General features: G+C 74.1%; 54 protein-coding genes and 1 pseudogene (1 of these 55 cut by a window edge). 24 read left to right on the top strand and 31 right to left on the bottom strand.

The window, feature by feature from the left end; genetic code table 11:
• The 3 genes in view from ACZ63H_RS26240 to ACZ63H_RS26230 are tightly spaced (at most 6 nt apart) and all read left to right on the top strand, a layout consistent with a single transcriptional unit that may run on beyond the window.
• Nucleotides 1-338, top strand: partial view of a DUF2795 domain-containing protein gene (locus ACZ63H_RS26240; RefSeq protein ID WP_469868988.1) — the 3' portion only. It extends 40 nt beyond the left edge of the window; only the last 338 of its 378 coding nucleotides appear in the window; its start codon lies beyond the left edge, outside the window; its stop codon occupies nt 336-338.
• Nucleotides 335-1015, top strand: coding sequence for a diguanylate cyclase (locus ACZ63H_RS26235; protein ID WP_469868986.1), 681 nt, complete (start codon nt 335-337; stop codon nt 1013-1015). Before ACZ63H_RS26240 ends, ACZ63H_RS26235 begins: the two co-directional genes overlap by 4 nt.
• A gap of 6 nt (nt 1016-1021) precedes the next feature.
• Nucleotides 1022-1564, top strand: coding sequence for a type 1 glutamine amidotransferase domain-containing protein (locus ACZ63H_RS26230; protein ID WP_469868984.1), 543 nt, complete (start codon nt 1022-1024; stop codon nt 1562-1564).
• Nucleotides 1565-1643: 79 nt separating this feature from the next.
• On the opposite strand, the gene ACZ63H_RS26225 is transcribed toward ACZ63H_RS26230, so the two are convergent.
• The 3 genes from ACZ63H_RS26225 to ACZ63H_RS26215 all read right to left on the bottom strand — a co-directional run bounded on the left by ACZ63H_RS26225 (nt 1644) and on the right by ACZ63H_RS26215 (nt 4442).
• Nucleotides 1644-1931, bottom strand: a complete 288-nt coding sequence (locus tag ACZ63H_RS26225; protein WP_030789224.1) for a DUF6158 family protein — start codon at nt 1929-1931, stop codon at nt 1644-1646.
• 160 nt (nt 1932-2091) lie between these two features.
• Entirely contained in the window at nt 2092-3711 is a 1620-nt protein-coding gene (locus ACZ63H_RS26220; protein ID WP_469868982.1) for an ABC-F family ATP-binding cassette domain-containing protein, read from the bottom strand.
• 74 nt (nt 3712-3785) lie between these two features.
• Nucleotides 3786-4442, bottom strand: coding sequence for a histidine phosphatase family protein (locus tag ACZ63H_RS26215; protein ID WP_469868980.1), 657 nt, complete (start codon nt 4440-4442; stop codon nt 3786-3788).
• A gap of 58 nt (nt 4443-4500) precedes the next feature.
• Between ACZ63H_RS26215 and ACZ63H_RS26210 the strand changes: the two genes are divergently transcribed.
• On the top strand, nt 4501-6012 hold the full coding sequence (locus ACZ63H_RS26210; RefSeq protein ID WP_469868978.1) for a phosphatase PAP2 family protein: 1512 nt from the start codon (nt 4501-4503) through the stop codon (nt 6010-6012).
• 119 nt (nt 6013-6131) lie between these two features.
• Nucleotides 6132-6956, top strand: coding sequence for a class I SAM-dependent methyltransferase (locus ACZ63H_RS26205; protein ID WP_469868976.1), 825 nt, complete (start codon nt 6132-6134; stop codon nt 6954-6956).
• On the opposite strand, the gene ACZ63H_RS26200 is transcribed toward ACZ63H_RS26205, so the two are convergent.
• The 13 genes and pseudogenes from ACZ63H_RS26200 to ACZ63H_RS26140 form a co-directional block, all read right to left on the bottom strand.
• A complete protein-coding gene (locus ACZ63H_RS26200; RefSeq protein WP_469868974.1) occupies nt 6953-7234 on the bottom strand; it encodes a gas vesicle protein K in 282 nt (93 codons plus the stop codon). The genes ACZ63H_RS26205 and ACZ63H_RS26200 overlap by 4 nt on opposite strands.
• Nucleotides 7231-7446: a gas vesicle protein gene (locus ACZ63H_RS26195; protein WP_469868972.1), complete on the bottom strand. Its 216-nt coding sequence runs from the start codon at nt 7444-7446 to the stop codon at nt 7231-7233. The genes ACZ63H_RS26200 and ACZ63H_RS26195 overlap by 4 nt, the downstream gene beginning before the upstream one ends.
• Nucleotides 7443-8249: a GvpL/GvpF family gas vesicle protein gene (locus tag ACZ63H_RS26190; RefSeq protein WP_469868970.1), complete on the bottom strand. Its 807-nt coding sequence runs from the start codon at nt 8247-8249 to the stop codon at nt 7443-7445. Before ACZ63H_RS26190 ends, ACZ63H_RS26195 begins: the two co-directional genes overlap by 4 nt.
• Nucleotides 8246-8581: a gas vesicle protein gene (locus ACZ63H_RS26185; protein WP_469868968.1), complete on the bottom strand. Its 336-nt coding sequence runs from the start codon at nt 8579-8581 to the stop codon at nt 8246-8248. The genes ACZ63H_RS26190 and ACZ63H_RS26185 overlap by 4 nt, the downstream gene beginning before the upstream one ends.
• Nucleotides 8578-9786: an SRPBCC family protein gene (locus ACZ63H_RS26180; RefSeq protein ID WP_469868966.1), complete on the bottom strand. Its 1209-nt coding sequence runs from the start codon at nt 9784-9786 to the stop codon at nt 8578-8580. The genes ACZ63H_RS26185 and ACZ63H_RS26180 overlap by 4 nt, the downstream gene beginning before the upstream one ends.
• A complete protein-coding gene (locus ACZ63H_RS26175) occupies nt 9783-10445 on the bottom strand; it encodes a DNA primase (RefSeq protein WP_469868964.1) in 663 nt (220 codons plus the stop codon). The genes ACZ63H_RS26180 and ACZ63H_RS26175 overlap by 4 nt, the downstream gene beginning before the upstream one ends.
• Nucleotides 10442-10705 carry a gas vesicle protein GvpG gene (locus ACZ63H_RS26170; RefSeq protein WP_469868962.1) on the bottom strand — a complete coding sequence of 88 codons (264 nt, stop codon included), beginning with the start codon at nt 10703-10705 and terminating at the stop codon, nt 10442-10444. Before ACZ63H_RS26170 ends, ACZ63H_RS26175 begins: the two co-directional genes overlap by 4 nt.
• A 39-nt stretch (nt 10706-10744) precedes the next feature.
• Nucleotides 10745-11515 carry a GvpL/GvpF family gas vesicle protein gene (locus ACZ63H_RS26165; RefSeq protein WP_469868960.1) on the bottom strand — a complete coding sequence of 257 codons (771 nt, stop codon included), beginning with the start codon at nt 11513-11515 and terminating at the stop codon, nt 10745-10747.
• Complete coding sequence (locus ACZ63H_RS26160; protein WP_469868958.1) at nt 11512-11934, bottom strand: gas vesicle structural protein GvpA; 423 nt, start codon at nt 11932-11934, stop codon at nt 11512-11514. The genes ACZ63H_RS26165 and ACZ63H_RS26160 overlap by 4 nt, the downstream gene beginning before the upstream one ends.
• A gap of 64 nt (nt 11935-11998) precedes the next feature.
• A complete protein-coding gene (locus ACZ63H_RS26155; RefSeq protein WP_469869008.1) occupies nt 11999-12376 on the bottom strand; it encodes a gas vesicle protein GvpO in 378 nt (125 codons plus the stop codon).
• Nucleotides 12377-12556: 180 nt separating this feature from the next.
• Nucleotides 12557-13084, bottom strand: a pseudogene (gene ligD, locus ACZ63H_RS26150) (non-homologous end-joining DNA ligase LigD); the annotation flags it as partial.
• Between the two features lie 148 nt (nt 13085-13232).
• A complete protein-coding gene (locus ACZ63H_RS26145) occupies nt 13233-15080 on the bottom strand; it encodes a transketolase (RefSeq protein WP_469868956.1) in 1848 nt (615 codons plus the stop codon).
• Nucleotides 15077-16570, bottom strand: coding sequence for an NAD(P)/FAD-dependent oxidoreductase (locus tag ACZ63H_RS26140; protein ID WP_469868954.1), 1494 nt, complete (start codon nt 16568-16570; stop codon nt 15077-15079). The genes ACZ63H_RS26145 and ACZ63H_RS26140 overlap by 4 nt, the downstream gene beginning before the upstream one ends.
• Before the next feature lie 292 nt (nt 16571-16862).
• On the opposite strand from ACZ63H_RS26140, the gene ACZ63H_RS26135 reads away from it, so the two are divergent.
• Nucleotides 16863-17819: an LLM class F420-dependent oxidoreductase gene (locus ACZ63H_RS26135; protein WP_469868952.1), complete on the top strand. Its 957-nt coding sequence runs from the start codon at nt 16863-16865 to the stop codon at nt 17817-17819.
• Between the two features lie 35 nt (nt 17820-17854).
• Here ACZ63H_RS26135 and ACZ63H_RS26130 read toward each other — a convergent pair whose 3' ends face one another.
• Complete coding sequence (locus ACZ63H_RS26130) at nt 17855-18268, bottom strand: phage holin family protein (protein ID WP_469868950.1); 414 nt, start codon at nt 18266-18268, stop codon at nt 17855-17857.
• Nucleotides 18269-18348: 80 nt separating this feature from the next.
• On the opposite strand from ACZ63H_RS26130, the gene ACZ63H_RS26125 reads away from it, so the two are divergent.
• Complete coding sequence (locus tag ACZ63H_RS26125; RefSeq protein WP_469868948.1) at nt 18349-18696, top strand: VOC family protein; 348 nt, start codon at nt 18349-18351, stop codon at nt 18694-18696.
• Between the two features lie 5 nt (nt 18697-18701).
• Here ACZ63H_RS26125 and ACZ63H_RS26120 read toward each other — a convergent pair whose 3' ends face one another.
• The 9 genes from ACZ63H_RS26120 to ACZ63H_RS26080 all read right to left on the bottom strand — a co-directional run bounded on the left by ACZ63H_RS26120 (nt 18702) and on the right by ACZ63H_RS26080 (nt 30781).
• Nucleotides 18702-19247, bottom strand: coding sequence for a GNAT family N-acetyltransferase (locus ACZ63H_RS26120; protein WP_469868946.1), 546 nt, complete (start codon nt 19245-19247; stop codon nt 18702-18704).
• Between the two features lie 17 nt (nt 19248-19264).
• The gene (locus ACZ63H_RS26115; RefSeq protein ID WP_469868944.1) at nt 19265-20188 is read right to left on the bottom strand and encodes a S66 peptidase family protein; all 924 of its coding nucleotides are present in this window, start codon (nt 20186-20188) and stop codon (nt 19265-19267) included.
• A complete protein-coding gene (locus ACZ63H_RS26110; RefSeq protein WP_469868942.1) occupies nt 20185-22152 on the bottom strand; it encodes an LpqB family beta-propeller domain-containing protein in 1968 nt (655 codons plus the stop codon). Before ACZ63H_RS26110 ends, ACZ63H_RS26115 begins: the two co-directional genes overlap by 4 nt.
• A 3-nt stretch (nt 22153-22155) precedes the next feature.
• Nucleotides 22156-23460 carry a M20/M25/M40 family metallo-hydrolase gene (locus ACZ63H_RS26105; RefSeq protein ID WP_469868940.1) on the bottom strand — a complete coding sequence of 435 codons (1305 nt, stop codon included), beginning with the start codon at nt 23458-23460 and terminating at the stop codon, nt 22156-22158.
• Entirely contained in the window at nt 23453-24286 is an 834-nt protein-coding gene (locus ACZ63H_RS26100; RefSeq protein ID WP_469868938.1) for a M55 family metallopeptidase, read from the bottom strand. Before ACZ63H_RS26100 ends, ACZ63H_RS26105 begins: the two co-directional genes overlap by 8 nt.
• Nucleotides 24287-24340: 54 nt before the next feature.
• On the bottom strand, nt 24341-25060 hold the full coding sequence (locus ACZ63H_RS26095; RefSeq protein ID WP_469868936.1) for a methyltransferase domain-containing protein: 720 nt from the start codon (nt 25058-25060) through the stop codon (nt 24341-24343).
• A gap of 102 nt (nt 25061-25162) precedes the next feature.
• On the bottom strand, nt 25163-27622 hold the full coding sequence (locus ACZ63H_RS26090) for an ATP-binding SpoIIE family protein phosphatase (RefSeq protein ID WP_469868934.1): 2460 nt from the start codon (nt 27620-27622) through the stop codon (nt 25163-25165).
• Between the two features lie 154 nt (nt 27623-27776).
• Nucleotides 27777-30176: an MFS transporter gene (locus ACZ63H_RS26085; RefSeq protein ID WP_469868932.1), complete on the bottom strand. Its 2400-nt coding sequence runs from the start codon at nt 30174-30176 to the stop codon at nt 27777-27779.
• Between the two features lie 161 nt (nt 30177-30337).
• Entirely contained in the window at nt 30338-30781 is a 444-nt protein-coding gene (locus ACZ63H_RS26080) for an SRPBCC family protein (RefSeq protein WP_469868930.1), read from the bottom strand.
• 134 nt (nt 30782-30915) lie between these two features.
• Here ACZ63H_RS26080 and ACZ63H_RS26075 point away from each other — a divergent pair, with 134 nt between their 5' ends.
• The 3 genes from ACZ63H_RS26075 to ACZ63H_RS26065 all read left to right on the top strand — a co-directional run bounded on the left by ACZ63H_RS26075 (nt 30916) and on the right by ACZ63H_RS26065 (nt 34303).
• Nucleotides 30916-31959 (top strand): Rv2578c family radical SAM protein, encoded by a 1044-nt coding sequence (locus ACZ63H_RS26075; protein WP_469868928.1) that lies wholly within the window; start codon nt 30916-30918, stop codon nt 31957-31959.
• A gap of 180 nt (nt 31960-32139) precedes the next feature.
• A complete protein-coding gene (locus ACZ63H_RS26070) occupies nt 32140-33711 on the top strand; it encodes an alpha/beta hydrolase (protein WP_469868926.1) in 1572 nt (523 codons plus the stop codon).
• 67 nt (nt 33712-33778) lie between these two features.
• The gene (locus ACZ63H_RS26065; RefSeq protein ID WP_469868924.1) at nt 33779-34303 is read left to right on the top strand and encodes a GNAT family N-acetyltransferase; all 525 of its coding nucleotides are present in this window, start codon (nt 33779-33781) and stop codon (nt 34301-34303) included.
• 7 nt (nt 34304-34310) lie between these two features.
• Here ACZ63H_RS26065 and ACZ63H_RS26060 read toward each other — a convergent pair whose 3' ends face one another.
• Nucleotides 34311-34892: an adenylosuccinate lyase gene (locus ACZ63H_RS26060; RefSeq protein WP_467932984.1), complete on the bottom strand. Its 582-nt coding sequence runs from the start codon at nt 34890-34892 to the stop codon at nt 34311-34313.
• Nucleotides 34893-35286: 394 nt separating this feature from the next.
• Between ACZ63H_RS26060 and ACZ63H_RS26055 the strand changes: the two genes are divergently transcribed.
• The 9 genes from ACZ63H_RS26055 to pssA all read left to right on the top strand — a co-directional run bounded on the left by ACZ63H_RS26055 (nt 35287) and on the right by pssA (nt 46212).
• A complete protein-coding gene (locus ACZ63H_RS26055) occupies nt 35287-37101 on the top strand; it encodes a 3-hydroxyacyl-CoA dehydrogenase family protein (RefSeq protein ID WP_469868922.1) in 1815 nt (604 codons plus the stop codon).
• Nucleotides 37102-37219: 118 nt separating this feature from the next.
• Complete coding sequence (locus ACZ63H_RS26050; RefSeq protein WP_469868920.1) at nt 37220-38050, top strand: TetR family transcriptional regulator; 831 nt, start codon at nt 37220-37222, stop codon at nt 38048-38050.
• A 428-nt stretch (nt 38051-38478) separates the two neighbouring features.
• Nucleotides 38479-39816, top strand: coding sequence for a crotonyl-CoA carboxylase/reductase (gene ccrA, locus ACZ63H_RS26045; RefSeq protein ID WP_469869006.1), 1338 nt, complete (start codon nt 38479-38481; stop codon nt 39814-39816).
• Between the two features lie 9 nt (nt 39817-39825).
• Nucleotides 39826-41853, top strand: a complete 2028-nt coding sequence (locus tag ACZ63H_RS26040; protein ID WP_469868918.1) for a protein meaA — start codon at nt 39826-39828, stop codon at nt 41851-41853.
• Complete coding sequence (locus ACZ63H_RS26035; RefSeq protein ID WP_318200508.1) at nt 41850-42812, top strand: HpcH/HpaI aldolase/citrate lyase family protein; 963 nt, start codon at nt 41850-41852, stop codon at nt 42810-42812. Before ACZ63H_RS26040 ends, ACZ63H_RS26035 begins: the two co-directional genes overlap by 4 nt.
• A 5-nt stretch (nt 42813-42817) precedes the next feature.
• Complete coding sequence (locus tag ACZ63H_RS26030; RefSeq protein WP_469868915.1) at nt 42818-43342, top strand: MaoC family dehydratase; 525 nt, start codon at nt 42818-42820, stop codon at nt 43340-43342.
• Nucleotides 43343-43345: 3 nt separating this feature from the next.
• A complete protein-coding gene (locus ACZ63H_RS26025; protein ID WP_469868913.1) occupies nt 43346-44551 on the top strand; it encodes an acyl-CoA dehydrogenase family protein in 1206 nt (401 codons plus the stop codon).
• Nucleotides 44552-44720: 169 nt separating this feature from the next.
• A complete protein-coding gene (locus tag ACZ63H_RS26020; RefSeq protein ID WP_467932992.1) occupies nt 44721-45371 on the top strand; it encodes a phosphatidylserine decarboxylase in 651 nt (216 codons plus the stop codon).
• 22 nt (nt 45372-45393) lie between these two features.
• Nucleotides 45394-46212: a CDP-diacylglycerol--serine O-phosphatidyltransferase gene (pssA, locus tag ACZ63H_RS26015; protein ID WP_030605915.1), complete on the top strand. Its 819-nt coding sequence runs from the start codon at nt 45394-45396 to the stop codon at nt 46210-46212.
• A gap of 313 nt (nt 46213-46525) precedes the next feature.
• Here the strand turns inward: pssA and ACZ63H_RS26010 are convergent, their stop codons facing one another.
• A complete protein-coding gene (locus ACZ63H_RS26010; RefSeq protein ID WP_469868911.1) occupies nt 46526-47677 on the bottom strand; it encodes a glycerate kinase in 1152 nt (383 codons plus the stop codon).
• 146 nt (nt 47678-47823) lie between these two features.
• Between ACZ63H_RS26010 and ACZ63H_RS26005 the strand changes: the two genes are divergently transcribed.
• The 3 genes from ACZ63H_RS26005 to ACZ63H_RS25995 all read left to right on the top strand — a co-directional run bounded on the left by ACZ63H_RS26005 (nt 47824) and on the right by ACZ63H_RS25995 (nt 50326).
• Nucleotides 47824-48927 carry an ADP-ribosylglycohydrolase family protein gene (locus ACZ63H_RS26005; protein WP_469868909.1) on the top strand — a complete coding sequence of 368 codons (1104 nt, stop codon included), beginning with the start codon at nt 47824-47826 and terminating at the stop codon, nt 48925-48927.
• Complete coding sequence (locus ACZ63H_RS26000; RefSeq protein WP_469868907.1) at nt 48924-49418, top strand: NUDIX domain-containing protein; 495 nt, start codon at nt 48924-48926, stop codon at nt 49416-49418. Before ACZ63H_RS26005 ends, ACZ63H_RS26000 begins: the two co-directional genes overlap by 4 nt.
• Before the next feature lie 167 nt (nt 49419-49585).
• Nucleotides 49586-50326 (top strand): SIR2 family NAD-dependent protein deacylase, encoded by a 741-nt coding sequence (locus tag ACZ63H_RS25995; RefSeq protein ID WP_469868905.1) that lies wholly within the window; start codon nt 49586-49588, stop codon nt 50324-50326.
• Between the two features lie 26 nt (nt 50327-50352).
• On the opposite strand, the gene ACZ63H_RS25990 is transcribed toward ACZ63H_RS25995, so the two are convergent.
• From ACZ63H_RS25990 to ACZ63H_RS25980, 3 genes are all read right to left on the bottom strand, one after another.
• The gene (locus ACZ63H_RS25990; RefSeq protein WP_469868903.1) at nt 50353-50841 is read right to left on the bottom strand and encodes a methylated-DNA--[protein]-cysteine S-methyltransferase; all 489 of its coding nucleotides are present in this window, start codon (nt 50839-50841) and stop codon (nt 50353-50355) included.
• Between the two features lie 52 nt (nt 50842-50893).
• Nucleotides 50894-52372, bottom strand: coding sequence for an AlkA N-terminal domain-containing protein (locus ACZ63H_RS25985; RefSeq protein WP_469868901.1), 1479 nt, complete (start codon nt 52370-52372; stop codon nt 50894-50896).
• An 80-nt stretch (nt 52373-52452) separates the two neighbouring features.
• Nucleotides 52453-53307: a methylenetetrahydrofolate reductase gene (locus ACZ63H_RS25980; protein WP_469868899.1), complete on the bottom strand. Its 855-nt coding sequence runs from the start codon at nt 53305-53307 to the stop codon at nt 52453-52455.
• 226 nt (nt 53308-53533) lie between these two features.
• On the opposite strand from ACZ63H_RS25980, the gene ACZ63H_RS25975 reads away from it, so the two are divergent.
• Both ACZ63H_RS25975 and ACZ63H_RS25970 read left to right on the top strand, forming a co-directional pair.
• Entirely contained in the window at nt 53534-54241 is a 708-nt protein-coding gene (locus ACZ63H_RS25975; RefSeq protein ID WP_469868897.1) for a B3/B4 domain-containing protein, read from the top strand.
• A 28-nt stretch (nt 54242-54269) separates the two neighbouring features.
• Nucleotides 54270-55013 (top strand): GntR family transcriptional regulator (locus ACZ63H_RS25970; RefSeq protein ID WP_469868895.1); only part of this gene is annotated, 744 nt, incomplete at its 3' end.

The following is a 55013-nucleotide window of genomic DNA, read 5'->3' as shown; positions in this document are numbered from 1 at the left end:
ACGAGATGAAGCACGAGCTGAGGGGTCTGCTCCGCTCCGGACACCCCACCCGCGTGGAGGAGTGGCACGACCCGGAGCCGGCCGCGGACGACGACCCGGAGGTCTGGAGCGGCCCGGTGGGCGGCCTCGGGTCCCCGGCGGCACTGGAGCGGACCCGGCTGGAGCTGGCCCGGCACCTGAACCGGCACGCCTTCCCCGCGAAGCCCGGCGAGCTGGCCCGGGCGCTGCGCCGGAGCAACGCGCCCGGCACACTGATCGACGCCGTGGCCGCCCTGCCGCACGAGGGCCACTACGAGAACCTGCAACAGCTCGCCGAGGCGCTGGTGGGGGGCGCATGAGGGTGCCGGTACCGGCTGGCGGCGGTGCCACGGACCAGGCGGCCGAGATCGCACGGGGCGCCACGGTCGACACCGGCGAGGTCACGACGCGTTTCCTGCTGTACGGGCTGCTGCCCGGCTGGTTCGTGCCGGGACTCGCCGACTGGGCGATGCACCGGCGCACCGGGATCGAGGACACGTCGGGGACCAAGGAGTCCCTGATCCATTCCCTGATGATGGCGGAGGTGGGCGTCCCCATCGCGCTCACCCTGCGCTACGAGGTCAACCCGCTGCTGCTGGCCGTACAGCTGGGCGCGGCGGCGGTGCACGAGGCCACCGCGCTGTGGGACGTGCGGACGGCGGAGGACAGCGACCGCGAGGTCAAGCCGATCGAGCAGCACATCCACAGCTTCCTGGAGTCGCTGCCGTTCGGCGGGCTGGTCTCCCTCATGTGCCTGCACTCCGACCAGGTGCGGTCGCTGCTGCGGGGAGGCCGCGGGGACCCGGACGCCTGGCGGCTGGTGCCGCGCCGGCGGCCGCTGTCGCCGGGCTATCTGGCGGGCATCGGGGTCGCGATCGGCGCGTGCGTGCTGCTGCCGTACGGCGAGGAGTTGCTGCGCTGCCGACGGGCGGCCGGGAAGAGGAGGCGCCGCGCCCGGGACCGCGAGGCGGCGCTGCGGAAACCGAAAGGAGCCTGACACATCATGCGTATCGCGTTTCTGGTGGCACCCGAGGGTGTCGAGCAGGTGGAGCTGACCGAGCCGTGGAAGGCGGCCTCGGACGCCGGTCACGAACCCGTGCTGGTGTCGACACAGTCAGGGGAGATCCAGGCGTTCAACCATCTGGACAAGGCGGACACGTTCCCCGTGGACGAGGTGGTGGAGCAGGCGTCGGCCGGGTCGTTCGGCGGTCTGGTGCTGCCGGGCGGGGTCGCCAACCCGGACTTCCTGCGGATGGACGAGAAGGCCGTCGCCTTCGTGAAGGACTTCTTCGACCAGGGCCGGCCGGTCGCCGCGATCTGCCACGCGCCGTGGACGCTGGTGGAGGCCGACGTGGTGCGCGGCCGGGTGCTGACGTCCTGGCCGAGTCTGCGGACCGACATCCGCAACGCGGGCGGCACCTGGGTGGACGAGCAGGTGAAGATCTGCGACCACGGCTCCAACCAGCTGGTGACCAGCCGCAAGCCGGACGACCTGAAGGCGTTCTGCGACGCGTTCCTGCACGTGTTCTCCGGTGAGGCCGGCTGAGCGGCGCCCGTGTGCCACGGGGCCGGCCCGCTCGGCGGGCCGGCCCCGTCGTGTGCCGTCGTACGGGCCGTCCGGTGGGTCAGGTGCCGGACGCGTCCGGGGTCGCCGCCTCGCCGCAGCCGCGCTCCCGGGCGCCTTCGCGGGTGCGGCCCGCGCTCACCAGGCGGCGGGGGTTGCGCCGCAGATACTCGCCCTCCAGCTGCGCCATCCGCTCGTTGTGGGCCCGCAGCGCGTCGTTCGAGCCGTACAGGAGGGTGTCGTGGCGCGTGCGGTGGATCGTCTCCAGCTCCTTCATGAGCTGCTGGTCGTCCAGCCGGCTGGGGTCGACTCCGGTCATGGTGGTGCCCCGCTCGTCGTGTTCGTTCATGGGCTACGGGTACCCGCCCGGAACGCGCTGCCCCGGGCGGTGCCCGCGAGGACTCCGTGGAGCTCGCGTTCCCGAGTCCACTGTACGGACATCCGGGGTCCCGGGCCTCCGCTTGCGTCGTCCTGGACCGGCGAGGACCCGTCCCGGGGCGGGCTCCGGGTCACCGGGCCCGCTCGACCCGACGCTCGTCCCAGACCGGTTCCGGGCTCTCGCGGACCCGCCCGTCGCTGCCGAACACCAGGAAGCGGTCGAAGGAGCGGGCGAACCAGCGGTCGTGGGTGACCGCGAGGACGGTGCCCTCGAACGCCTCCAGCCCCTCCTGGAGGGCCTCGGCGGACTCCAGGTCGAGGTTGTCGGTGGGCTCGTCCAGCAGCAGCGCGGTGGCGCCGGCCAGTTCCAGCAGCAGGATCTGGAAGCGGGCCTGCTGCCCCCCGGAGAGCCGGTCGAAGGTCTGCTCGGCCTGCTGGGTGAGTTCGTAGCGGCGCAGCCGGGACATGGCCGCGCCGCGGTCCTGGGCGTGTTCCTTCCACAGGATGTCCAGGAGGGTGCGCCCCCTCAGTTCCGGGTGGGCGTGGGTCTGCGCGAAGTGGCCGGGGACGACGCGGGCGCCCAGCTTCCACTGCCCCGAGTGCGCGACGTCCTCGCCGGCCAGCAGCCGCAGGAAGTGCGACTTCCCGGAGCCGTTGGAGCCGAGGACGGCGACCCGTTCGCCGTAGAAGACCTCCAGGTCGAACGGCTTCATCAGACCGGTCAGTTCGAGGCCCTGGCAGGTGACGGCGCGTACGCCGGTACGGCCGCCCTTCAGGCGCATGGTGATGTCCTGCTCGCGGGGCGGCTCGGGCGGCGGGCCGGCCTCCTCGAACTTGCGCAGGCGGGTCTGCGCGGCGGCGTACCGGGAGGCCATCTCGTGGCTGACGGCGGCGGCCTGACGGAGGTTCAGCACCAGCTTCTTCAGCTGGGCGTGCTTCTCGTCCCAGCGGCGGCGCAACTCCTCGAAGCGGGCGAAGCGTTCGCGGCGGGCCTCGTGGTAGGTGGCGAAGCCGCCGCCGTGCACCCAGGCGTCGGCGCCGGCCGGGCCGGGCTCCACGGAGACGATCTTCTCGGCGGCGCGGGCGAGGAGTTCGCGGTCGTGGGAGACGAACAGGACCGTCTTCCGGGTCTCCCCGAGCTGCTCCTCCAGCCACCGCTTGCCGGGCACGTCGAGGTAGTTGTCCGGCTCGTCCAGCAGCAGCACCTCGTCGGTGCCGCGCAGCAGCGCCTCCAGCACCAGCCGCTTCTGCTCGCCGCCGGAGAGGGTGCGCACCTGGCGCCACTGGGCGCGTTCGTAGGGGACGCCGAGGGCAGCGGTGGTGCACATGTCCCACAGGGTCTCCGCCTCGTAGCCGCGCACCTCGGCCCAGTCGGCGAGGGCCTGGGCGTAGGCGAGCTGGGCGGCCTCGTCGTCGACGGTCATCAGGGCGTGCTCGGCGGCGTCGACGGCCTTCGCCGCCTCCCGGATGCGGGGCGGGGCCACGGAGACCAGCAGGTCCCGTACGGTCGACTCGTCCCGCACGGAGCCGACGAACTGGCGCATCACGCCGAGGCCGCCGCTGACGGTGACGGTGCCGCCGTGTGGTTTCAGCTCGCCGGAGATCAGCCTGAGCAGCGTGGTCTTGCCGGCACCGTTCGGTCCGACGAGGGCGACGACGGCGCCCTCGCCGACCCGGAAGGAGACGTCGCCGAGCAGCGTCCTCCCGTCGGGGAGGTGGTATTCGAGGTGCGCGGCTTCCAGATGTCCCATGGGCAGGCATTCTGCGCGGCGCCGGGTGCCGGGGGCAAACGGTTACCCGGCGGGTACCGGGCGCGCGCCCTCCGCTACCCGTCCGTCCCCAGGGACTCTCCGGCCGGTCCGCCCCCGCCCGCCGGTGCCACCACGGCGCCCTGCCAGGACAGGGCCTCCCAGCCGTCGGCCGGGGAGCCCTCCAGGATCACCACGCCGGTGTTCGCCAGCGGGCGGGCCGCGGCGAAGGCGACCTCCACGTTGGCGGCGCGGGCGGCGGTCCACACGCGGATCGCGGCACCGTGACCGACCAGGGCGACGGTCCGGGCGCCGCTCGCGGCGGCCTCGGCGACCACCGCGTCGTACCGGCCCAGGGCCTCGGTGCCGCTCTCCCCGCCGGGCATGCGCAGCGCGGTGTCCCCGGACGCCCACGCGAACGCCGTGCGCAGGTACCGCCGGCCCTGCGGGGTGTGCCCGGGCAGCATCTCCAGGTCTCCGGCGGACAGCTCGCGGATGCCGTCCCGGACGATCACCTCCAGGCCGCGGGCGGCGGCCAGCGGGGCGGCCGTCTGCTGGGTGCGGATGAGCGTGGAGGCGTACAGGGCGTCGATGTCCTCCGCGGCCAGCGCCCCGGGCAGGGCGGCGGCCTGTGCCGCGCCGAGCGCGGTCAGCCCCGGGCCGGGCACCGCCGTGTCCAGCAGGCCCTCGACGTTGGACGGGGTCTGGCCGTGCCGGACGAGGAGCAGGCGCATCCGGGGGTTCACCTCCGCGCGGGCACAAGGAACCGGCCCTTCAGGGTAACCGCACCCCATGAGCCCTGACCTGGACCTGACCGCCCCCGTGGCGTCCGCCGCCCGTGCCCCGCTGCGCCGGGCACTCGATCTCGACGGCCGGCTGTTCGAGGCCGCCGCCGCCTGGCACTGGCCCGGTGCCGAGCGGGTGCTGCCCCGCCTGAGCCGGGCCGCGAACCACGGCGTGCTGTGGTTCGCCACGGCCGCCGCCCTGGGCGCGGCCCGCACCCCCCGCTCCCGCCGGGCGGCGGTGCGCGGGCTGGCCTCGCTCGGCCTGGCCTCGCTGACCATCAACACGCTCGGCAAGCGCTCGGTGCGCCGGGCCCGGCCCGTCCTGGACCCGGTGCCCCTGGTGCGGCAGCTGAAGCGGCAGCCGATCACCACCTCCTTCCCGTCCGGGCACGCGGCCTCGGCGGCGGCCTTCGCGACCGGGGTGGCGCTGGAGTCGCCGGCGTGGGGCGCGGCGGTGGCACCGGTGGCCCTCTCGGTGGCGGCGTCCCGGGTCTACACCGGGGTGCACTTCCCGAGCGACGTGCTGGCCGGGGCGGCGCTCGGGGCGGGCGCCGCCTTCCTGGTGCGGCGGCTGGTGCCGGCCCGCACCCAGGTCCGGCAGTCGGCCCGGACGCGGGCCGAGGTCCCGGCGCTGCCCGAGGGCGAGGGGCTGGTGCTGGTCGCCAACCGGGCCTCGGGCACGGCGGACCGGGTCGGCGCGCTGCACGACGCGCTGCCGCGGGCGGAGATCGTGGAGTGCGCGCCGGAGGAGGTCGGGGACGAGCTGGAGAAGGCGGCGGCCCGGGCGCGGGTGCTCGGGGTGTGCGGCGGCGACGGCACGGTGAACGCGGCGGCCCGGGTGGCGCTGCGGCACGGTCTGCCGCTCGCGGTGCTGCCGGGCGGCACCCTCAACCACTTCGCCTACGACCTGGGCGTGGAGGACGAACGGCTGCTGGCCCGCGCGGTCCGGCACGGCGAGGCGGTCCGGGTGGACGCGGGCCGGTTCGTCGCCGGGGACCAGGAGGGCCTGTTCCTGAACACGCTGAGCCTCGGCGTGTACCCGGAGCTGGTGCGGGCCCGGGACGGCTGGTCGCACCGGATCGGCGGCTGGCCGGCCGGGGTGCTCGGCGCGCTGCGCGTGCTGCGGGCCGGGCGCCATCCGCTGGAGGTGGAGATGGGCGGCGGACCGCGGCCCCTGTGGCTGCTGTTCGTCGGCAACGGCGTCTACCACCGCATGGGGCTCTCCCCGGGCCGCCGGACCGATCTGGCGGACGGGCTGCTGGACGTGCGGGTGGTGCACGGGGGCCGCAGGCCCGCTCTGCGGCTGTTCTCGGCGGCCCTCGCGGGCCCGCTGACCCGGTCGCCTGCGCACTCCGCGGTGCAGGTGAACCGGCTGCGGCTGACCGGCCTCGCCCCGGGCACCCCGCTCGCCTACGACGGCGAGGTCACGTCGGTGTCCGGCGAGGTGAGGCTGGAGAAGCTGCCGGAGGCCCTGACGGTCTACCGCCCGCTGGGCACGACCGGCCGATCCCTTTCCTGACCCATCGTCAGTCCACATGGCGATACCCGGGTCTCATCATTCGGCTGGCGCGCGTACGGTGGGGCCGTACCGGCGGACGGGTCCGGCCCGTCCGCCACGAGGGGTGAAGGGGTACGGCCATGGCGAAGCCACAGGAGACCGCCGTCTACACGCACGGGCACCACGAGTCGGTGCTGCGCTCGCACACCTGGCGGACCGCCGCCAACTCCGCGGCCTATCTGCTCGGCTCCCTGAAGCCCCACATGAGGATCCTGGACATCGGCTGCGGCCCGGGCACCATCACCGCCGACCTGGCGGAACTGGTGCCCGACGGCCATGTCACCGGCGTCGACCGGGCGCCCGGCGTCCTGGAGCGGGCCCGGGCCACCGCGGCGGCCCGGGGGCTGGCCAACGTCGACTTCGCGGTGGCCGACGCGCACGCCCTGGACTTCCCCGACGACACCTTCTGCGTGGTCCACGCCCACCAGGTGCTCCAGCACGTGGGCGACCCGGTGCGGGCGCTGCGCGAGATGGCGCGGGTGACGAGACCGGGCGGGTTCGTCGCCGTACGCGACGCGGACTACGCGGCGATGACCTGGTACCCGGCGGTGCCGGGGCTGGACGACTGGCTGGACCTGTACGAGCGGGTGGCCCGGGCCAACGGCGGCGAGCCCGACGCCGGGCGCCGCCTGAAGGCGTGGGCACTGGCCGCCGGGCTGGCCGACGTCACGGCGACCACCGGCACCTGGACGTTCGCCACCGCCGAGGAGCGGGCCTGGTGGAGCGGCCTGTGGGCGGAGCGCACCCTGGCCTCCGCCTACGCCGACCGGGCGGTCGGAGGCGGCCACGCCACCCCGGAGGGACTGCGGGCGGTGTCCGAGGCGTGGCGGGACTGGGGCCGGCGGGAGGACGGCTGGTTCGCCGTGCTGCACGGCGAGATCCTGTGCCGCAAGCAGGCGCCCTAGTCGCGGGGCAGCAGCGGGCCGAGCGGGCCGAGGTCCAGGTTCAGGTCCTCGGGCCGCAGGCCGTAGCGGTCGCGCAGCTCGGCCATGCGCTCCTCCAGGAGCATGAGGGTGAGCCCGATGCGCTCCTCCTGCTCCTCGGTCAGCTCGCCGGTGTCGAAGCGGCGCACGGCCTGCCGTTCCATGAGCTGGCGCAGCAGTTCCACCACGGTCAGCACCAGTTTCACCAGGTCGCGCTCGACCGTGTCGGGTTCCAGGTCGAGCCGCTTGGGCGCGGTCACACGGCCTCCTCGGGGGGCTCGGAGGACACCAGGGGGTCGAAGGGCGAGGGCACCGCCGCGTTGACGGAACTGATGAGCGCGTTCAGGTCGATGCGGACCAGGTCGACGTCCGCGATCCGCAGGGTGATGTCCCCGGTGATCACGACTCCGCCGGCCAGCAGCCGGTCGAGCAGGTCGACGAGCGCGACCTCGCGCCGTTCGACGACGGTCACGTCGCTTCCCCTCCCGCACTCCCCGTGTCCTGCGCGTCTTCCGCGGTGCCCGCGAAGGAGTAGGCGGCCCACGGGCCGGTCAGCTCCACCCGGACCCCGGGGGCCTCGTCCTTCGTCCGGTCCACCGTTTCCACGAACTCCTCGGAATGGGCCCGGGGGACCAGATAGGCCGCGTTGAGCACGTTCTGCCCGGTCGCTCCGGAGAGCGCGGGATTCTGCGGAGCGTGCAGCCGGACGTCCTCCGCGCGTTCGGCGAGGCGCTCGTGCAGCGAGTGCGCGAATCCCTCGGCCCGCTGCCAGATCTCCTCCCGCGCCCGGCCGCGGGCACGCCGCTGCCGCAGGTAGTCCCGGCCGCTCGCGGGCCGCGCCGGGGCGGCGGACGCCGCCTCGGCAGGCTCGGCGGGTTCGTTCTCGACGAACACCTTCACGCCCCACTCCACCCGGCCGTCGAGCCGGTCGAGCAGGGTCCGGAAGTGGTCCTCGCGAGCCTCGATCATCATGCGTACGGCGCTGTCGTCACGGAAGACGGTGGCGAGCCGCAGCGGCAGCGGGGTGGTGACCGTGGTGAGCGCGCCGACCACGCCCTGGTGCGCCCGGGCGGTCGCGGCGAGCCAGTCCAGGTCCTCCAGATGGGCCTTGAGCGCCTGCTCCCCGAAGTCGGCCTCCGGGACCGTGCTGACCACCGCCACCAGCCCGTGGTGGTGCAGCAGGGCCGCCGGAGCGCCCCCCACGCCCGTCAGCTCGGCCTGCAGCGGTGTCATGAAGGGACGGCAGACGGCGTACACGTACCGCAGTCCGGTCATGGGGCCTCCTTCGGGGCGCGGCCCGCCTCGAGCTCCTCGAGGCGGGCGAGCCGTTCACGCAGCTCGGCGTTCTCCCGGGTCAGCTCGTCCCGGCGGGCCCGGGAGGACAGGGCGGGATCGCTCTCCCACCAGTCGATCCCCATCTCCTTGGCCTTGTCCACCGAGGCGACGATCAGACGCAGCTTGATGGTGAGCAGTTCGATGTCGAGCAGGTTGATCCTGATGTCGCCCGCGATGACGACACCCTTGTCGAGCACCCGTTCGAGAATGTCCGCGAGGTTGGCCCCCGATCCCTGTCCGTACGGCTCGGGCAGGCGGCTCGGGAACGTCATCGACGACTCCCGCGCCCGGCGGACTCGGGTTCCTCTTCCTCGTCCTCCTCGTACTCGTCGTAGGCGCCCTCCTCGTCCTCTTCGGGCTCCTCGTCCTCCTCGGGTTCTCCGTCCTCCTCGTCCTCGTACTCGTCCTCGTAGGGCTCGCCGGCCTCTTCGTCCTCACCGGCCTCTTCGTCCTCGTAGGCCTCGTCGCCCTCCTCGGGCTCCCCGGCCTCCCCCTCGGACGCCTCGGGCTCTTCGGGCTCCCCGGAATCCGAGGACTCCTCGGGCTCCTCGCCCTCCTCGCCTTCCCCGGGCGCCTGCGCCTCGGACTCCCCCTCCTGTTCCTCCTCGGCCACGGCGTCCTCGTGGCTGCGGACCACCTCTCCGTCGCGGATCTCGCCGCGCCAGGCGTCCTCCGCCTCTCCCTTGAGGGTGATGAAGCGGGCGAAGTTCTTCAGGTCCAGCCGGGCCCGGCGGCCCTGCGCCCGCCAGATGTTGCCGGTCTTCTCGAACAGGCCGGTCGGGTAGTACTCCATGACCAGCAGCACCCGGGTGAGGTTCTCCTCCAGCCGGTGGAAGGAGACCACGCCCTTGGTGGTGCCCTTGGCACCCTCCGACGTCCACTGGATGCGGTAGTCGGGTATCTGCTCGGTCGTGTGCGCCTTCCAGCTGCGCGACGACCAGAAGATCTTCGCCTGCCAGTCGGAGTGGGTGTCGTCGGAGCGGCTCGCGCTCTTGACGCCCTTCGCGAAGGTGCTGAAGCTCTGGTACTGCGTCCACTGGTCGTACGCGGTGCGCAGCGGCACGCCCACGTCGACGGACTCCATGATGACGGTGGGCTTCCTGCCCGCGCCGCCCTTCTTGCCCTTGCCGCCCCCCAGGTTCCTGACCGCGTCCATCACGTTCTCCTTGGCGCGGGAGGCGCCCACCTCCAGTGCGGAGCGCAGCGGGCCCTTGCCCTCGGCCAGCTTGCGGCCGCCTTCCAGCGCCAGCTTGGCGAAGCCCGGGCTGTTTCCCTCGGCGATGTCGTTGAGCCGCACGGTCGTCTCGCCGAGCTTGCGGCCGACGCCGCTCAGCAGCCGCTCGGCCTGTGCGGTCAGATAGGCGCGGGCCTCCTCCTTGAGCCGGTCGGCGGCCTCGCTGTGGGCGAGGTCGGCGAGCGGGCCCGGCGTGTTGCCGCCGGCGGCCCGGGAGGCCGTGTCACGGAGGGTCTCGGTCATCGCTCATCGCCGCCCTTCGACTGCCGGGAGGCGGCGCCGCGGGCCGTCCCACCGGCCGCGGACGCCCGCTTCGCCGCCGACCTCCCGGCCGCGCCCGTCTTCCTGCCCGCTCCCTTGCCCGTGGCGGACAGCGGCTTTCCTGCGGCCTTCCGGCCGGGAGCCTTCTTCTCGGGGGCCTTCCGCTCGGAAGTCCTCTTCTGCGGGGCCTTCTCCCCGGCGGTCTTCCCGCCGTCGTCCCGGGGTGCCCCGTTCCGGGCCCGGCCCTTCGTGCCGGCCTCCTCGTCCTCGTCCCCGCCGGCTTCCGCGCCCTCGTCCGGCTCCTCGTCCGAGCCGCCGGGCACCGCGCCCGACAGCTCGTCGTGCACCCGGTCGGTGCGGCTGCGCAGCCGGTCGGCGAGCGAACTCATCTGCCGTTCGACCATCGCGCCGGTGGCGGCCTTGCCGACACCCCGCAGGTCCTGGCGCAGCTGGTCCCCGATCTCCTTGAACTGGGGGTTGCTCTTCAGCTGCTGGTTCGCCAGTTCCGCGAGCATCTTCGGACTGAGGTTCAGCTTCTTGCCGGCCACCAGGGAGCCGACCGCGAGCGCCATCTTCAGCTTCTTGGTGCGGCCGAGCAGATATCCGGCCCCTACGGCGAGGCCCAGTGCCGTTCGGTTCATCGTCCCGTCCCGTTGCCTGTCGTGTCGCCGGAGTGCGAGGCGGTCTCCAGCCGGTCGAGCAGTTCGTCCTCGCGCCGGTCGAACTCCTCCTCGGTGATCTCCCCCGCCTCCAGTTGCTCTTCGAGGCGGGCGAGTTCGGCCCGTACGGTGGCGGGGTCGTAGTAGATCCGCTCCGCCTCCTGGAGCACCTGCCTGATGGCCCACGCGCCGCCGCGCACGGGCGCGAACGGCAGCATCAGCACTTCGCCGATCAGTCCCATGGTGTTCTCCTTCCGTCCGGGCCGTGCGACACCGGGGCGCTACCGCGCGCCGGTGTCCGCGCCCGCCGTGCTGCCGGCGGGCTGGGCCGGGCCCGGCTCGACGAAGCTGTACGGCGGCAGCGGCCCGTTGATCCGCAGGTCGAGGTGGGGGTGGCCCTCGCGGACCTCCTCCACGGCGGCCAGGAAGCGCTCGGCCGAGTCCCGGGGCACGAGGTAGGACACGTTCAGCAGCCAGCCGGTGGACTCGGGGCCCACGCTGACCGCGGCGGCGGCCGGTGCCAGCAGGTCGCGCACCTCGCCGGCGTCCTCGGCCTCCTTGCCCTTGACGAGCGCGGCGACCAGCTCGCCGAGGCGGATCTTGTCGTCGTAGCTGCCGCCGCCGGAGCGGCGGTTGGCCTCGGCGAGGGCGCGTGCCTCGGCGTTCTCGGCCATCACCAGGTGCAGCACGGCCTCCTCGACGTGGGTGGCCTTGACGTTGTACTCGACCTTGCCGTCCAGCTCCCGCAGCCGCTCCGCGTAGTGGTCCGCACGCTCGGTGAGCACCTGGACGACCGCGTCGTCGTCCGTGGCGACGCTGCCGAACCGCATGGGCAGCACACAGCCGCCGGCCCCGGCCTCGGCGAGCACGTTCTGGTGGGCGAGCAGGTCCCGGCGCTTGGGGCGCAGGTCCTCGGGGGCCTCGCTGACCACGGCGGCCAGGTCACCGGCCGTGAGGACGCGCACCGTCCGGGGCGGCTCGCCCACGCCGGTCATGCCCTCGGGCAGCGCCGGGTGCGACCGGGCGGTGATCCCGTAGACGTAGGTGCTCACTCCTGCTCCTCCTTACGACGCGCCGGGGCCTTGCGGGCGCGCGGCCGGGACTCGGTCTCCCCTTCCTGACGGGCCTGGTTGAAGGCGTCGGATATGGTCTGGGCGGCACCGGACAGCGCGCCCTTGGACTTGCCCCGGGCGCCCTTCTCGGTGATCTCGCCGACGACCTCGGGCAGGCCGGGGCTCTTGCGCGGCCCCGACTCCAGGTCGAGGCGGTTGCACGCCTCGGCGAAGCGCAGGTAGGTGTCGACGCTGGCCACGACGACCCGGACGTCGATCTTCAGGATCTCGATACCGACCAGGGAGACGCGGACGAACGCGTCGATCACCAGTCCCCGGTCGAGGACGAGCTCGAGCACGTCGTAGAGGCCGCTGCTGCCGCCTCCGCCTCCGCTCTGCTGTGCCGGAACAACAGTCATGCCGGCGATTCCTCCTCGTGCCTAGTAGGTGCACGGACTGCGCGGTCGGGACGCGCGGGCGGGCTCAGCGTCCGCCGCGCGCGTCGGCCCTGCCGCGTTCGTAACGGCGGACGCGCCGGTACCCGGTCAGCTGCCCCTCGGGGTCCAGCTCGACCTGGTAGCTCGCCATCAGGCTCATGGTGTCGGGCACCCGGGCCAGCTCCAGCACCTCGACTTCGATGGACCAGCCGTCCTCGGTCTGCTCGAAGGAGGAGACGTTCTCGGGGACGAGCCCGGTGAGTTCGGTGAGCTGGGTGCGCGCCTCGCGCAGCACCTCCATGGGGGTCGGCCGGCGGCCGCCCGCCTCGTTCCGCGCGTTGTCCTGTGCGTTGTCGTGCGTGTCGGGTGAATCCTGGGATTCTCGTGAACTTTGTGTCTCTGGTGTGCTGTTTGTGTTCGACATGGCCACCTCTCCCCTGCGTGTGGCCGCTCCTCCCTTGGCCAAACCTCGGGAGCGCATGTCATCGGGGCGGCGCCGGGCCGGCCCGAGGGAGCGGCCCCGCCGCGGCGGCTCGGCCCGCGGTTCGGCGAGGGTCCAGCGGCGGGCGTCGAGCGCGGGATCGTCCACCTGCTTCCAGGCTAGGGGCACCGCGACCGGAGCGCCCGGGCGGGCGCGGACGGTGTACGGGGCGGCGGCGGTCCGGGCGTAGGCGTTGCGCTGGGCGTCCGGGCAGGGGCGGCCCGCGCCGTCCCCGGTGCGGGCGGCCGTGGTGAGCCGGTCCGGGCGCCGGGCGGCGGCCTGCGAAGCGACGCCCCGGGCGCACCGCGGCACCTCGCCGGTGCCGCCGCGGCCGTCCGTCAGCGGCTCCCGCAGCCATCCGGCGGCCTCGCGGACGGCCGCGAAGTCGTCGTCCTGGGGGATCGGGGCCGAGGACCAGCCGGTCCGCGCGGTGCGGGCCGCCCTCCTGACGCGGGCCCGGTCCGCGAGGTACAGCAGGGTCGCGGTGTCGTCGCAGACCACGTGGCTGACCGTGCCGCCCTTCTTGGCGTCCTCGGCTCGGGCGATCCGGTCCGGGTGGTGCCCGGGGGCGTTCCGCTGCGGGAACCGCTCGCCGTCCAGGCCGTCCGGACACCGCTCCGGCATCAGCGGACGGCCCCGCCGGTGCGGCAGCGGATACGGCGCGACGCACCGGCAGTGGTCGGCGAGGTCGCCCCCGGTGTACTCGGGCGCGCCGGCGCGGCCGGGGAAGAGGACTTCCCCGGCCGCTGGATCCGCACCGTCCGCCGGACCGCCCGGGTCGCCCGCGCGGCGCCGTGGCTCATCGCACGACCGCCTCCTCGACCAGCAGCCGGGCCGCCGCCGCGATGCCCACCGAGTCGATGCCGGCCGCGTGCAGCTGCTCGTCGGGCGCGGCCGAGCCCGGCATGGTGCGCACCGCCAGCCGGACCAGGCGGGGCACCGGCCGGCCGTCGCCGAACACCTCCGCGACGGCGTCCCCGAGGCCGCCCTCCGGGTGGTGGTCCTCCACCGTGAGCAGGCAGCCGGTCTCCTCGGCGGCGCGGTGCAGGGTGTCCGCGTCGACGGGCTTGACCGAGTACAGGTCGATCACCCGCACGTCGATGCCCTCCTCGGCGAGCCGGTCGGCGGCCGTCAGCGCCTCGGGCACGGTCACCCCGGCCGCGACGATCGTCAGCCGGTCGTTCCCGCCGGAGCGCAGCGTCTTGCTGCCGCCGACGGGGAACTCCTCGTCCGGGCCGTAGAGCACCGGGGTCTTGCCGCGGGAGGTGCGCAGATAGCGGATGCCGTCCAGTGCGGCCATCCCCGCGACGAGCCGGGCCGTCTGGTTGGCGTCGCACGGGTAGAGCACCGTGGAGCCGTACACGGACCGGAACATCGCCAGGTCCTCCAGGCCCATCTGCGAGGGTCCGTCCTGGCCGATGGCGACACCGGCGTGCGAGCCGACCAGGTTGATCCCGGAGCCGCTGATGGACGCCATGCGCACGAAGTCGTGGGCGCGGGTGAGGAACGCGGCGAAGGTGGCGGCGTAGGGCACCCAGCCGCGCGCGGCCATGCCGACGGCGGTCGCGACGAGCTGCTGCTCGGCGATGTAGCACTCGAAGTAGCGGTCGGGGTGTTCCTTGGCGAACTCCTCGGTGCGGGTGGAGTCGCCGACCTCGCCGTCCAGGGCGACGACGTCGCCGCGCGCGGTGCCGAGCGCGGCGAGGGCCTTGCCGAAGGCGTCCCGGGTGGCGGCCTCCTCGCCCACCTCGAAGCGCGGCAGCCGGACCGCCTCGGTGGTGAGGGAGCGCAGGGCGGCGGCGACCTGCGGCTCGCTGACCCGGATCCGCAGATCACGCTGCCCGCCGAGTTCGGCGATGGCCTCCTCGGCCTCGGGCAGCGGCTTGCCGTGCAGTCCCTCGCGGTCCTCCACGGCGGCGACGCCCTTGCCCTTGAGGGTGCGGGCGAGGATCACGGTGGGCTGCCCGGCGGTGGACAGCGCCTCGCCGTACGCCCGGTCGATCTTGTCGACGTCGTGCCCGTCGATCTCGATGGTGTGCCAGCCGAAGGCCTGGAAGCGGCGGGCGTAGGCGTCCAGGTCGTGGCCGTGCCGGGTGGGGCCGCGCTGGCCGAGCCGGTTGACGTCCACGATGGCGACGAGGTTGTCCAGGTTCTCGTGGCCCGCGTGTTCGGCGGCCTCCCACACCGAGCCCTCCGCCAGCTCGCTGTCACCGCACAGCACCCACACCCGGTAGCCGGTGCGGTCCAGCCGCTTCCCGGCGAGGGCGATGCCGACGCCGACCGGCAGGCCCTGGCCGAGCGAGCCGGTGGCCGTCTCCACCCAGGGCAGCCGGCGGGGCGTGGGGTGGCCCTCCAGCCGGCTGCCGAGCTTGCGGAAGGTCACCAGTTCGCCGTCCTCGATGGCGCCGGCCGCCTTGTACGCGGCGTACAGCAGCGGGGAGGCGTGGCCCTTGGACAGGACGAAACGGTCGTTGGCGGGGTGTTCGGGACGCTCGAAGTCGTAGCGGAGGTGGTTGGCGAGCAGGACGGCCACCAGGTCGGCGGCGGACATCGAGGACGTGGGGTGTCCCGATCCGGCGGCGGCGGACGCCCGCACGCTGTCCACGCGCAACTGCTGGCCGAGTTCGGCGAGTTCGTCGGTGTTCATGAGTCTCCTAGGTCTCCTTGCGGGTCGGTTCGGGGGCTGCTCGCAGACCCCCTCGTGCTCGGTTCGGGGGCGGGGTGGCCGTCCGGCCGGATCCCGCGGCTCCCGTGGGTCATGGGCTCCTCTTCCCCGGCGCCCTCCGCCCGTTCGTGTTCCCCGGGTCCGCCGTGTCCCTCGTGCGGGCCGGGTCCGCCCGGGTGCCCCGGCGGTCCGGGCGCCGCCGCCTCCAGCGGCGCGGGCCGGGACCCGCCGAGGCCCAACTGGACGCCCTGGCGAGGGAGTACGGCGTCCAGCAGCCAGTCGGCGGCGACCCGGACGCGGTTGCCGGGCAGGGCGGCGAGGTGGTGGCCGCGGGTCACCGCGCCCGCCGTCAGCCCGGACAGCGGGATGCCGAGCGGGTCGGCGGCGGCCCGGGCCCCGCCGAGGTCGACGGCGAGGCCGGTGCGGTGGTGGCGGTACGCGCGCCGGCGCCGCCCGAGCCCGAGCGAGGCGGCCACGTTCTCCCCGGCCACCCGGCCCTGCCGCCAGGCGTGCCGGGCCGTCAGCGGCGTGAACTCCCCGGGTCCGTCCGGGTCGGGCACGGCGGCGGTGTCCCCGCAGGCGAACACCTCGGGCCGGCCGGGCAGCCGCAGATACCGGTCCACCATCAGCCGCCCGCGTATCCGCGGCTGCCCGAGGTCCTCCACCAGCGGACCGGGCCGTGTCCCCACGCACCACACCAGGGTCCGGGACGCGAGGAACTCGCCGTCGCCGAGCAGCACCCCGTCCCGGGTGGCCTCCCGTACCGAGGTGCCGGTCCGCACCTCTACCCCGCGGGCCCGCAGCACCCGCTCGGCCCTGCGGGACAGCCGCTCGTCCAGCTCCGGCAGCACGCGCGGTGCCACGTCGAGCAGGATCCAGCGGGGGCGCAGCCCGGCCGGCAGCGGGGTGCGGCGGGCCAGCCGGTCGGTGAGCAGTTGGGTCTGTGCCGCCACCTCGGTGCCGGTGTACCCGGCCCCGGCGACGACGAACGTGCACCGGGCGGCGGCCGCCCCGGGGTCGTCGCCGGCGGCGAGTTCCACCTGCCGGGTGACGTGGTCGCGCAGGTACAGCGCCTCGGGCGGTCCCCGGAAGCCGTGCGCGTGCTCGGCGACGCCGGGGACCGGCGGCGGCTCGCCCGCGCTGCCGACGGCCAGCACCAGCCGCTCGTAGCCGAGCCGGCCCGCGCCGCCCTCGGGGTCGTGGTAGTGCACGGTGCACCCGTCCAGGTCGACGCGCTCCGCCTCGCCGAGGACCAGCCGCACCCCGCGCAGCGTGCCGGGCAGCGACACGGTGACCCTGCGGGCCTCCAGGACGCCGGCGGCGACCTGGGGCAGCAGCGGCAGGTACAGGAAGTGGTCGGTGGGGTTGAGCAGCGTGATGTCGGCGCGGTCCCGGGTGAGCCGGGCCAGGGTGCGGGCGGCCCGGTACCCGGCGAAACCGGCGCCGACGATCACGACGCGAGGTCGGCTCACGGTGCGCCTCCGGCGGTGTGGCTCGTACGAGGTCTTCCGCGTAACCGGGGCCGGGTCCCCCAAACGCCGGGCCGGTCACCGTTGCGCCGGCCGGAGCAGGGGCAGGGAGTGCGCCCCGGGGCGCCCGTGCGCCGGCCGGAGCCCCGGACGCGCGGCGTCGCGCGCCCCGGCGGCGGCGTTTCGCGCCGGCGCCCCCGGTTACCCGGGGCCGGTCCGGGCCACACCTCACGGGTCCCCCCGCGACCGGCGCGGACCGCACCAGGACCGGCACAGCGACGCGGAGGTTTCGCCCATGCCCGAGTACGGCTATTTCCTGGCGGCCGAGGAACACGACCCCGCGGCCCTCGTCGAGCAGGCCCGGATGGCCGAGCAGGCCGGGTTCCAGGCGCTGTGGATCTCCGACCACTACCACCCGTGGAACGACGCGCAGGGGCAGAGCGCGTTCGTGTGGTCGGTGATCGGGGCGCTGTCCCAGGCGGTTTCGCTGCCCATCGAGACGGCCGTGACCTGCCCGACCGTGCGGATCCACCCGGCGGTGCTGGCCCAGGCCGCGGCGACCAGCGCGGTGATGACCGAGGGCCGTTTCCGGCTCGGCGTCGGCACCGGCGAGGCGCTGAACGAGCACATCCTCGGCGACCGCTGGCCCCCGGCGCGGGTGCGGCTGGAGATGCTGGAGGAGGCCGTCGGGGTGATGCGCCGGCTGTTCACCGGCGAGGAGGTCAGCCACCACGGAAAGCACTACACGGTGGAGAACGCCCGCCTCTACACCGTCCCGGACGAGCCCGTCCCGATCGACGTCTCGGCTTTCGGCCCGAAGGCGATCGAGCTGGCCTCCCGGGTCGGCGACGGCTACATCACGATGATGCCGGACGAGGAAATGGTCGCCCGGTTCCGCGACGGCGGCGGCGGCACGAAGCCGGTGAGCGGCGGCACGAAGGTGTGCTACGGCACCGACCGGGACGCGTGCGTCCGCACCGTGCACCGGCTCTGGTACAACGAGCTGCTGCCCGGCGAGATGGGGCAGGTGCTGCCCTCGCCCCGGCACTTCGAGCAGCTGCACGAGCTGGTCACCGAGGCCATGGTGCGGGAGAAGGTCGTGTGCGGGGACGACGTCGAGCAGCACGTCGGCACCTTGCGGGCGTTCGCCGACGCCGGGTTCGACCGGGTCTATGTGAATCAGATCGGGCCGGACCAGCGGGGCTTCTTCGACTTCTACCGGACGAAGGTGCTGCCCCGGCTGACCGGATGAGCCCGGATGAGCGGTGGGCCGGGCGGGCCCCGCCGTCAGGACCGGTGGTGCGGGGCGTCCGGCGGGGTCTGGGGCATCGGGGGGTAGGGCATGCCGAGGCCCGACGGCGGGGCACCGGGGGCGGTGCCGCCGATCACGCGGCGCGCCGGGGTGTGGTGGCCATGGGCCGCGCCGCGCAGGAAGTACGCCGCCGCGCCGAGCAGTGCCGCCGTGATCAGGGCCGCGGCCCAGCCGGGCAGGCCGGACGCCAGGGCCAGGCCCACCGCGAGGGCCACCGCGCCGCCCGCGTACAGGGCGAGGGCGCCCGAGGCGGCGTAGAGCATGGCGGTGCGGCGCTGCTTGCGGGACTGCTCGCGCAGTTCGTCGCGTACCGTCTCGCGTGCCACCTGGGCCAGTTCCTCGACCAGGTGCCGGTCCAGATGATGTTCCAGGTGCTCCGAACGGTTCATACCGTGCGGGTACCCGTCCCCCACTGTGCGTAACGCGGAGGCCGTGCGCACCGCGGCCGGCCCCAACTAGGCTCGTCCGCATGGAGATTCTGGGCGCTTCGCTGCGCATCTGCGTCGACGACCTCGACACCGCCGTCCCCTTCTACGAGCGGCTGACGGGCGCCGGCGCGCAACGCTTCACCCGCGGCGGGGTCGAGGTCGCCGCGGTCGGCTCGTTCCTGCTGATGAGCGGGCCGGAGGAGGAGCTGGAGATCCTGCGCAAGGTCGCGGCGACGATCGCGGTCAAGGACGTGGACGAGGCCCACCGGCTGCTGACGGAGCTGGGCGGGCGGGTCGTCGCGGGGCCGGTGCCGACCCCGGGGGGCCGCAATCTGCTGGCGGTGCACCCGGACGGGTCGGTCTTCGAGTACGTGGACCAGCGCGGCTGAACCGGTCAGCCGCGCATCTCGGTGGTCAGGGCCCAGCGCTCGTGGTCGCGCCAGGCACCGTCGACGTGGATCATGGCGGGCGAGAAGCCCTCCAGGCGGAACCCGGCGCCCCGGGCGAGGGCGATGGAGGCGGCGTTGCCCGGCTGGACGTTGATCTCCAGCCGGTGCAGGCCCAGCGGGCCGAACGCGTACCCGATGACCAGGTCCAGCCCTTCGCGCATCAGGCCCCGCCCGGCCGCGTGCGCGAAGGCGCCGTAGCCGAGGGCGCCGCACCGGAAGCCGCCCCGCACGATGTTGTTGATGTTGATGAACCCGGCGATGTCCCCGCTGTCCCGCTCGCACACGAGGAAGCCGGCCCGGGCCGGGTCGTCGATCAGCCGGCCGGCGTAGTCGGCGTACGCCTCGTCGGTGTCCGGCGGAAACAGCCAGGGCCGGTGCAGGTCCTTGCTCTGGCGGGCCCGGGCGGTGAACTCGGGGCCGTCCTCGAGGGTGAAGGGGCGGATGGCGACGCGGGGGCCTTCGGCGAGGTACCGGGACGGGTGGTGCGGCATCCGCCCAGCGTACGACGTCAGCGCAGGGCCGGCTCGTCCAGGGTGAGCGTGCCCGCCTCCGCGTCGAGTACGGCGGCCACCCCGAAGGGCACCGTCAACGCCCCTTCGCAGTGCCCGAATCCGAAGTCCTGCGCGACCGGTACCCCGAGTCCGCCGAGCCGGTCGGCGAACAGGTCCCGCAGCTCCTCCCGGCCGGCGCAGTCCTCCCAGGAGCCGAGCAGCACCCCGCGCACCCCGTCCAGCAGGCCGGCCCGCAGGAGTTGGGTGAGGTACCGGTCCAGCCGGTAGGCCGGCTCGCCGACGTCCTCCAGGCAGAGCAGCCCCCCGCGCGCCGAGGGCCGGGCGCCCGGGGTGCCGGCCTCCGCGGCGAGCAGGCACAGGCAGCCGCCGACGGTGACGCCACGGGCCCGGCCGGGCACGAGGGCGGTGCCGCCGGAGACGAGGGTGCGGACGGTCTCGGGTGCGAACAGCGTGGCCCGCAGGTGCTCCTGGGCGCGCTGGTTCTTGACGAAGTCGGCTCCGGCCGCCACCGGCCCGTACAGCGTGGCGAGCCCCAGCCGGGTGGCGATGGCCTCGTGCACCGCGGTGACGTCGCTGAAGCCGATGAACAGCTTGGGTCCGGCCGCGCGCAGCGCGTCCCAGTCGAGCAGGTCCAGCATGCGCTGGGCGCCGTAGCCGCCGCGGGCGCACAGCACCGCGTCCACGGCGGGGTCGCACCAGGCGTTCTGGAAGTCGGCGGCGCGGTCGGCGTCGGTGCCGGCCAGATAGCCGAGCCCGGGGTGCCGGTCCAGGACGTGCGGGGCGGCCACCGGGTCGAGGTCCCAGCCGCGCAGCACGTCCAGGCCCGCCTGGAGCCGTTCCTCGGGCACCGGGCCGCTGGTGGCGACGACGGCGACCCGGGCGCCGGGGGCCAGCCGGCGCGGCCGGACGAGTTCCTTCACGGGGTCAGCTCCACCTTCGGGGCCGGCGGTTCCGGGTCCAGCCCGAACACCTGGGTGTACAGGGACAGTTCCGCCTCCAGCGCGCGGATCACGGTCTCGGCGCGGCGGAATCCGTGGCCCTCGCCCTCGAAGGCGAGGTAGGCGTGCGGCACGCCCCGGCCGGCGGTCCGGGCGAGGAAGCGCTCGCACTGGGCGGGCGGGCAGATGACGTCGTCCAGGCCCTGGAGCAGCAGGAAGGGCACGGTGAGCCGGTCGGCGTGGGTGATCGGGGAGCGTTCGGCGTACCGGGCGGGCACCTCGGCGAGCGGGCCGATCAGCGACTCCGGGTAACGGGACTCGAAGTCGTGGGTCCCGCCGGGGCCCCAGGTGGTGAGGTCGAGCACCGGGTAGGCGATGGTGCCGCAGGCGTAGACGTCGGTGGTGGCCAGGGAGGCGGCGGCGGTCCAGCCGCCGGCGCTGCCGCCCCGGATCGCCAGCCGGGCGGGGTCGGCGGCGCCCTCGGCGGCGAGCGCGCGGGCGACGGCCGCGCAGTCCTCGACGTCGACGACGCCCCACCGGCCGCGCAGCCGCTCGCGGTAGGCCCGGCCGTAGCCGGTGGAGCCGCCGTAGTCCACCTCGGCGACGCCGATGCCCCGGGAGGTGAAGTAGGCGACGGCCAGGTCCAGGACGAGCGGGGTCCGGCTGGTGGGCCCGCCGTGCGCCCAGATCACGTACGGCGGGCGGGTGCCGTCGGGCGCGGTCCGCGCGGGGTGGTGCGGCGGGTACAGATGGGCGTGCACCTCGCGGCCGTCGGGCCCGGGGAAGGTGCGCACCTCGGGCCGCGGGTAGTAGGCGGGGTCGACGGGATCGCGGTGGCGGGCGCCGACCACGCGGGCACGGCCGGTGACCGTGTCCAGTTCGACCACCTCGTACCCGGTGTGCGGGCCGGCGGCGACGGTGACGACGCGCTGGCCGTGCACGGCGAGGGTGGGGGCGCACTCGGTCCACGGCCCGGCGGCGTCCACGATCTCGCCGGACTCCGGGTCCAGTATCCCGAGCCGGGCCGGTCCGCGTCCGTGCACGACCGCCAGCAGGCCGTTGTCCAGCGGGGCGAACCAGCGCGCCCCGAGCTGCCAGAGGGGGCCGCCGAACTCCTCCTCCCGGTCGCACAGCGGGGTGCCGTCGCGGTAGAGGTGCCACCAGCCGCCGCGGTCGCTCGCGTACAGCAGGGCGCCGTCCGGCGCCCACTCGGCCTGGCAGACGGCCTCGTCCGGGCCCCCGGCGACCGTGCGGACGCCGGTCAGCCGGCCGTCGTCGCGCACGTCGGCGACCAGCAGTTCGGTGCCGTCCCACGGCATCCGCGGATGGTCCCAGCCGAGCCAGGCGGCCCGCCGGCCGTCGGGCGAGAGCCGGGCGCCGGTGACGAACCGGTGCCGGGAGGCGGTGAGTTCGCGGACGGCGGCCCGGTCGGTGGCGGCCGAGCCGTCCAGCGGTACGGCGGCCAGGACCCGCCGCACGTCGTCCGGGCCGTCCCCGGTGAACTCCTCCAGTACGCACCACACCTCGCCGCGGGCGGCGTCCACGCGGGGCTCGGCCCAGCGCAGGCCGCCGCCCGCCGGGGACAGGGGGGTGAGCGGGACGGGTTCGCCGCCGGGCTCGTACCGGTACAGCCGCTGGTCGGCGAAGTGCGCGAACACGATCAGCGGCCGGCCGCCGGCCACGACCCCGGTCCAGGGCCGGCCGCCGTACTCGATGACCCGGCTGCGGACGTTCCACGGCGCGGGCAGCACGGTCTCCTCGGCGCCGTCGGCGCGCCGCCGGACCAGGGTCCGCCGGCCGCCCTCGGCCGGCCGGGGCTCGGTCCACCAGATCTCGTCGCCGACGTACGCGACCCAGTCGGGGCGGCCGTCGTGCGCGGCGGCGAGCGCGGCGGTGACGGGCGACGGCCAGGATCCGTACGGCGCGGTGCGCGTCTGCTCCCCCATCGCCTACGCCGTCCTCAGGAAGCGGTCCAGGACACGGACCCCGAAGTGCAGCGCCTCGACCGGCACCCGCTCGTCCACGCCGTGGAACAGCGCCTGGTAGTCGAGGTCGGCGGGCAGCTTCAGCGGGGCGAAGCCGTAGCCGGTGATGCCGAGCCGGGAGAACTGCTTGGCGTCCGTGCCGCCGGCCATGCAGTACGGCACCACGTGCCCGCCGGGGGCGAACTCCTCGACGGCGGCCCGCATGCGCGCGAACAGCGGGGTGTCCACCGGTGCCTGGAGGGCCACTTCGTGGTGGACGAACTCCCAGTGCACGTCGGGGCCGGTGAGCCGGTCCAACGTGGCGGCGAACTCCTCCTCGGTGCCGGGCAGATAGCGCCCGTCGACGTAGGCGACCGCCTCTCCGGGGATGACGTTGAGCTTGTAACCGGCTTCCAGCATGGTCGGGTTGGCGCTGTTGCGGACGGTCGCCTCGACCAGCCGGGCGGCCGGGCCGAGCTTCTCCAGCAGCCGGTCCACGTCGGCGCGGCCGGCGTCGATGCCGTACAGCGCGGCGAGCGCGTCCAGGGCGGCCCGGACGGTGGGGGTGGGCCGCAGCGGCCACTCGTGCTCACCGATGCGGGTGACGGCGGCGGCCAGCCGGGTCACCGCGTTCTCCCGGTTCACCTTGGAGCCGTGTCCGGCCCGGCCGTGCGCCGTGAGTTTCAGCCAGGCGGTGCCCCGCTCCCCCGCCGCGACGGGGTAGATCTCCCGGCCGGTGCCGTCGTGGAAGGTGAAGCCGCCCGACTCGCCGACGGCCTCCGTGCAGCCCTCGAAGAGTTCGGGGTGCCGGCCGGCGAGGAATCCGGAGCCGTCCTCGGCGCTGGCCTCCTCGTCGGCGGTGAAGGCGATCACCAGGTCGCGGCGGGGCCGTACGCCCTGCCGGGCCCAGGAGCGGACCACCGCGAGGATCATCGCGTCCATGTTCTTCATGTCGACGGCGCCCCGCCCCCACACCACCCCGTCGCGGACCTCCCCGGAGAACGGGGGCACGCTCCAGTCGGCGGCCTCGGCGGGTACGACGTCGAGGTGCCCGTGGACGAGCAGCGCGTCGGCGGACGGGTCGGTGCCCTCGATCCTGGCCACCACGTTGGTGCGGCCCGGGGTGCGCTCCAGCAGCAGGGGTTCCAGGCCCGCCCCGGCCAGCCGTTCGGCGGCGTACTCGGCGGCCGGCCGCTCCCGGCACTCCCCGTCGCCCCGGTTGGTGGTGTCGACGCGGATCAGGCCGGAGGTGAACTCCACGACCTCGTCGAGTGCCTGCGGGTCAGCCATACTGCTCCTCCACGGCGGCGGAGGCGATCGTGGTGACCGCCTTGAACGTCCTGATGCCCTCGTACATCGTGGCGCTGGTGTACGCCACCTTCCGCTCGCCGGTCCGCGCCACGCCGGGGACGACGGTGGCGGCCTGGGCGAGGTGCTCGGCGTCGAACTCGACGGCCACCGTGAAGGGCCCGGCGTGCGCGGGCGGATGACGGACCGCCAGCGAGGCGGCCTCCTTGGCCGCCGCCCGGATGTCGGCGGCGGTCCGGGCCGGGGTGCGGCACACCGCCGCGTACCGCGACACGTGGTCCTTCACCGCCACCTTCCGTGCCTCGGGCGCGTAGCCGAGGGCGTCCTCGCAGGCCACGTCGTCGCCGGTGACGAGGACGACCGGGACGCCGTACTCGGCGGCGACGCGGGCGTTGAGCAGACCCTCGCTGGCGCGGACGCCGTTCAGCCACACCCCGGTGATCTGGTTGGCGAGGTAGGTGTGGGCGAGGACGCCCTCCGCCCCGGCACCGGCGTGGTAGCCGACGAAGGCGATGCCGTCGACGTCGCCGTGCTGGACGCCCTCGACCATGGACAGCGCCTTGTGCCGGCCGGTGAGCATCTCCACGCGCTCGTCGAGCCGTTCCAGCAGCAGGTTGCGCATGGTCCAGTGGGCCTCGTTGACCAGCACCTCGTCGGCGCCGCCGTCGAAGAAGCCCTCGGCGGCGGCATTCACGTCCGAGGTGAACAGCGACCGGCACCGTTCCCACTGCGGCGTCCCCGGCAGCACGTCGGCGGGCCAGGTGACCCCGGTGGCGCCCTCCATGTCGGCGCTGATGAGGATCTTCATGCCGTGTCACGTTACGCGCCGGACCGCCCCCTGACCACGACCCCGGCGGGCCCGTCAGCCCCTCGCGAGGACGAACCAGCGGGCCGGCAGGTCGATGCGGGTGCCGTCGGGCAGGTATTCGGTCTGCGGCACCGCGGTCTCGCCGTCGGCCAGCACGGTGAGGCCGGCCCCGGCGAGCAGGCGGGGGATCTCGTCGTCGGGGGCGGCGGCGGGCTTGAGCCCGTGGTGGAAGACGCGGCGCAGCTTGGGCGGCGGCCCGGCCGGTCCGGCGGCGGCGCGGCCGAGGACATCCCGGGAGGCCGAGGTCAGCTCGACCACGAAGGCGCGGCCCTCGGTCCCGATGATCTCGGCGACGGCGGCGGCCACGGCCGGGCGCGCGGCCGGTTCGCTCTGGTGGATGACGGCCCGCATGTAGACGTGGCTGTCGCCGAGCCGCCGGTGCAGGGCGCGGACGCCGTCGGTGTCGGTGAGGTCGAGCTGCCGGAACTCGACGGGGGCGTCGCCCGCGGCGCGGCGGGCGTGGTCGACGGCCGCGTGCGAGAGGTCGACGCCGACGGCGCGGGCGAACCGGGTGGCCAGGTAGCGGGTCTGGGTGCCGTTGCCGCAGCCGAGGTCGACGATCGTCCGGTCCGGGTCCGCGTGCCGTAGCAGCAGGTCGCTGTGCGGGGCGGCGCTCAGCGAGGGGTCGGAGTCCCATATCGCCTCCCCCCGGACGTCGGAGGTCTCGCTCCAGTAGCTCTCCCACGCGTCGCGATAGGTGTCCGAGATGTTCATGCGGTCTCCCCACGGGTCGGTTCCGTGATCGGGATATCGCGGTGGACCGGCGCGGGGCAAGGGCCGCGCGGCGGCCATTGCGTCAGGGGCGGGCTCGGTGGGTCAGCGGCCGGCGGTGAGGGCCTGTTCGAACCAGACGGTCTTGCGGTGCCCGGTGGCGCTGGCGCCCCACTCCCGGGCGAGCCGGCTGACCACGCGCAGCCCGCGGCCGGTCTCGTCGTCGGGGCCGGTGCTCAGCAGGGCGGGCAGGGCGGGTTCCTCGTCGGTGACCTCGAACAGCAGCGCGTCGGTGCGCACGATCCGCAGGCCGATCCGGTCGCCCCCGGCGTGCAGGACGGCGTTGGTGACGACCTCGCTGACCAGCAGTTCGGCGGTCTGAACGGCCCCCGGCAGGCCCCAGTCCCGCAGTTGTTCGCGCACCAGGCGGCGGGCCCGCCCCACCTCGCGCGGTGCGGCGTCGAGCCGCCACTCGGCGACGTGGTCGTCACCGATGCCGTTGAGGCGCGCCATGAGCAGGGCGACGTCGTCCTTGCGTCCGCCGTGGGTGTTCAGTGCCCGGATGATGGTGTCGCAGGCGTCGTCCATCGAGGCCGCGGGGTGGGCGGCGGACTCGCAGAGCGCGGCCAGGCCCTCGCCGATGTCGGAGCCGCGCACCTCGACCAGGCCGTCGGTGCACAGCACCAGCCGGTCGCCGGGCGCCACCTCGACCCGGACGGCCTCGAACGGGACGCCGCCGACGCCGATCGGGGCTCCGGTGGGCAGGTCGAGGAGCTGACTGCCGCCGTCCTCGGCGCGCACCAGCACGGGCGGGATGTGGCCGGCGTTGGCGAGGGTCAGCTCGCCGCGGATCGGGTCGTAGACCGCGTACAGGCAGGTGGCGAGGTAGGTGTCGCCGAGCCGGCGGGCCAGGTCGTCCAGGTTGCGCAGGAGCTGGGCGGGCGGGGTCTCCATGGCGGCCATGGTCTGCACGGCGGTGCGCAACTGGCCCATCATCGCGGCCGAGTTCAGTCCGTGGCCCATGACGTCGCCGACCACGAGGGCGGTGCGGGAGCCGGGCAGCTTGATGGTGTCGAACCAGTCGCCGCCGATCCGGCCGAGCCGGGTGCCGGGCAGATAGCGGGTGGCGATGTCGCAGCCGGCCATCCGCGGGGTGATCTGCGGCAGCATGCTGTCCTGGAGGGTGTCGGCGACGTTCTCCTGGTACGTGTACATGCGGGCGTTGTCGAGCACGAGGCCCGCGCGGGCGGCGAGTTCGGCGCCGGTGGTGCGGTCCATGTCGTCGAACTGCGGCCGGTCGGGGCGGCGCATGAGCACCATGAAGCCGAGGACGACGTTGCGCGCCTTGAGCGGGACGATCAGCAGCGACCGGCCGCCGATGAGGGGCCTGAGGTCGCGTTTTTCGAACTCGCCGGAGATCCGCTCGGACAATTCGTCGGTGACCCGGGGGACGAGGACGGGCTCGCCGGTGACCATGCACTTGTAGAACGGGGTGTGCTCGGGGAAGGCGAAGGCCTCGCCGACCGGCACGGTGTCGTCCCAGCGGCCGGGTTCGTCGTTGTGCTCGACCCAGACGCGGAACATCACGGTGCTGGCGTCCGGCGGGCCGTCCGGGAAGCCCTCGCCGGCCAGCACGGCGGCGCGCAGATGGGTGCCGGCGAAGTCCGCGAACCGGGGCACGGCGGCGCTGGTGACCTCGCGGATGGTCTCGCCGAGGTCCAGGGAGGAGCCGATGCGGGAGCTGACCTCGTTCAGGAACTCCAGCCGTTCGCGGACGGCGGCGTACTCCAGGTCCTGTTCGGCGCCGGCCGGCACGGCGGCGGCCACGGTCCGGCTGCGCGCCGCGACGGCCGTGGTCTCCGGGACGGTCTCGGTGCCGGGGCGGCCGGGGCGGCGGGGCACGCCCCAGTACGGGGTCACGGGCACCCGTTCGTACCGGTCGAACTCCAGGACCGGGTAGCCGAGTTCGAGGACCTGGGAGACGATGCGGGCGCTGAGCCCGGGGCCCATGTTGGGCAGGATGTCGGGCAGGCGCCGTTCGAGGTCCTCGGGGGCCGGCAGTTCGGTGTGGCGGGCGAGGCCGGGCGAGATGCGCTCTGCCCTCTCGTCGTCGTGGCCGCGTTCGGCGCGCAGCCGGGTGGCGTCGGCGGCGAGCACCAGCAGCCGGGAGGGGCCCGGGCCGACCAGGGGGTAGGCCCACCACAGCACGTCGATCCGGTCCTCGGCGGCGGGCCCCTGCCGGTGCGGGCAGAGCCGGGCGCGGCCGGTCCTGGCGAACCCGTTCCGCCCGTCGAGCGCGGCCTCCAGGTCGGGGCCGGTGTCGTCGGCCGCCGTGAGCGGGTCGGGTTCCGGGTCGTGCAGGGCGCCGGAGACGGGCAGCAGATCGGCCGCCGGCCGGCCGACGGCCTCCTCCCGGTCGACGCCGAAGAGGCGCCGTGCACCGCTGCTCCAGTGGGACACCAGGCCGGCGCGGTCGACGACGACCACGGCCAGCGGGATCCGGCCCGCCGCGGTGTCGCCGTCGCCGCGCCCGGCAGGCGCGTCCCGCTCGCTGCCACGGTCCATGGCCCAGGCCCTTTCTCCCCACGGCTGTCCGCAAACGATCTGTGCCGCCCGCCACTACGGTAAGGCGACGGCCGGTCGCGATGTGTGGCAATCCTCGAATTGGATGCACCGGATGCACCGGCGTACGGCCCGGCGCGCCGCGTGCGCCCCCCGGTCAGTCCTCGTGCCCCAACTGGAGGTCGCGTTCCGTGCGTCCGCCCCCCGCGACCTGGAGCACCGTGGCGACCGGCGGGTAGCCCGCGGCGATGACGGTGTACTCGCCGGAGGAGAGGTCCACGAACCGGAACGTTCCGTCGGCTCCGGTGGTGAGGGTGTCGACCACGTTGCCGGCGGCGTCCAGCAGGGTCACCCGGGCCTCCTCCACGGGGCGTCCGCCGCCGGCCCGGACGGTGCCCCTCAGGACCGCGCCGCCCGCGAGTTCGATGTCCTGCCGGGTCTCCCGGGAGGCCTGCACGGTGACCGGGACCGCGGCGGGCCGGAAGGCGGGGGCGCTGGCGGCGAGGGTGTACTCGCCGGCCACCAGCTCGGTGATGACGTAGCCGCCCTCGCGTCCGCTGCGGGTGGTGGCGACGACCTCGCCGTGCACGTTGGTGAGGGTGACGGTGGCGTCGCGGACGGGGCTGCCGTCGGCGGTGAGCACGCTGCCGGCCAGGCGTCCGGCGCCGCCGAGGACGACGTCGAGTTCGACGGGGCGTTCGCCGACGGTGACGGAGACGGCCTGCGGCTGGTGTCCGCCGGCGGCGGCGATCAGCACGTAGGAGCCGGAGCCGGGCGTGCTGAGCGCGTACCGTCCGTCCTCGCCGCTGGCGCCCCGGCCGACCTGCTGCCCGGCGACGTCGATGAGGGTGAGCGCCGCGCGGGGCACCACGGTGCCGTCGGGGTGCTGCACCGTGCCGCACACGGGGATGCCGGCCGGGTACGGCGAACGGGCGTGCGGGAGCGGGGTGGTCACCGGCGCGGTCTCCTGGCCGAGGGCGGGGGCGTTGTGGGACACCAGCGGTTTCTCCTTGAGGAAGAAGGCGATGAGCAGGCCGAGGGCGAGCACCGGGACGAGGTAGAGGAAGATCCGGGGCATCGCGTCGGCGTAGGCGCGGATGTAGGCGTCGCGCAGGGCCGGGGGCAGCGCGTGCACGAGCTGCGGGGTGATCGAGTCGGCGGCGGGCAGTGCGGTGCCCGCGCGCGGGGGCAGTTCCGCGCGCAGCGAGGAGGTCAGCCGGTCGGCGAAGAGGGTGCCGAAGACGGCGGCGCCGACGCTGCCGCCGATCTGCCGGAAGTAGTTGTTGGCACTGGTGGCGCTGCCGAGGTCGGCGGGGCGCACGGAGTTCTGCACGGCGAGGACGAGGACGGGCATGACCAGGCCGATGCCGGTGCCGAGGACGGCCATCCAGATGCTGTAGTGCAGCCGGGGCGTGTCGGTCTCCAGCCGGGACAGCAGCCACATGCCGACCACGGAGACGGCGCTGCCGAGCACGGGGAAGACCTTGTAGCGGCCGGTGCGGCTGATGAGCTGGCCGCAGACGAGGGAGGCGCCGACGATCCCGCCCATCATGGGCAGCATCAGCAGCCCGGACTCGGTGGCGCTGGCCCCGTCGACCATCTGCAGGAAGGTCGGCAGGTAGCTGGCGGCGCCGAACAGGGCGACGCCGACGACCAGGCCGACCAGGCCGCTGACGGTGAACACGGAGTCGCGGAACAGCCGGAGCGGGATGAGGGGTTCGGGGGCGAGGCGTTCGGCGACGAGGAAGAGGACGGTGGTGACGAGGGCGCCCGCACCGAGGAGGAGGACGGGCCGGGAGTCCCAGGCGTACTCGGTGCCGCCCCAGGTGGTGAACAGTACCAGGCAGGTGGAGGCGGCGGCGAGCAGGATCGCGCCGGGCACGTCGAGCCGGGCCCGCACGGGCGGCCGGGGCAGTTTCAGCACGACGGTGACGACGGCGAAGGTGACCAGCCCGAAGGGGACGTTGACGTAGAAGCACCAGCGCCAGGAGAGGTGGTCGGTGAAGTAGCCGCCGAGCAGCGGGCCGGCGACGGAGGCGAGGCCGAAGGCGGCGCCGATCAGGCCCATGTACCGGCCGCGTTCCCGGGGCGGCACGATGTCGGCGATGATGGCCTGCACGCCGATCATCAGGCCGCCCGCGCCGACGCCCTGGAGCGCGCGGTAGAGGACGAGCTGGTCCATGCTGCCGGCCCGGCCGGCGAGCGCGGAGCCGACGACGAAGACGGCGATGGCGAACTGGAAGACGCCCTTGCGGCCGACGAGGTCGCCGAGCTTGCCGTACAGGGGCAGGCCGATGGTGGAGGTGAGCAGGTAGGCGGTGACGGCCCAGGACATCCTGTCCAGGCCGTGCAGTTCGCCGACGACCTTGGGCAGGGCGGTGGCGACGATCATCTGGTCCAGGGCGGCCAGCAGCAGCGCCAGCATCAGCCCGGAGAAGACCAGCCGGACCCGGCGGGGCGTCGGCGGCACGGCGGGCGCGGGGGGCGGCGGCGCGGCCTCCTCGCCGGCCGCCGGTGCCACGGCCGGCTCCTGCTGCGCCAGTGTCGTCCGGCCCACGGACCGCTCCCCTCGTTGCGCCTCGCGCGTTTCCCGCGTGAGGCGACAACGGGGTCCGGTTGCCCGGGGTTACGGCACCGTCCGGCCGGCGACGGAGATCCACTCGAACCGGTGAAGGGGTCAACCGGAGGTCAAGACCCTTGCACCGGCGGCCCGTTGGGCTACTTCTCGACCTCGGCGGCGAGGTTGGCGAGCAGGGCGTCGTAGATCCGGCCGAGGCCCTTGGGGGCGAAGGTGCGCTCGAAGAAGCCGCCGATGCCGCCGGCGCCCTGCCAGGTGGTGGTGACCACCACCCGGGAGCGGCCCTCGCCGGCCGGGGTGACGCGCCAGGTGGTGACCATGGAGGAGTTGCGGTCCTTCTCGACCAGCTCGCCGTCGGTGGGCTCGCTCACCTCCAGCAGGCAGTCGCGCACCCGCTTGCTGGTGGCCTGGAGCTTCCAGTGGACGAGGGTGCCCTCGCCGTCGCCGCCCTCGCGCACCTCGTACTCGCTGAACTGTTCGGGCAGCAGCCGCTGCCGGGTGGAGCGGTAGTCGGCGAGCGCGTCGAACACCTTCTCCGCGTCCGCCGCGACGACCCGCTCCGTAGTGGCTTCGACCTGCGCCATTGCGTTCCTCCAGGACCTGTCCGTCAAGGGCTGGGGCAAGCCAACCACCCCGGCGCCCGGCCGCCCAAATCGGGGTCCGCACGATCATGGGAACGCATGTTCTATTCTGGGCCCAGTGCTACCGAGGAGGCGTCATGCGCTGGGACAACCTCGCCGACGACGGCGACCACGGCCGGGCCGCCGACGCCGCGCTGTTCGGCGCGGACGCCGTCACCACCAGGACGTTCGACACGCCCGAGTTCCGCGGGATCACCTTCCACGAGGTGCGGGCACGCTCGGTGCTCAACCGGGTGCCGGGGGCCTCGCGCATGCCGTTCGAGTGGACGGTCAACCCGTACCGGGGCTGCTCGCACGCGTGCGTGTACTGCTTCGCCCGCGCCACCCACGGCTATCTGGACCTGGACACGGGCCTCGGCTTCGACACCCAGATCGTGGTCAAGGTCAACGCCCCCGAGGTGCTGCGCCGCCAGCTCGGCTCGTCCCGCTGGCAGGGCGAGCACGTCGCGATGGGCACGAACGTCGACTGCTACCAGCGCGCCGAGGGCCGGTACCGGCTGATGCCGGGCATCATCTCGGCGCTCACCGACCACGCGAACCCGTTCTCCGTCCTCACCAAGGGCACGCTGATCCTGCGCGACCTGCCGCTGCTGGTCCGCGCGGCCGAGGTGACGGACGTGGGCGTCTCGGTCTCGGTCGGTTTCCTGGACGGCGAGCTGTGGCGCACGGTGGAGCCGGGCACGCCCGCGCCCGAACGCCGGCTGGAGGTCGTACGCGCCTTCGCGGAACACGGCATCGGCTGCGGGGTGCTGATGGCGCCGGTGATCCCGTTCCTGGGCGACGACCCGGGGCGGCTGCGGGAGACCGTGCGGGCGATCGCGGCGGCCGGGGCCGTCTCCGTCACCCCGCTGGTGCTGCACCTGCGCCCGGGGGCGCGGGAGTGGTTCATGGCCTGGCTCGGGCGGCACCACCCGCACCTGGTGGCGCGCTACGAGCGGCTGTACGCGGAGGGCGCCTACGCCCCGAGGTGGTACCAGCGCCGGATCACCCGCCAGGTGCACGAGCTGGCCCAGGAGTACGGCATCGGGCCCGCGCGCCCCGGCCGGGCCCGCCGGATCCGCCCGGCCGCACCGGCGCCGGCCCCCGCCCCGGCGGACCCGGTCCAGCTCAGCCTGATGTGACGCCGGACGCGACGCCCGGGCTACGGCCCGGGAAGAGCGGACCCGGGCGCGGTGGGAGGCATCGCGCGGCCCGATCGGGTCAAGTATCGCGAAGACGGGTTCTCCGGGGCGCCGGCGCCGGGACGATCCGGGCGTGACCGTGCCCCGCGGTTCACCGCCCCGCGTCCCGAAAGGACCCGTATGAGAACACGCGCAGCCGCGCTGGGCGCGGTCGCCGCCGTGCTGGCGGGCTCGCTCACCGCCGTGCCCGCCCGGGCGGCCGGCGCCCCCGCGCCCGTCTGGACCCGGTGCGCGACCCCTGACCACCCCACGCTCCAGTGCGCCTCGGTGCGGGTGCCGCTGGACCACGCCGACCCGGCGGGCCGGCAGATCACGCTCGCCCTGTCCCGCGTCCCGCACACCGCGCGGGCCTTCGAGGGGCCGCTGCTGGTCAACCCCGGCGGTCCCGGCGGCAGCGGGCTGGAACTGGCCGGGTTCGTCGCCTCCGCGCTGCCGGGGAGCGTGGCGGCCCGCTACGACGTCATCGGCTTCGACCCGCGCGGGGTCGGGCGCAGCACGCCCGCCCTGACCTGCGCGCCCGGCCACTTCGCGGCCCCCCGCCCGGACTCCGTCCCGGCCACCCCCGCGCTGGAGCGGGCGAACCTGGACCGCGCGCGTTCCTTCGCGGGGGCCTGCGGCCGCAAGTACGCCGACGTCCTGCCGTACCTGGACACCGTCAGCGCGGCCCGGGACCTGGACACCGTCCGCCGGGCCCTCGGCGCGCCCCGCATCAGCTACTTCGGCTACTCCTACGGCACCTATCTCGGCGCGGTGTACGCGAAGCTGTACCCCGGGCGGGTGCACCGGCTGGTGCTGGACTCGATCGTCGACCCCTCCGGTGTCTGGTACGCGGACAACCTCGCCCAGGACCACGCCTTCGACGACCGCCACCGTGCCCTGATGGCCTGGATCGCCCGGCACGACGCGGTCTACGGGCTCGGCCGGGACCCCGCCCTGGTCGAGGACCGCTGGTACGCGATGCGGGCGGCGCTGGCCGCCGAGCCCGCCGGGGGCCGCGTCGGCGCCGCGGAGCTGGAGGACACGTTCACGCCCGGCGGGTACTACGACGGCTACTGGCCGCGCCTCGCCGAGGCGTTCGCGGCCTACGTCCACCGGGGGGACACCGGGCCGCTGCGGGCGGCGTACGACAAGCTGGCCGCCGTGGACGCCGACGGCGACAACGGCTACAGCGTCTACACGGCGGTGCAGTGCCGGGACGCGCCCTGGCCGCGCGACTGGAACCGGTGGCGGGCGGACACCTGGGCGGTGCACGCGAAGGCGCCCCTGATGGCCTGGAACAACACCTGGTACAACGCGCCGTGCGCGTTCTGGCCGACGGCCCCGCTGCGGCCGGTGGACATCGCGGGGGACGCGCTGCCGCCGGCGCTGCTCTTCCAGGCGACCGGCGACGCGGCCACCCCGTACGCCGGCGGCGTCGCGGTGCACCGGCTGCTGGCCCGCTCCAGCCTGGTGGTCGAGCAGGGCGGCGGCAACCACGGCGTCACGCTGAGCGGCAACGCGTGCCTGGACGGGTACCTGGCCGCGTATCTGACCGACGGCACGGTGCCGCGCGGCGCCGGCCCGGCGGACGCGCTCTGCGCGAGGACGCCGGAGCCGGAGCCGCCGCCGGCCAGGTCGGCGGCCCCCTCGCGGGGTTCGGTCCTGCACGGCCTGCTGGGACCTCGCGGGCGGCACGGGGCGGCCGTCCCGTGAAACCCGCGTGGCGGCCGCCCCGTAAAACCCCCTCCCGCCGCCCCGCGTCCGCTCCTAGGGTTCCGTCATGGACGAACACCCCCTGCGCATCCGCCCGATGACCCTCGCCGACTGCGACCGCGTCTCGGAGATCCGCGTCCGGGGCTGGCAGCACGCCTACCGGGGGCTGGTGCCGCAGCCGTACCTGGACCGGCTCGGCGTCGCCGCGGACGCCGCGCGGCGGCGGGAGCGGTTCGCGCGCGGCGACGGCACGGTGGTGAACCTGGTCGCCGAGCGGGACGGCCGGGTGCTCGGCTGGGCGGCGGCCGGACCGTACCGGGACGGGGAGACGTACACCGGGGACGCCGAGCTGTACGCGATCTACGTCGATCCGGCGCACCTCGGCGGCGGGATCGGGCGGGCGCTGCTGGCCGCGGCGGCCGAGCGGTGCCCGGCGGACGCGCGGCTGCTGCTGTGGGTGCTGAAGGGCAACGCGCCCGCGCGCCGCTTCTACGAACGCGCCGGGTTCCGGGCGGACGGCACGGAGGAGCCCTTCGACGCCGGCGGCGTGCCCGTGCCCGAGGTGCGCTACGTGCGCACCCCGGGTGGCTGACGGATCCTCAGGTGGGCTGCTGCTGCGGCAGCCTGGCCAGCGCGCGCACCGCGGCCTCGGCGAGCGCGGGGTGGGCCAGCGCCTCGTTGAGCACCCGCCGGGCGCGGTCGTCGCCGAGCGCGCCCAGGCCCTCCACACAGGCGAGGGCGACCCGTCGGTAGGGGTCGTGCGGGCCGAGCCGCCGCTCCAGGGTGGTGATCAGCGCGGGTACGGACTCCGGGGCGCGCAGGGCGACGAGGAGCCGCACCGGGTGCAGGGCGTAGGCGACGCGCAGTTCGTTGGTGGCGAGGGCGGCGGCGGCCCGGGCGGTGCGGGGGTCGCCGAGGCGGGCGAGGGCGTGCGCGGCGGACGCGCAGCGCGGCGGGTCGCGGTGGTTGAGCAGCAGCACCAGGGCCTCGAAGGCGCGCCGGTCGCCCGCGCGGCCGAGGCGGAACGCGGCCAGCTCCCTGGCCCACAGCGGCTGTCCCGGCGCGGTGAGCACCTCGGCGAGTTCGTCGCGGTCCTCGGTGGCGAGCAGGCGGTCGAACGCGGCCGGGCCGCCCGACTCCTGCCGTAAGCGTTCCGTGAGCGAGCGCACCTCTTCGTCCACGAGGTCCAGCGTAGGCGGGTCGCGGCGGACAAGGGAGGTACCTCACACGGAAGGATTGCCGCGAAGGGCTGGCGCGCTCGTTACCCGCCGGTTAAGCTCATTCGAGCGAGTACCCCTCGCACTCCGCTGGCGACGGTCTGGTGACGCGGCCGTCGCGAGCGAGCAGCTGTCGGTTCGGTACGCCGTACGTACCGCAGGTACGACCCGGCTTCGGGACAGAGCCGGTCGGATCCCCCGCCGTGTCCGGGCGTGTGCGCGCCCGTGGGCCCGGCGGCGCCCACCGGGCGTGTGCGCTCGCAGCCCGGCAACACCCGCATCCCTCCGCTCCGTGGTGCGCCCTCGCGGGCGCACCCGGCGCGTTCCTCGTCGTCACCCTCATTCCTGGAGTCCCGCGATGGCCGCTCCCCTGTCCGACACCCCTCTGTCCCCGTCCTCCCCGCTGAAGAAGGTCGCCGTCGTCGGTCTCGGCACCATGGGCACCGGTATCGCCGAGGTCCTGGCGAGGGCCGGCCGCGAGGTGATCGGCATCGACGTCGCCGAGGACCGCACCGCCCGGGCGCTCGCCACCCTCGAGGCCGCCACCGCCCGCGCCGTGGAGCGCGGCCGGCTCACCGGGGCGGAGCGCGCCGAGGCGCTGGCCCGGGTGCGCACCGCCACCGACCTCACCGCGGCGGCCGACGCGGACCTCGTCATCGAGGTGGTGCCGGAGTCGTACGAGATCAAGCAGCGGATCCTGTGCGAGCTGGACGGCATCGTCCGCCCGGACACGATCCTGGCGACCGGCACCAACGCGCTGTCGGTGACCCGGCTCGCGGCCGGCTCGGCCCGCCCCGAGCGCGTGCTCGGCCTGCACTTCTTCAACCCGGCGCCGGCGATGAAGCTGGTGGAGGTCGTCTCCTCGGTGCTCACCGCGCCGCAGGCCGTCGCCGCCGTCACCGACCTCGCGGTCGAGCTGGGCAAGGAGCCGGTCGCGGTCGGCGACCGGCCCGGCTTCGTCGCGGACGGGCTGCTGTTCGGCTATCTGAACCAGGCGGCGGCGATGTACGAGGCGAAGTACGCCTCCCGCGAGGACATCGACGCGGCCATGCGGCTCGGCTGCGGTCTGCCGATGGGCCCGCTCGCCCTGCTGGACCTGATCGGTGTGGACACCGCGCGGACGGTCCTGGACGCCATGTACGCCGAGTCCCGGGACCGGCTGCACGCGCCCGCCCCGATCCTCAAGCAGCTCGGCGAGGCCGGACTGACCGGCCGCAAGGCGGGGCGCGGCTTCTACACCTACGCGGCGCCGGGCAGCGCCACGGTCGTGCCGGACGCGCTGACCCCGTCGGCCGGGGACACGCGCGCCGCGGGCCGTGCGGTGCGCTCCGTCGGCGTGGCCGGCTCCGGCACCATGGCCTCCGGCATCGCCGAGGTCTTCGCCAAGGCCGGCTACGACGTGGTCCTCGCCGCCCGCGGCGAGGAGAAGGCGCGGGCGGCCAAGGCCCGCATCGGGAAGTCCCTGGCCCGCTCCGTCGCCAAGGGCCGGCTGACCGCCGAGGCCGCCGCCGAAACCCTGGAGCGGATCGTCCCGGCGGGTTCCTACGACGCCTTCGCCGAGGTGGACCTGGCGGTGGAGGCGGTCGCGGAGGACCTGGACGTCAAGCGGCAGCTGTTCGGGGCGCTGGACAAGGTGTGCAAGCCGGGCGCGGTCCTCGCCACCACCACCTCCTCGCTGCCCGTGGTCGCCTGCGCCCGCGCCACCTCGCGCCCCGAGGACGTGATCGGGATGCACTTCTTCAACCCGGCGCCGGCGATGAAGCTGGTCGAGGTGGTCCGCACGGTGCTGACGGCCGACGACGCGCACGCCACCGTGCGCGAGGTCTGCGGCCGGATCGGCAAGCACGCGGTGGACTGCGGCGACCGGGCGGGGTTCATCGTCAACGCGCTGCTCTTCCCCTATCTCAACAACGCGATCAAGATGGTGCAGGAGCACTACGCGTCGCTGGACGACATCGACGCGGCGATGAAGCTGGGCGGCGGCTACCCGATGGGCCCGTTCGAACTGCTGGACGTGGTGGGCCTGGACGTCTCGCTGGCCATCGAGAAGGTGCTGCACCGCGAGTTCCGCGACCCCGGCCTCGCCCCGGCGCCGTTGCTGGAGCATCTGGTGGCCGCGGGCTGCCTCGGCCGCAAGACCGGCCGCGGCTTCCGCGAGTATGCCCGCCGCTGACGGCGCCGGCGACCGGTTCCGGACGGAGCCGGACTGGGGCGGGCTGCTCGACCCGGCCGCCGCTCCCCCGCCCCGGGCGGGCGGGGGGCACCCCGGACCTGCGCATCAACCTGTGCGCATGCAGTACGTTCGGGTCATGTCCCAGCCCGCCAAGTCCTCACGTACACCCGCCACGCCCGACGCGCCGGAAAGTGCCGCAGGCAGTCGCGCCGCCGCCCAGCGGCTGAAAATGCGCCGGGAGCTGGCGGCCGCGGCGATGGAGCTGTTCGCGACCAAGGGGTACGAGGCCACCACCGTCGACGAGATCGCCGCCGCCGCCGGGGTCGCCCGGCGCACCTTCTTCCGCCACTTCCGCTCCAAGGAGGAGGCGATCTTCCCGGACCACGACGACACGCTGGTCCGCGCCGAGGCGGTGCTCAACGCGGCCCCGGCGCACGAGCACCCGCTCGACACGGTGTGCCGCGGCATCAAAGAGGTCATGAAGATGTACGCGGCCGCGCCGGAGATCTCGGTGGCCCGCTACAAGCTCACGCGCGAGGTGCCCACCCTGCGCGAGGCCGAGATCGCCTCCGTGGCCCGCTACGAACGGCTGTTCACCCGCTATCTGCTCGGCCACTTCGACGAGCACGCGCACGCCGACGACGCCAACGACGACCCGCTGCTGGCCGAGGTCGCCGCCTCGGCCGTGGTCACCGCCCACAACCACGTCCTCAGGCGGTGGCTGCGGGCGGGCGGCCAGGGGGACGTGGAGGCCCAGCTCGACCACGCCTTCGCGATCGTCCGCAAGACCTTCGGCACCGGCATCGGGGCCGGCCGGGAGAGCGGCCCGCGCACCCCGGCGGCCACCGCCGCCGCCCAGGGCGAGGTCCTGGTGACGGTGGCCCGCACCGACGCCCCGCTCGACGAGGTGATGCGCACCATCGAGCAGGCGCTGAAGGAACGGTCGTGAAAAGGCAGGCGTGAGGGAACGGCCGCAACCGGCCGGGCCGCGACAGACGGGCAGTGAGTGGCACTGAGTGCCGCCCACTGCCCGTTTCCTTTGCTGATCGTTGATCGATCATCGCTCATCTGTTACGTAAAGATTTCATCTGAGAGCAATTTCTGGCACTCAGTGCCTTGTCACCTGACACACCGTGTCATACGTTGATGCTGTCCGGGCGGCCGGAGAGCAGCGATCGCAAGCTCGCCGGCTGTCCCCGGGGGCCCACGGCCCGCGCGCCCGGACGCCTGCGTCACAGGCACCCTCTCGCGCCACAAAGCGCTGCCGAAGCACCACCCCGCCGGACCGACGGCACCCCTCACCACCCTCAGCAGCACCGACGATCCCTCAGGCGCCCCTCCCTCAGGGCGCCCACCGCCGGAGGCAACACCGTGACCGTGAAGGACATCCTGGACGCGATCCAGTCGAAGGACGCCACGCCCGCCGACTTCGCCGCCCTGCCGCTCCCCGAGTCGTACCGCGCGATCACCGTCCACAAGGACGAGACGGAGATGTTCGCGGGCCTGGAGACCCGCGACAAGGACCCGCGCAAGTCGATCCACCTGGACGAGGTCCCGGTGCCCGAACTGGGCCCCGGCGAGGCCCTGGTGGCCGTCATGGCCTCCTCGGTGAACTACAACTCGGTGTGGACCTCGATCTTCGAGCCGCTGTCGACGTTCGGCTTCCTGGAGCGCTACGGCCGCACCAACGAGCTGGCCAAGCGGCACGACCTGCCGTACCACATCATCGGTTCCGACCTCGCGGGCGTCGTCCTGCGCACCGGCCCGGGCGTCAACGCCTGGAAGCCCGGCGACGAGGTCGTCGCCCACTGCCTGTCCGTCGAGCTGGAGTCCTCCGACGGCCACAACGACACGATGCTCGACCCCGAGCAGCGGATCTGGGGCTTCGAGACCAACTTCGGCGGCCTCGCCGAGATCGCGCTGGTGAAGTCCAACCAGCTGATGCCCAAGCCGGCGCACCTGTCGTGGGAGGAGGCGGCGGCCCCGGGCCTGGTGAACTCCACCGCCTACCGGCAGCTGGTGTCCCGCAACGGCGCGGCGATGAAGCAGGGCGACAACGTCCTGATCTGGGGCGCGAGCGGCGGACTCGGGTCGTACGCCACCCAGTTCGCGCTGGCCGGCGGCGCCAATCCCATCTGCGTGGTGTCCTCGCCGCAGAAGGCGGAGATCTGCCGGTCCATGGGCGCCGAGGCGATCATCGACCGCAACGCCGAGGGCTACCGGTTCTGGAAGGACGAGCGGACCCAGGACCCCAAGGAGTGGAAGCGCTTCGGCAAGCGCATCCGCGAACTCACCGGGGGCGAGGACATCGACATCGTCTTCGAGCACCCCGGCCGCGAGACCTTCGGCGCGAGCGTCTACGTCACCCGCAAGGGCGGCACCATCACCACCTGCGCCTCGACCTCGGGTTACCTGCACGAGTACGACAACCGCTACCTGTGGATGTCGCTGAAGCGGATCATCGGCTCGCACTTCGCCAACTACCGCGAGGCATGGGAGGCCAACCGCCTCATCGCCAAGGGCAAGATCCACCCGACCCTGTCGAAGGTGTACTCCCTCCAGGACACCGGCCAGGCCGCCCACGACGTCCACCGCAACCTGCACCAGGGCAAGGTCGGCGTGCTGTGCCTGGCGCCCGAGGAGGGCCTCGGCGTCCGTGACGAGGAGATGCGCGCCCGGCACATCGACGCCATCAACCGCTTCCGGAACGTCTGAGAGCCGCAGATGACAGAGCGTCAGAAGGACCGTCCGTGGCTCATGCGGACGTACGCCGGCCACTCCACGGCCGAGGCGTCCAACGAGCTGTACCGGCGCAATCTCGCCAAGGGCCAGACCGGCCTGTCGGTGGCGTTCGACCTGCCGACCCAGACCGGCTACGACCCCGACCACGTCCTCGCCCGCGGCGAGGTCGGCCGGGTGGGCGTGCCCGTCGCGCACCTGGGCGACATGCGCCGGCTGTTCCGGGACATCCCCCTGGAGCAGATGAACACCTCGATGACGATCAACGCCACCGCCATGTGGCTGCTGGCGCTCTACCAGGTCGTCGCCGAGGAGCAGGGCGCGGACGTCACCAGGCTCCAGGGCACGACCCAGAACGACATCGTCAAGGAGTACCTGTCCCGGGGGACCCACGTGTTCCCCCCGGGGCCCTCGCTCCGGCTGACGACGGACATGATCGCGTACACGGTCTCCCACATCCCGAAGTGGAACCCGATCAACATCTGCAGCTACCACCTCCAGGAGGCGGGAGCCACGCCGGTGCAGGAGATCGCCTACGCGATGTCCACCGCGATCGCCGTCCTGGACGCCGTGCGCGACTCGGGCCAGGTGCCGCCGGAGCGCATGGGCGACGTGGTCGCGCGGCTCTCCTTCTTCGTGAACGCGGGCGTCCGCTTCGTCGAGGAGATGTGCAAGATGCGGGCGTTCGGCCGCATCTGGGACAAGGTCACGCGCGAGCGGTACGGCATCGAGGACCCCAAGAAGCGCCGCTTCCGCTACGGCGTCCAGGTCAACTCGCTCGGCCTGACCGAGGCGCAGCCGGAGAACAACGTCCAGCGGATCGTGCTGGAGATGCTCGCGGTGACGCTGTCGAAGGACGCCCGCGCGCGTGCCGTGCAGCTGCCCGCCTGGAACGAGGCGCTGGGCCTGCCCCGGCCCTGGGACCAGCAGTGGAGCCTGCGCATCCAGCAGGTGCTTGCCTACGAGAGCGACCTGCTGGAGTACGACGACATCTTCGAGGGCTCGAAGGTGATCGAGGCCAAGGTGGAGGAGCTGGTCGCCGACGCCCTCGCGGAGATGGACCGGATCCAGGAGATGGGCGGCGCGCTGGCCGCCGTGGAGTCCGGCTACCTGAAGTCGCGGCTGGTCGCCTCGCACGCCGAGCGCCGGGCCCGGATCGAGTCCGGCGAGGAGAAGATCGTCGGCGTCAACGTCTTCGAGGGCACCGAGCCGAACCCGCTCACGGCCGACCTGGACACCGCGATCCAGACCGTGGACCCGGCGGTCGAGGCCCGGGTCGTCGAGGCCCTGCGGAACTGGCGGGACACCCGCTACCAGCCGCCGTTCAACCATCCCCGGCCGTGCAAGGCGCTGGAGCGGCTGAAGGAGGCCGCCAAGGGCACCGAGAACCTGATGGAGGCCACGCTGGAGTGCGCCCGCGCCGGCGTGACGACCGGCGAGTGGGCCGCCGCCCTGCGCGAGGTGTTCGGCGAGTACCGGGCGCCCACCGGGGTCTCCTCCGCACCGGTCGCGGTCGCCGCCGAGGCCGGCTCGGCGCTCGCCGAGGTGCGCGCCAAGGTGGCGGCCACCGCCCGCGAGCTGGGCGTCGGCAAGCTCCGCTTCCTGGTCGGCAAGCCCGGCCTGGACGGGCACTCCAACGGCGCCGAGCAGATCGCCGTGCGCGCCCGGGACGCCGGCTTCGAGGTGGTCTACCAGGGCATCCGGCTCACCCCGGAGCAGATCGTGGACGCGGCCCTCGCCGAGGACGTCCACGCGGTCGGCCTGTCGATCCTGTCCGGCTCGCACGCGCGGCTGGTCCCGGACGTGCTGCGGCGGCTGCGTGTGGCCGGTGCCACAGATATACCCGTGATCGCGGGTGGCATCATCCCGAACGGTGACGCCGAACAGCTCAGGGACGCCGGAGTGGCCGCGGTGTTCACCCCGAAGGACTTCGACATCACCGGGATCATCGGCCGCATCGTGGACGAGATCCGCACAGCGAACAAGCTCGACCCCCTGGAGGTCCCCGCATGACAACGGTCAACCGCCTTCGCCCCCGGCGCTCCTGCCTGGCCGTACCGGGCAGCAACCCGCGGTTCCTGGAGAAGGCGCAGGGCCTCCCGGCGGACCAGGTCTTCCTGGACCTGGAGGACGCGTGCGCGCCGCTCGCCAAGCCCGAGGCGCGGCACACCATCGTCAAGTTCCTCAACGAGGGCGACTGGACGGGCAAGACCCGGGTGGTCCGGGTCAACGACTGGACGACCGAGTGGACGTACCGGGACGTGGTCACGGTGGTCGAGGGCGCGGGTCCCAACCTCGACTGCATCATGCTGCCCAAGGTGCAGAACGCCCAGCAGGTCGTGGCGCTGGACCTGCTGCTGACGCAGATCGAGAAGACCATGGGCTTCGAGGTCGGCCGGATCGGCATCGAGGCGCAGATCGAGAACGCGCAGGGGCTGAACAACGTCAACGAGATCGCGCAGGCCTCGCCGCGGATCGAGACGATCATCTTCGGCCCGGCCGACTTCATGGCGTCGATCAACATGAAGTCGCTCGTCGTGGGCGAGCAGCCGCCCGGCTACCCGGCGGACGCCTACCACTACATCCTGATGAAGATCCTGATGGCCGCCCGCGCCAACGACCTCCAGGCGATCGACGGCCCCTACCTCCAGATCCGCAACGTCGACGGCTTCCGCGAGGTGGCCGGCCGCGCCGCCGCGCTCGGCTTCGACGGCAAGTGGGTGCTGCACCCGGGCCAGGTCGACGCCGCCAACGAGGTCTTCTCGCCCTCCCAGGAGGACTACGACCACGCCGAGCTGATCCTGGACGCGTACGAGTACTACACCTCCGAGGCGGGCGGCAAGAAGGGTTCCGCGATGCTCGGGGACGAGATGATCGACGAGGCCAGCCGCAAGATGGCCCTGGTCGTCGCGGGCAAGGGCCGCGCCGCCGGCATGCGGCGCACCAGCACGTTCGAGATCCCGGAGGCGTGAGGACGATGCGGTTCGGACGCACCTACGAGGAGTTCGAGGTCGGCGCGGTGTACAAGCACTGGCCGGGCAAGACGGTCACGGAGTACGACGACCATCTGTTCTGCCTGCTCACCATGAACCACCACCCGCTCCACCTGGACGCCAACTACGCGGAGAAGACGACCGACTTCGGCAGGAACGTGGTGGTCGGGAACTACGTCTACTCCCTCCTGCTCGGCATGTCCGTCCCGGACGTCTCCGGCAAGGCCATCGCCAACCTGGAGATCGAGTCGCTGCGCCACGTGGCGCCGACCTTCCACGGCGACACGGTCTACGGCGAGACGACCGTGCTGGACAAGTGGCCCTCGAAGTCGAAGGACGACCGGGGGATCGTGTACGTCGAGACCAAGGGCTACAAGCAGGACGGCACGCTGGTGTGCGTCTTCCGCCGCAAGGTGATGGTGCCCACCGAGACGTACGTCAAGGAGCGCGGCGGGGAGCAGCCGGGCCGCCCGGAACTCAACGCACCTACGGAAAAGACGGAGAAGTAGGCCATGGCCCGTCTCGCCCAGACCGCCGGTCTGACCGACGTCCAGCAGGAGATCCTCTCCACCGTCCGGGATTTTGTCGACAAAGAGATCATCCCGGTCGCGACCGAGCTGGAGCACCGCGACGAGTACCCGCAAGCGATCGTGGACGGACTGAGGGAACTCGGCCTGTTCGGTCTGATGATCCCCGAGGAGTACGGGGGCCTCGGCGAGTCGCTGCTCACCTACGCGCTGTGCGTGGAGGAGATCGCCCGTGGCTGGATGTCGGTGTCCGGCATCATCAACACCCACTTCATCGTCGCGTACATGCTCAAGCAGCACGGGACGCGGGAGCAGAAGGAACACTTCCTGCCGAGGATGGCGGCCGGCGCGATCCGGGGCGCCTTCTCGATGTCGGAGCCGGGCCTCGGCTCCGATGTGTCGGCCATCACGTCCAAGGCGGTCCGGGACGGCGACGAGTACGTCCTGAACGGCCAGAAGATGTGGCTGACGAACGGCGGCACCTCCTCGCTCGTGGCCGTACTGGTCCGCAGTGACGAAGGACACCCCGAGGGCACCGCCCCGCACCGGTCGATGACCACCTTCCTGGTCGAGAAGGAGCCGGGCTTCGGCGAGGTCCGGCCGGGCCTGACCATCCCCGGCAAGATCGAGAAGATGGGCTACAAGGGCGTCGACACCACCGAGTTGATCATGGACGGCCTGCGCGTACCGGCCGACCGGGTGCTCGGCGGGGTCACGGGCCGAGGTTTTTACCAAATGATGGACGGCGTGGAGGTCGGCCGGGTCAACGTGGCGGCGCGCGGCTGCGGCGTGGCCCAGCGCGCCTTCGAGCTGGGCGTCCGCTATGCCCAGGAACGGCACACTTTCGGCAAGCCGATCGCCCAGCACCAGGCCATCCAGTTCAAGCTGGCGGAGATGGCCACCAAGGTCGAGGCCGCGCATGCGATGATGGTCAACGCGGCTCGCAAAAAGGACTCCGGGGAACGAAACGACCTGGAGGCCGGCATGGCGAAGTACCTGGCCTCCGAGTACTGCAAGGAGGTCGTGGAGGACGCCTTCCGGATCCACGGCGGCTACGGCTTCTCCAAGGAGTACGAGATCGAGCGCCTCTACCGCGAGGCCCCGATGCTGCTCATCGGTGAAGGTACCGCCGAGATCCAGAAAATGATCATCGGCCGCCGACTGCTCGAAGAGTATCGGTTCCAGGGCTGATTGTCCGGTTACGGGGTGTTTTCTTCGAGAAGAAGATCACACCCCGTAGACGTTCTTCGGCCGCCGACTCGGCTTCCTGGCTTGCCCAGTTGTGGTCCGCGCCCGGTACGATCCGGGAAAGCCGCCGTCCCCCGTCAGAGCGCGGCATCATCCGCTACGAAGGTCATCCATGCCCCACACCTCTGCACACCGTGACCGCCTGGCAGGCGCACGCCTCGCGCGCGGAGCATCGCCGTGGCTTCTGCCGACCGTCGCCACCGCGGCCGTCAGCCTGGTCCGGGCCCGCCGTTCCGGCGCGGCCAGGGCCGTCGCCGTGCCCGCCACCGCGCTCGCGGCGGGCATGCTGTGGTTCTTCCGCGACCCCGAGCGCGAGATCGCCCCCGGCCGGGTCATCTCGCCCGCGGACGGTGTGGTGCAGAGCATCATGCCGTGGAAGGACGGCCGCACCCGCGTCGCGATCTTCATGAGCCCGCTCAACGTCCACGTCAACCGGGCGCCCCTCACGGGCACGGTGACGTCCGTCGAGCACATCCCCGGCGGCTTTGTTCCGGCTTTCAACAAGGAGAGCGAGAACAACGAGCGCGTAGTCTGGCATTTCGACACCGAACTCGGCGACATCGAGATGATCCAGATCGCCGGCGCGGTGGCCCGCCGCATCGTGCCCTACCTCCCGGAGGGCACGAAGGTCGAGCAGGGCGACCGTATCGGTCTGATCCGCTTCGGCTCGCGTGTCGACCTCTACCTTCCCGAGGGTGTGGAGGTCGCGGTCGAGGTCGGACAGAAGACCGTGGCTGGGGTGACTCGCATTGACCGTGATTGATCCGGAGACCCAGGCGGGCTGGGTGCCCGAGGCCGACGAGGTGGACGAAGAGGAGGAGATGCCCCTCTCTCTGCGTCTGTCGATAGCGGACACCCTCACGCTGGGCAACGCCACGTGCGGGTTCATGGCGGTGTACTTCACCACCACCGGCATCCTGATCCCGCACCTGACCGGCAGCCAGGAGTCCGGCATGGCCCGCCACAGCGCGGCCACGGCGGTCATCCTGATGCTCTGCGCGGCGGTCTTCGACCTGTTCGACGGCCTGGTGGCGCGCAAGCTGCGTTCGTCGCCGATGGGCGCGGAGCTGGACAACCTGTCGGACCTGATCAGCTTCGGCCTCGCGCCCGCGTACTTCGTGCTCGTCTACGGCATGGTCGCCGACGACGCGCACCAGCGGGTGGCGGCGGTGGGCGCGATCGTGGTGCTGCTGGCCGTGGTGCTCAGACTGGCGCGGTTCAGCTGCGTGACGCTGAAGGACGGCATGTTCCAGGGCATGCCCTCGCCGTTCGGCGCGCTGACGGTCGTCTCGATCGTGCTGCTGGAGCTGCCGTTCGTGGCGACGCTGCTGGCGATCCTGGGGACGGCGTGGCTGATGGTGAGCCGGGTGGAGTACCCGAAGCCGCGCGGCCGGCTGGCCGGGGCGATGCTCGGCTGGATCGTGCTGTCGATGGGGCTGCTGGCCGCGTGGGCCTTCGACGCGCCGAGCGGTCAGCTGCTGCTCCAGACGGGATGCGCGCTCCAGCTGGTGATGGGCGCGGTGATTCCGCTGTTCGCCACGGCCCGGCGGGTGAACAACTTCCGCGACAACCGCCGCGAGGCGCGTGCCGCGCAGCTGCCGTAGCGACGCTTCGACGAGGGGCCCCCTACCCGGGTCGGGTAGGGGGCCCCTCGCTCGTGTCCGTACCCTCCGCCAAGCCCTCGCTCCGCCCACCCGCTCGGCCGTCTCGGCGGGCCGAGGGGCCGCCGCGCGGCGCCCCGGCCGCCTCGCCGGCCGGGGCGGACGGTCCCGCCGCGGCCGAGGCGGGGCTCCGGCCGGACCGGGGCGGACACTGCCGCCGTGGGCCGGGGCCGTGGGCCGGTCGGGTGCCTCCCGGTCTGCCGGTGATGGGTCGCCGGGCGAGGCCGGGGGTCCGGGGGCGGAGCCTCCCGGGGGGTCAGCCCAGGTGGGTCTCGGCCAGGCGGACGGCGACCCGCTCCAGGATCGGCCCGGCGTCCGCGATGCACTTGGCGACGTCCGGCTCGACCGACGTGAGGGGGTACGCCTCCGAGATGCCGGCCCGCCGCAGCGCCTCCTCGGGCAGGGCGAGCCGTCCGCACACCGCCACCACCGGCTTGCCCGCGGCGCGCGCCGCCGAGGCCACCCCCGCCGGCGCCTTCCCGTGCAGCGTCTGCTCGTCCAGCGAGCCCTCACCGGTGATCACCAGGGACGCCCGTTCCAGGGCGGGCGCGAAGCCCAGGACGTCCAGCATGACCTCGATGCCGGGGCGGAACCGGGCGCCGAGGAGCAGCGCGCCGTAGCCGATGCCGCCGGCCGCGCCCGCGCCCGGGGACGCCGCGTACTCGGCGGCCCGCGGGCCCGCCTCGGCCTCCAGCACCTTCGCGAAGTGCGCCAGCGCCGCGTCCAGCGCCGCCACGTCGTCCGGCGAGGCCCCCTTCTGCGGGCCGTACACGGCGGGCGCGCCCTTCGGCCCGGTCAGCGGGTTGTCGACGTCGCTGGCCAGCACCAGCTCGACCGAGGACAGCCGCGGGTCCAGGCCGGAGAGGTCGGCGCGGGCCAGGCCGGCCAGTCCGCCGCCGCCCGGGGGCACCGGCTCGCCCGACCCGGTGAGGAACCGGGCGCCGAGCGCGGCCAGCATGCCCGCGCCGCCGTCCGTGGTGGCGCTGCCGCCGACGCCGAAGACGATCGTCCGCGCGCCCGCGTCCAGCGCGGCCCGCAGCAGTTCCCCGGAGCCGTACGTGGAGGCCGTCAGGGGCGCGAAGACCCCGGCCGGCAGCCGCTGGAGGCCGCTCGCCTCGGCCATCTCCACGACCGCGGTGCCCTCGCGCAGCGCGAACGCGGCCGTCACCTCCTCGCCGAGCGGCCCGGTCACCCGGACCTCGCGCCGTTCGAAGCCGGCCGCGACCGCCGCGTCCACGGTCCCGTCGCCGCCGTCGGCCACGGGCAGCGCCTCCACCGCCAGATCCGGCACGACCCGGCGCAGCCCGGCCGTCACCCGCTCGGCGACCTGCACGGCCGTCAGCGAGCCCTTGAACTTGTCCGCGGCGATGAGCACCCGACGGGTCTCGTTCCCTGAAGCGTCCGCCACCTTGTCTTCCCCTTGCTCTCCGGGCCCCGCGCACGGCGGGGCCAGTCGCGCCGCTGTGACGATAACCGCAGGACACCCCCGCCGTCATGCCCCGCCCGAACCCTGGAAGGGCGTAAGGAGCCGGGCCGAGTGGGTACTCCGCTGCCATGAGCACCCAGCGCACCGCACCGGACCTCGCCGACCGGCTGCACGGCGGCTGGCTCGGCCGGATCGCGGGCAACATGCTCGGCAAGCCGGTCGAGCAGGGCGAGGTGTGGACCCGCGACCGGATCGACCGGTACCTGCGCCGGGCCGCCGCCCTGCCGCTGACGGACTATCTGCCCGAGCCCGCCGACCCGGCCGAGGCCGCCGCGCTGCGCCCGGAGTGGCGGTGCTGCGTGCGCGGCCGGATCGACGGCAGCTGCCGGGACGACGACGTGGACTACGCGATCCTCGGCCTGCACCTGCTGGAGACCCACGGCTTCGGCTTCAGCACCGAGCAGGTCGGCGACCTGTGGCTGCTGAGACTGCCGTACCTGCAGACGTTCACGGCGGAACGGGCCGCGTACCGGAACCTGGCGAACGGCCTGAGGCCGCCGCTGACGGCGACGTACGACAATCCGTACCAGGAGTGGATCGGCGCGCTGATCCGCGCCGACGTCTTCGGCTGGACCTGCCCCGGTGATCCCGCCCGGGCCGCCGGCCTGGCCCGCCGGGACGCGGTGCTCTCGCACACCGGCAACGGTGTCTACGGCGCCATGTGGGCCGCCGCCCTGATCGCGGCCTCCTTCACCGCCCCGACCGTCCGGGACGCGCTGGAGGCGGCGCTCGGGGTCGTGCCGGCGGGCAGCCGCCTGGCCCGGACGGTGCGGCGGGTCGCGAGCCTGCACGAGACCCGGCTGCCCTGGGACCAGACCCTGGCCACGGTGGCCGAGGAGACCGCCGGGCTCGGCTGGATCCACACCGTGCCGAACGCCGCCGTCCTGACCGCCGGGCTGCTGTACGGCGAGGACGACTTCACCCGGACCCTCGCGCTGACCGTGCGCGGCGGCCTGGACACCGACTCCAACGGGGCCACGGCCGGTTCGGTGGCCGGGGTGCGCACCGGGGCGCGGGCCGTTCCGGCCCAGTGGCGGGAGCCGCTGCGGGACACGGTGCGCAGCGCCGTGTTCGGTTTCGACGGCGTACGGATCAGTGCCCTGGCCGAGCGCACGCTGCGCCTGGCGACGGCGGGTTCGCCGGGCGGACCGCTGGTTACCCTGTCCGGATGACCACCACTCCTGACTTCGCCGCGTACATCGCGGGCCTGCCCCGCGTCCTCGCCGGGGCCGCCGCGCTCTTCCGGGACGCCGAGGGCCGTGTGCTGCTCGTGGAACCCAACTACCGCGAGGGCTGGGCCCTGCCGGGCGGGACCATCGAGTCCGACACCGGGGAGACGCCGCGCGAGGGCGCCCGCCGGGAGACGCTGGAGGAGATCGGGCTGGACCGTCCGCTGGGCCGGCTGCTCGCGGTGGACTGGGTGCACGGCACGGCCCGGCCGCCGCTGGTGGCGTACCTGTACGACGGCGGTGTGCTCACCGAGTCCGAGCTGAAGGCCATCCGGCTCCAGGAGGAGGAGCTGCTGTCCTGGCGCCTGGTCGCCCGCGAGGACCTGGCCGCCCATCTGCCGGGCGCGCTGGGCCGCCGGGTATTGGCCGGTCTGGACGTGCTGGCGGAGGGCGGCGGCACGGCGGAGCTGGAGAACGGCCACCGGGTGGCCTGACGCGGCGCTCCGGGTCCGGGGGCCGCGTGTCCGCCTCGCGCGGCGCCTCGCCGCCTCGGCCGTGCGGGGACGCCGCGCCGGAGGGCTCCCCTCCGGGACCGTTCCGTAAGGGCCGCCCCGGGTTAACCGCTCGCGGTGGCCGCCGGGCCCGCCCTACCCTCGGTGCCATGGCCAAGCCCCTCGTCGCCCTGCTGAGCGGGGCCGGTATCTCCACCGACTCCGGAATCCCCGACTACCGCGGGCCGAACGGGCTGTGGCGGCGCGATCCGGAGGCCGAGAAGCTCGTGACGTACGAGTACTACATGGCGGACCCGGAGATCCGGCGCCGGTCCTGGGTGATGCGGCGCGAGAGCGGCGGGCTCACGGCCCGGCCGAACGCGGCGCACCGGGCCGTCGCCGAGCTGGAGCGGTCCGGCGTCCCGGTGCGGGTCCTCACCCAGAACGTGGACGGGTTGCACCAGCTGGCCGGCCTGCCCGCCCGCAAGGTCCTCGAACTGCACGGCAGCGCCCGTGCCGTGGTCTGTACCCGGTGTCACGCCCGGGGGCCGATGGAGGACGCGCTCGCCCGGGTGGAGGCGGGCGAGGCGGACCCGCCGTGCCGGGAGTGCGGCGGCGTCCTGAAGCCGGCGACGGTGATGTTCGGCGAGCGGCTGGACCCCGTGGTGCTCGGCGAGGCCGCGGCCATCGCCAAGGCCTGCCAGGTGTTCGTGGCCGTCGGCAGCAGCCTCCAGGTGCACCCCGCCGCCGGGCTGGCCGGGGTCGCCGCCGACCACGGCGCCCGGCTCGTCGTCGTCAACGCCGAGCCGACGCCGTACGACGACCGGGCCGACGAGGTGATCCGCGAACCGATCGGCACCGCGCTGCCCGCCCTGCTCGCCCGGCTGGCCGCGGAGGGCGGCGGCGCGTAGCGGCCGGGGCCCGCCGGCCGTGGTGGTCAGAACAGGGCCGCGCCGCCGCCCCGTTCGAAGTCCAGCAGCCGGCGCTTGCGGTCCAGGCCGCCGCCGTAGCCGGTGAGGCCGCCGCCCGCGCCGATCACCCGGTGGCAGGGCACGATGATGCCCACCGGGTTCTTGCCGTTGGCGAGGCCGACCGCGCGGGAGGCCTTGGGGTTGCCGAGGGCGTCGGCGAGCTGGCCGTAGGAGCGGGTCTCGCCGTAAGGGATGCGGGTCAGCTGTTCCCAGACCCGGCGCTGGAACGGGGTGCCGTGCAGGCGCAGTTCCACCGTGAACTCCTTCAGCTCGCCCGCGAAATAGGCCGCGAGCTGCTCCTCGGCCTGGGCGAACGGGGTGTCGTCGGGGGTGCCGAAGCTCTCCTCCGGCGGGCGGTGGCGCTGGCCGGCCATGTACAGGCCGCACAGGACGCCGTCGTCGGCGACGAGCGTGAGCGGGCCGTAGGGGCTGTCGATGACGGTGTGCTGCTTCATGGCGGGGTCCTCGTACGGGTGCTCAGGCGTAGGTGTCCTTGTATCAGGATCCTTACGCGGGCAGGAAGTTGATGGGGTGGCTGTCGGTCGCCCACAGGTACTGGACGGCGTACGCCCGCCAGGGCCGCCAGCCCTCCGCTCGGGCGGTGAGCGCGGCCGGGGTGGACGGCAGGCCCAGTTCCCCGGCGGCGCGCCGGATGCCGAGGTCGGTGGGGAGGAACGCGTCGGGGTCGCCGAGGGCGCGCATGGCGATGACGTCCGCCGTCCACGGCCCGAAGCCGGGCAGCGCGAGCAGCCGGGCGCGGGCCTCGGCCCAGTCGGTGTCCACCCCCAGGCGCACATCGCCGTCGGCGAGCAGCCGGACCAGGGTGGTGAGGGTGGCGCGCCGGGTGCGGGGCATGGCCAGGGTCTCGGGGTCGACGGCGGCCAGCGCCTCGGGCGTGGGGAAGAGGTGGGTGAGGCCGCCCTCGGGGTCGTCGAGGGGTTTGCCGTGCGCGGTGACCAGGCGGGCCGCGTGGGTGCGGGCGGCGGCCGTGGACACCTGCTGGCCTAGCACGGCCCGGACGGCGAACTCGGCCTCGTCGACCGTGCGCGGCACCCGGCGGCCGGGGCCCCGGTCGACCAGCGGGGCGAGCAGCGGGTCGGTGCGCAGCCGCTCGTCCACGGCGACGGGGTCGGCGTCCAGGTCGAGCAGGCGGCGGCAGCGGCTGATGGCCACGGTCAGGTCCCGCAGGTCGCTCAGGGTGAGCCGGCAGGCGATGTGGTCGGGGCGCGGGGCGAGGGCGACGATGCCGTGGCCGTAGGTCAGCCGCAGCGTGCGCCGGTAGGCGCCGTCCCGCCACTCCTCCACGCCGGGTACGGCGGTGGCGGCGAGGTGGCCGAAGAGGTTGGACGGGTTGAGCGGGGCGCGGAACGGCAAGCGCAGGGTGAGCACGCCGGGGGTGCCGGTGCCGCTCGCGGGCACGCGGGCGCGCAGCTCGCCCGGGGACAGGGCGAAGATCTCGCGGACGGTGTCGTTGAAGGCGCGCACGGAGGAGAAGCCGGCCGCGAACGCGATCTGGGCCATGGGCAGCGCGGTGGTCTCGATGAGCAGCCGGGCGGTCTGGGCGCGCTGGGCGCGGGCGAGGGCGAGCGGGCCGGCGCCCAGTTCGGCGAGGAGCTGCCGCTCGACCTGCCGGGCGCTGTAGCCGAGCCGGGCGGCGAGTCCGGGGACGCCCTCGCGGTCCACGACGCCGTCGGCGATCAGCCGCATGGCGCGGGCGACCAGGTCGGCGCGCCGGTTCCACTCCGGGGAGCCGGGGCTGGTGTCGGGGCGGCAGCGCTTGCAGGCGCGGAACCCGGCCTGCTGGCAGGCGGCGGCGCTCGGGTAGAACGTCATGTTCTCCGGCTTGGGCGGCACCACCGGGCAGCTCGGGCGGCAGTAGATCCCGGTGGTCAGGACGGCCGTGAAGAACCATCCGTCGAACCGCGCGTCCTTGGACCGCACGGCGCGCACGCAGTGCTCCCGGTCGAGGTGAGTCCCTGTCTGCATGCATCCAGCATCGACCACGGGCCGCCCCGTCGCTGGCGGAAATCCGACATGAACCCGGCCTGGCCCGGCCCTTCACCGAATCACGGTGTGGGCGCGGGGGTGTGCTGCCGCCGGAACCCGTCGATCCACCCGGTGGTGGCGCGCAGTCCGCCGAAGGTGTAGAAGTGCACCTTCACCACGCCGTGCCGAGCGGGATCGTAGCGGTCGGCCAGCGCGTGCAGGAAGCGGTCCGGGCCGGTGGTGCCCATGAGATTGGTCAGCGAGAAGCCGTACTTGCGGGCGACGGAGGCGCTGGTGCCGACGCCGAACCGGGTGGCGTAGCCCAGCAGCCGGCGCACCCCGGCCGGGCCGGGGACGCCGACGCGGACGGGCAGGTGCACGTCCCGGGCGCGCAGGGCCTCCAGCCAGGCGAGGACCGGGTCCGCGTCGAAGCCGAACTGGGTGATGACCTCGCCGTCGAACCGGTCGGCGCCGATGGCGGCCGCCTTGTCCGTGAGCGCCGACCACAGGGCCCGGTCGGTGATGCCGGGGTGGCCTTCCGGGTAGCCGGCGATGCCGATGTGCCGGACGCCGTGGTGGCGCAGCAGCCCGGTGCGCAGGACGGCGAGGGCGTCGGGGTAGGGGCCCTCGGGGCGGGCGGGGTCGCCGCCGACGACGAACACGTTCCCGGCGGTGCCGTCGGCGGCCAGCCCGGCGAGGAACTCCTCCAGGGCGGGCCGGGAGGGCAGCCGGCGGGCGGAGATGTGCGGGACGGGGACGAAGCCGAGCCGCTTGACCGCGCGGGCCGCCGTCAGCCGGGTGGCGGTGTCCTCGCCGGCCAGGAAGGTGATGTTGATCCGGGTGCCGGGCGGGATGCCGTCGCGCGCCTCCTCCAGCCGGGGCACGTCCTTGCCGGTCATCTCCAGGGAGAAGTCGTCCAGCAGAGCGGGGTTCATGGGGCTTCTCGGCTTTCGTACGGCTGGTCCCGGACGCGGCCGATGATGTCACGCGGGGTGCCGGAACCCGTGGGCAGGGCTCCTCCCCACGGGTTTATGGACCTGTGCACAGCTCCTTGTTTGGCTCTGTTCGCCGGGCCAACGGCGGGGCAGGGTGGGGTTTCCGATCACCCGAGGAGGTCCCGTTGAGTGTTCCGTCCGATCCCGGCGCGCGAGCGGTGGTGGCGTGACCGTGCTCTTCCGGCATGCCGACGCGGTCCGGGCCGCGTATCCCGAACTGTCCGCCGGCGCGCTGTACGCCGCCGGTGTCGGCGCCCCGGCCGACACCGGTCCGCGCGCCGCCGTGTACACCGCGCGGGCCCTGGCGCGGCTGGCGCGGGCGGCCGAGGGCGAGTTTCCCGAGGTACTGGCCTGGCGGCGGGCCTTCAGCCGGATGGGGGTGAAGCCGACGCAGGTCCGGTCGGCCTCGGAGTCGCTGCTGCGGCGGCTGCGCAAGGAAGGCGGGCTGCCGCGCATCCATCCGCTGGTGGACCTGTGCAACGCCGTCTCGGTGGCGTACGCGGTGCCGGTCGCCGTCCTCGACGTGGACCGCGTCACCGGGCCGGTGCTGGAGGTCCGGCCGGCGCGGGGGGACGAGACGTACACGCGGTTCGGCGGGGGCGACGAGTCACCCGTGCCCGGCGAGGTGACGTTCGTGGACTCGGCGGGCCGGGCGCACGCGCGGCGCTGGACCCACCGGCAGAGCGGGTATTCGGCGGTCGGCGCGGAGACCGGGCGGGTGTTGGTGGTGACGGAGGCGATGCACGACGGCGGCGCGGACACCGTGGCGGAGGTCCTGAAGACCATCGAGGAGGAGGTGGCCGCGCACTGGGCGGCCGCCACGGCGGCGGCCGTCCTCACGCCCGGCGCCCCGGAGTTCGGCTTCGGGTCCTGACCGGGCGCCGGGGCGGGCGCGTGACAGCATGAGCGGCGTGGACGAGGGGCGGGACACGGTGGAGGCGCCGGCGCGCGGATCCGACTTCCTCCAGCTGGCCGTCGCCGACGTGCCCGCCGGCGGCAAGGCGGAGTGGCTGGCCGGACGGCTGCGGGAGGCGATAGCGGACGGCCGGCTCCCGGTGGGCGGCCGGCTGCCGCCGACCCGCGTTCTCGCGGCCGAGCTGCGGGTCTCCCGCGGCGTGGTGACGGAGGCCTACCGCCGCCTCGCCGAGGACGGCCACGTAACGGGCCGCCGCCGCGCCGGCACCACCGTGGTCGCCTCCCCGCTCACCCCGCCACCGCCCACGGGTTCCGGCAGCGGGCGGACGGCGGGGCCGGCCCCGGCCGGGGGTGACGGCGTCGGGCGGGGCGCGGGGGACGCCTTCGAGCACGGCGACGGCTCGCGCCGGGGCGCCCCGGACGGGCGCGGGCCCGCCGGCACGGGTGGTGCCGGCGACCCGGGCCTGGAGGACGCCCGCGGGCACGCCGCCGGAACCGGCGCGGGGCGAACCCGCCGCCCGGCCGACGACCGGGAACCGGGCAAGACCGACGGGCGCCCAACCACCGGCACGGACGGCACCGGCAACCCGGGCCTGGAGGACGCCCGCGGGCACGCCGCCAGAATCGACGCGGGACGAACCCGCCGCCCGGCCGACGACCGGGAACCGGGCAAGACCGACGGGCGCCCAACCACCGGCACGGACGGCACCGGCAACCCGGGCCTGGAGGAG

This window comes from Streptomyces sp. NPDC104831 (assembly GCF_055583025.1).
This window is presented reverse-complemented; position numbering and strand designations above follow the sequence as displayed.

Bases quoted from the DNA above. Each gene is read 5' to 3' on its own strand.
- ACZ63H_RS26235 (WP_469868986.1), top strand. From the start codon at position 335: ATGAGGGTGCCGGTACCGGCTGGCGGCGGTGCCACGGACCAGGCGGCC.
- ACZ63H_RS26230 (WP_469868984.1), top strand. From the start codon at position 1,022: ATGCGTATCGCGTTTCTGGTGGCACCCGAGGGTGTCGAGCAGGTGGAG.
- ACZ63H_RS26225 (WP_030789224.1), bottom strand. From the start codon at position 1,931: ATGAACGAACACGACGAGCGGGGCACCACCATGACCGGAGTCGACCCC.
- ACZ63H_RS26220 (WP_469868982.1), bottom strand. From the start codon at position 3,711: ATGGGACATCTGGAAGCCGCGCACCTCGAATACCACCTCCCCGACGGG.
- ACZ63H_RS26215 (WP_469868980.1), bottom strand. From the start codon at position 4,442: ATGCGCCTGCTCCTCGTCCGGCACGGCCAGACCCCGTCCAACGTCGAG.
- ACZ63H_RS26210 (WP_469868978.1), top strand. From the start codon at position 4,501: ATGAGCCCTGACCTGGACCTGACCGCCCCCGTGGCGTCCGCCGCCCGT.
- ACZ63H_RS26205 (WP_469868976.1), top strand. From the start codon at position 6,132: ATGGCGAAGCCACAGGAGACCGCCGTCTACACGCACGGGCACCACGAG.
- ACZ63H_RS26190 (WP_469868970.1), bottom strand. From the start codon at position 8,249: ATGACCGGACTGCGGTACGTGTACGCCGTCTGCCGTCCCTTCATGACA.
- ACZ63H_RS26185 (WP_469868968.1), bottom strand. From the start codon at position 8,581: ATGACGTTCCCGAGCCGCCTGCCCGAGCCGTACGGACAGGGATCGGGG.
- ACZ63H_RS26180 (WP_469868966.1), bottom strand. From the start codon at position 9,786: ATGACCGAGACCCTCCGTGACACGGCCTCCCGGGCCGCCGGCGGCAAC.
- ACZ63H_RS26175 (WP_469868964.1), bottom strand. From the start codon at position 10,445: ATGAACCGAACGGCACTGGGCCTCGCCGTAGGGGCCGGATATCTGCTC.
- ACZ63H_RS26170 (WP_469868962.1), bottom strand. From the start codon at position 10,705: ATGGGACTGATCGGCGAAGTGCTGATGCTGCCGTTCGCGCCCGTGCGC.
- ACZ63H_RS26160 (WP_469868958.1), bottom strand. From the start codon at position 11,934: ATGACTGTTGTTCCGGCACAGCAGAGCGGAGGCGGAGGCGGCAGCAGC.
- ACZ63H_RS26155 (WP_469869008.1), bottom strand. From the start codon at position 12,376: ATGTCGAACACAAACAGCACACCAGAGACACAAAGTTCACGAGAATCC.
- ACZ63H_RS26145 (WP_469868956.1), bottom strand. From the start codon at position 15,080: ATGAACACCGACGAACTCGCCGAACTCGGCCAGCAGTTGCGCGTGGAC.
- ACZ63H_RS26135 (WP_469868952.1), top strand. From the start codon at position 16,863: ATGCCCGAGTACGGCTATTTCCTGGCGGCCGAGGAACACGACCCCGCG.
- ACZ63H_RS26130 (WP_469868950.1), bottom strand. From the start codon at position 18,268: ATGAACCGTTCGGAGCACCTGGAACATCATCTGGACCGGCACCTGGTC.
- ACZ63H_RS26125 (WP_469868948.1), top strand. From the start codon at position 18,349: ATGGAGATTCTGGGCGCTTCGCTGCGCATCTGCGTCGACGACCTCGAC.
- ACZ63H_RS26120 (WP_469868946.1), bottom strand. From the start codon at position 19,247: ATGCCGCACCACCCGTCCCGGTACCTCGCCGAAGGCCCCCGCGTCGCC.
- ACZ63H_RS26110 (WP_469868942.1), bottom strand. From the start codon at position 22,152: ATGGGGGAGCAGACGCGCACCGCGCCGTACGGATCCTGGCCGTCGCCC.
- ACZ63H_RS26105 (WP_469868940.1), bottom strand. From the start codon at position 23,460: ATGGCTGACCCGCAGGCACTCGACGAGGTCGTGGAGTTCACCTCCGGC.
- ACZ63H_RS26100 (WP_469868938.1), bottom strand. From the start codon at position 24,286: ATGAAGATCCTCATCAGCGCCGACATGGAGGGCGCCACCGGGGTCACC.
- ACZ63H_RS26095 (WP_469868936.1), bottom strand. From the start codon at position 25,060: ATGAACATCTCGGACACCTATCGCGACGCGTGGGAGAGCTACTGGAGC.
- ACZ63H_RS26090 (WP_469868934.1), bottom strand. From the start codon at position 27,622: ATGGACCGTGGCAGCGAGCGGGACGCGCCTGCCGGGCGCGGCGACGGC.
- ACZ63H_RS26080 (WP_469868930.1), bottom strand. From the start codon at position 30,781: ATGGCGCAGGTCGAAGCCACTACGGAGCGGGTCGTCGCGGCGGACGCG.
- ACZ63H_RS26075 (WP_469868928.1), top strand. From the start codon at position 30,916: ATGCGCTGGGACAACCTCGCCGACGACGGCGACCACGGCCGGGCCGCC.
- ACZ63H_RS26070 (WP_469868926.1), top strand. From the start codon at position 32,140: ATGAGAACACGCGCAGCCGCGCTGGGCGCGGTCGCCGCCGTGCTGGCG.
- ACZ63H_RS26065 (WP_469868924.1), top strand. From the start codon at position 33,779: ATGGACGAACACCCCCTGCGCATCCGCCCGATGACCCTCGCCGACTGC.
- ACZ63H_RS26055 (WP_469868922.1), top strand. From the start codon at position 35,287: ATGGCCGCTCCCCTGTCCGACACCCCTCTGTCCCCGTCCTCCCCGCTG.
- ACZ63H_RS26050 (WP_469868920.1), top strand. From the start codon at position 37,220: ATGCAGTACGTTCGGGTCATGTCCCAGCCCGCCAAGTCCTCACGTACA.
- ACZ63H_RS26040 (WP_469868918.1), top strand. From the start codon at position 39,826: ATGACAGAGCGTCAGAAGGACCGTCCGTGGCTCATGCGGACGTACGCC.
- ACZ63H_RS26035 (WP_318200508.1), top strand. From the start codon at position 41,850: ATGACAACGGTCAACCGCCTTCGCCCCCGGCGCTCCTGCCTGGCCGTA.
- ACZ63H_RS26030 (WP_469868915.1), top strand. From the start codon at position 42,818: ATGCGGTTCGGACGCACCTACGAGGAGTTCGAGGTCGGCGCGGTGTAC.
- ACZ63H_RS26025 (WP_469868913.1), top strand. From the start codon at position 43,346: ATGGCCCGTCTCGCCCAGACCGCCGGTCTGACCGACGTCCAGCAGGAG.
- ACZ63H_RS26020 (WP_467932992.1), top strand. From the start codon at position 44,721: ATGCCCCACACCTCTGCACACCGTGACCGCCTGGCAGGCGCACGCCTC.
- ACZ63H_RS26005 (WP_469868909.1), top strand. From the start codon at position 47,824: ATGAGCACCCAGCGCACCGCACCGGACCTCGCCGACCGGCTGCACGGC.
- ACZ63H_RS26000 (WP_469868907.1), top strand. From the start codon at position 48,924: ATGACCACCACTCCTGACTTCGCCGCGTACATCGCGGGCCTGCCCCGC.
- ACZ63H_RS25995 (WP_469868905.1), top strand. From the start codon at position 49,586: ATGGCCAAGCCCCTCGTCGCCCTGCTGAGCGGGGCCGGTATCTCCACC.
- ACZ63H_RS25990 (WP_469868903.1), bottom strand. From the start codon at position 50,841: ATGAAGCAGCACACCGTCATCGACAGCCCCTACGGCCCGCTCACGCTC.
- ACZ63H_RS25985 (WP_469868901.1), bottom strand. From the start codon at position 52,372: ATGCAGACAGGGACTCACCTCGACCGGGAGCACTGCGTGCGCGCCGTG.
- ACZ63H_RS25980 (WP_469868899.1), bottom strand. From the start codon at position 53,307: ATGAACCCCGCTCTGCTGGACGACTTCTCCCTGGAGATGACCGGCAAG.